The 56,585-nt window shown below is 72.5% G+C and carries 54 protein-coding genes (1 of these 54 running past the window's edge); 19 read left to right on the top strand and 35 right to left on the bottom strand.

Features of this window, described 5'->3' with window-relative positions; translation table 11 throughout:
- Together ABD671_RS22260 and ABD671_RS22255 are read right to left on the bottom strand one after the other, a co-directional pair.
- Positions 1-1,616, bottom strand: the beginning of a protein-coding gene (locus ABD671_RS22260) for an NAD-glutamate dehydrogenase (RefSeq protein WP_344735724.1). The gene continues 3,271 nt to the left of window position 1, outside the view; the window shows 1,616 of its 4,887 coding nt (coding positions 1-1,616); the start codon lies at positions 1,614-1,616; its stop codon lies beyond the left edge, outside the window.
- 156 nt (positions 1,617-1,772) lie between these two features.
- On the bottom strand, positions 1,773-2,609 hold the full coding sequence (locus ABD671_RS22255; protein WP_344735723.1) for a tryptophan 2,3-dioxygenase family protein: 837 nt from the start codon (positions 2,607-2,609) through the stop codon (positions 1,773-1,775).
- A gap of 39 nt (positions 2,610-2,648) precedes the next feature.
- On the opposite strand from ABD671_RS22255, the gene ABD671_RS22250 reads away from it, so the two are divergent.
- From ABD671_RS22250 to ABD671_RS22235, 4 genes are read left to right on the top strand one after another with little or no spacing between them, the layout of a single operon-like run.
- Complete coding sequence (locus tag ABD671_RS22250; RefSeq protein WP_344735722.1) at positions 2,649-3,134, top strand: DUF2505 domain-containing protein; 486 nt, start codon at positions 2,649-2,651, stop codon at positions 3,132-3,134.
- Positions 3,134-3,619 (top strand): DUF2505 domain-containing protein, encoded by a 486-nt coding sequence (locus ABD671_RS22245; protein WP_344735721.1) that lies wholly within the window; start codon positions 3,134-3,136, stop codon positions 3,617-3,619. The genes ABD671_RS22250 and ABD671_RS22245 overlap by 1 nt, the downstream gene beginning before the upstream one ends.
- Before the next feature lie 52 nt (positions 3,620-3,671).
- A complete protein-coding gene (locus ABD671_RS22240) occupies positions 3,672-3,896 on the top strand; it encodes a hypothetical protein (RefSeq protein ID WP_344735720.1) in 225 nt (74 codons plus the stop codon).
- Positions 3,897-3,941: 45 nt separating this feature from the next.
- Positions 3,942-4,166: a hypothetical protein gene (locus ABD671_RS22235; protein ID WP_344735719.1), complete on the top strand. Its 225-nt coding sequence runs from the start codon at positions 3,942-3,944 to the stop codon at positions 4,164-4,166.
- 148 nt (positions 4,167-4,314) lie between these two features.
- Here the strand turns inward: ABD671_RS22235 and pruA are convergent, their stop codons facing one another.
- Genes pruA through ABD671_RS22220 form a run of 3 tightly spaced genes read right to left on the bottom strand, consistent with a single transcriptional unit; the run spans position 4,315 to position 7,799 of the window.
- Positions 4,315-5,943: an L-glutamate gamma-semialdehyde dehydrogenase gene (pruA, locus tag ABD671_RS22230; protein ID WP_344735718.1), complete on the bottom strand. Its 1,629-nt coding sequence runs from the start codon at positions 5,941-5,943 to the stop codon at positions 4,315-4,317.
- 54 nt (positions 5,944-5,997) lie between these two features.
- Positions 5,998-6,330, bottom strand: coding sequence for a DUF6912 family protein (locus tag ABD671_RS22225; protein ID WP_344735717.1), 333 nt, complete (start codon positions 6,328-6,330; stop codon positions 5,998-6,000).
- Positions 6,330-7,799: a WS/DGAT/MGAT family O-acyltransferase gene (locus ABD671_RS22220; protein ID WP_344735716.1), complete on the bottom strand. Its 1,470-nt coding sequence runs from the start codon at positions 7,797-7,799 to the stop codon at positions 6,330-6,332. Before ABD671_RS22220 ends, ABD671_RS22225 begins: the two co-directional genes overlap by 1 nt.
- A gap of 136 nt (positions 7,800-7,935) precedes the next feature.
- Between ABD671_RS22220 and ABD671_RS22215 the strand changes: the two genes are divergently transcribed.
- Both ABD671_RS22215 and ABD671_RS22210 read left to right on the top strand, forming a co-directional pair.
- Positions 7,936-8,391, top strand: a complete 456-nt coding sequence (locus ABD671_RS22215; RefSeq protein WP_344735714.1) for a hypothetical protein — start codon at positions 7,936-7,938, stop codon at positions 8,389-8,391.
- A gap of 2 nt (positions 8,392-8,393) precedes the next feature.
- A complete protein-coding gene (locus ABD671_RS22210) occupies positions 8,394-9,749 on the top strand; it encodes a hypothetical protein (protein ID WP_344735713.1) in 1,356 nt (451 codons plus the stop codon).
- Here the strand turns inward: ABD671_RS22210 and ABD671_RS22205 are convergent.
- Positions 9,728-11,134: a CpaE/TadZ family protein gene (locus tag ABD671_RS22205; RefSeq protein WP_344735712.1), complete on the bottom strand. Its 1,407-nt coding sequence runs from the start codon at positions 11,132-11,134 to the stop codon at positions 9,728-9,730. The genes ABD671_RS22210 and ABD671_RS22205 overlap by 22 nt on opposite strands.
- A gap of 1 nt (position 11,135) precedes the next feature.
- A complete protein-coding gene (locus ABD671_RS22200) occupies positions 11,136-11,777 on the bottom strand; it encodes an SAF domain-containing protein (RefSeq protein ID WP_344735711.1) in 642 nt (213 codons plus the stop codon).
- A gap of 101 nt (positions 11,778-11,878) precedes the next feature.
- Here ABD671_RS22200 and ABD671_RS22195 point away from each other — a divergent pair, with 101 nt between their 5' ends.
- Entirely contained in the window at positions 11,879-12,163 is a 285-nt protein-coding gene (locus ABD671_RS22195; protein WP_344735710.1) for a helix-turn-helix domain-containing protein, read from the top strand.
- Positions 12,164-12,185: 22 nt separating this feature from the next.
- Here ABD671_RS22195 and ABD671_RS22190 read toward each other — a convergent pair whose 3' ends face one another.
- The 3 genes from ABD671_RS22190 to sigE form a co-directional block, all read right to left on the bottom strand.
- Entirely contained in the window at positions 12,186-13,601 is a 1,416-nt protein-coding gene (locus ABD671_RS22190) for a S1C family serine protease (protein WP_344735709.1), read from the bottom strand.
- Between the two features lie 80 nt (positions 13,602-13,681).
- A complete protein-coding gene (locus ABD671_RS22185) occupies positions 13,682-14,182 on the bottom strand; it encodes a zf-HC2 domain-containing protein (protein ID WP_344735708.1) in 501 nt (166 codons plus the stop codon).
- On the bottom strand, positions 14,182-14,817 hold the full coding sequence (gene sigE, locus ABD671_RS22180) for an RNA polymerase sigma factor SigE (RefSeq protein ID WP_344735707.1): 636 nt from the start codon (positions 14,815-14,817) through the stop codon (positions 14,182-14,184). The genes ABD671_RS22185 and sigE overlap by 1 nt, the downstream gene beginning before the upstream one ends.
- Before the next feature lie 137 nt (positions 14,818-14,954).
- On the opposite strand from sigE, the gene ABD671_RS22175 reads away from it, so the two are divergent.
- A complete protein-coding gene (locus tag ABD671_RS22175; protein WP_344735706.1) occupies positions 14,955-15,620 on the top strand; it encodes an O-methyltransferase in 666 nt (221 codons plus the stop codon).
- Between the two features lie 100 nt (positions 15,621-15,720).
- On the opposite strand, the gene ABD671_RS22170 is transcribed toward ABD671_RS22175, so the two are convergent.
- The 7 genes from ABD671_RS22170 to dapE all read right to left on the bottom strand — a co-directional run bounded on the left by ABD671_RS22170 (position 15,721) and on the right by dapE (position 20,532).
- Positions 15,721-16,080, bottom strand: coding sequence for a hypothetical protein (locus ABD671_RS22170; RefSeq protein ID WP_344735705.1), 360 nt, complete (start codon positions 16,078-16,080; stop codon positions 15,721-15,723).
- Positions 16,077-17,639: a leucyl aminopeptidase gene (locus ABD671_RS22165; RefSeq protein WP_344735704.1), complete on the bottom strand. Its 1,563-nt coding sequence runs from the start codon at positions 17,637-17,639 to the stop codon at positions 16,077-16,079. Before ABD671_RS22165 ends, ABD671_RS22170 begins: the two co-directional genes overlap by 4 nt.
- 16 nt (positions 17,640-17,655) lie before the next feature.
- Positions 17,656-17,823 carry a DUF3117 domain-containing protein gene (locus ABD671_RS22160; protein ID WP_340539870.1) on the bottom strand — a complete coding sequence of 56 codons (168 nt, stop codon included), beginning with the start codon at positions 17,821-17,823 and terminating at the stop codon, positions 17,656-17,658.
- A gap of 126 nt (positions 17,824-17,949) precedes the next feature.
- A complete protein-coding gene (locus ABD671_RS22155; protein WP_344735703.1) occupies positions 17,950-18,378 on the bottom strand; it encodes a hypothetical protein in 429 nt (142 codons plus the stop codon).
- Positions 18,375-18,713, bottom strand: coding sequence for a DivIVA domain-containing protein (locus ABD671_RS22150; protein WP_344735702.1), 339 nt, complete (start codon positions 18,711-18,713; stop codon positions 18,375-18,377). The genes ABD671_RS22155 and ABD671_RS22150 overlap by 4 nt, the downstream gene beginning before the upstream one ends.
- Positions 18,710-19,432 (bottom strand): LOG family protein, encoded by a 723-nt coding sequence (locus ABD671_RS22145; protein ID WP_344735701.1) that lies wholly within the window; start codon positions 19,430-19,432, stop codon positions 18,710-18,712. The genes ABD671_RS22150 and ABD671_RS22145 overlap by 4 nt, the downstream gene beginning before the upstream one ends.
- Positions 19,429-20,532, bottom strand: a complete 1,104-nt coding sequence (dapE, locus tag ABD671_RS22140; protein ID WP_344735700.1) for a succinyl-diaminopimelate desuccinylase — start codon at positions 20,530-20,532, stop codon at positions 19,429-19,431. Before dapE ends, ABD671_RS22145 begins: the two co-directional genes overlap by 4 nt.
- A gap of 63 nt (positions 20,533-20,595) precedes the next feature.
- On the opposite strand from dapE, the gene ABD671_RS22135 reads away from it, so the two are divergent.
- Complete coding sequence (locus tag ABD671_RS22135; protein ID WP_344735699.1) at positions 20,596-21,462, top strand: LLM class F420-dependent oxidoreductase; 867 nt, start codon at positions 20,596-20,598, stop codon at positions 21,460-21,462.
- A 139-nt stretch (positions 21,463-21,601) separates the two neighbouring features.
- On the opposite strand, the gene ileS is transcribed toward ABD671_RS22135, so the two are convergent.
- The gene (ileS, locus tag ABD671_RS22130) at positions 21,602-24,916 is read right to left on the bottom strand and encodes an isoleucine--tRNA ligase (protein WP_344735698.1); all 3,315 of its coding nucleotides are present in this window, start codon (positions 24,914-24,916) and stop codon (positions 21,602-21,604) included.
- A gap of 306 nt (positions 24,917-25,222) precedes the next feature.
- Here ileS and ABD671_RS22125 point away from each other — a divergent pair, with 306 nt between their 5' ends.
- Genes ABD671_RS22125 through ABD671_RS22110 form a run of 4 tightly spaced genes read left to right on the top strand, consistent with a single transcriptional unit; the run spans position 25,223 to position 29,334 of the window.
- Entirely contained in the window at positions 25,223-26,776 is a 1,554-nt protein-coding gene (locus ABD671_RS22125; RefSeq protein WP_344735697.1) for a hypothetical protein, read from the top strand.
- 42 nt (positions 26,777-26,818) lie between these two features.
- Positions 26,819-27,355 carry a mycothiol transferase gene (locus ABD671_RS22120; protein ID WP_344735696.1) on the top strand — a complete coding sequence of 179 codons (537 nt, stop codon included), beginning with the start codon at positions 26,819-26,821 and terminating at the stop codon, positions 27,353-27,355.
- Between the two features lie 25 nt (positions 27,356-27,380).
- On the top strand, positions 27,381-28,316 hold the full coding sequence (dapD, locus tag ABD671_RS22115) for a 2,3,4,5-tetrahydropyridine-2,6-dicarboxylate N-succinyltransferase (protein ID WP_344735694.1): 936 nt from the start codon (positions 27,381-27,383) through the stop codon (positions 28,314-28,316).
- Positions 28,317-28,374: 58 nt separating this feature from the next.
- Positions 28,375-29,334: a VldE C-terminal domain-containing protein gene (locus tag ABD671_RS22110; RefSeq protein WP_344735693.1), complete on the top strand. Its 960-nt coding sequence runs from the start codon at positions 28,375-28,377 to the stop codon at positions 29,332-29,334.
- Here ABD671_RS22110 and ABD671_RS22105 read toward each other — a convergent pair.
- Genes ABD671_RS22105 through fdxA form a run of 4 tightly spaced genes read right to left on the bottom strand, consistent with a single transcriptional unit; the run spans position 29,256 to position 32,568 of the window.
- Positions 29,256-30,635 (bottom strand): hypothetical protein, encoded by a 1,380-nt coding sequence (locus tag ABD671_RS22105; protein ID WP_344735692.1) that lies wholly within the window; start codon positions 30,633-30,635, stop codon positions 29,256-29,258. The two genes, ABD671_RS22110 and ABD671_RS22105, sit on opposite strands and share 79 nt — an antisense overlap.
- Complete coding sequence (locus tag ABD671_RS22100) at positions 30,632-31,105, bottom strand: hypothetical protein (protein ID WP_344735691.1); 474 nt, start codon at positions 31,103-31,105, stop codon at positions 30,632-30,634. Before ABD671_RS22100 ends, ABD671_RS22105 begins: the two co-directional genes overlap by 4 nt.
- Before the next feature lie 5 nt (positions 31,106-31,110).
- Complete coding sequence (gene dapC, locus ABD671_RS22095; RefSeq protein WP_425574950.1) at positions 31,111-32,226, bottom strand: succinyldiaminopimelate transaminase; 1,116 nt, start codon at positions 32,224-32,226, stop codon at positions 31,111-31,113.
- Positions 32,227-32,241: 15 nt separating this feature from the next.
- On the bottom strand, positions 32,242-32,568 hold the full coding sequence (gene fdxA, locus ABD671_RS22090; RefSeq protein ID WP_344735689.1) for a ferredoxin: 327 nt from the start codon (positions 32,566-32,568) through the stop codon (positions 32,242-32,244).
- A gap of 68 nt (positions 32,569-32,636) precedes the next feature.
- On the opposite strand from fdxA, the gene ABD671_RS22085 reads away from it, so the two are divergent.
- Both ABD671_RS22085 and ABD671_RS22080 read left to right on the top strand, forming a co-directional pair.
- Complete coding sequence (locus ABD671_RS22085; RefSeq protein ID WP_344735688.1) at positions 32,637-33,599, top strand: GNAT family N-acetyltransferase; 963 nt, start codon at positions 32,637-32,639, stop codon at positions 33,597-33,599.
- A 35-nt stretch (positions 33,600-33,634) separates the two neighbouring features.
- Positions 33,635-33,961: a molybdopterin-binding protein gene (locus ABD671_RS22080; protein ID WP_344735686.1), complete on the top strand. Its 327-nt coding sequence runs from the start codon at positions 33,635-33,637 to the stop codon at positions 33,959-33,961.
- Positions 33,962-34,136: 175 nt separating this feature from the next.
- On the opposite strand, the gene ABD671_RS22075 is transcribed toward ABD671_RS22080, so the two are convergent.
- From ABD671_RS22075 to ABD671_RS22045, 7 genes are all read right to left on the bottom strand, one after another.
- The gene (locus ABD671_RS22075; protein ID WP_344735685.1) at positions 34,137-35,888 is read right to left on the bottom strand and encodes a VanW family protein; all 1,752 of its coding nucleotides are present in this window, start codon (positions 35,886-35,888) and stop codon (positions 34,137-34,139) included.
- A complete protein-coding gene (locus ABD671_RS22070; protein ID WP_344735684.1) occupies positions 35,885-36,268 on the bottom strand; it encodes a DUF6113 family protein in 384 nt (127 codons plus the stop codon). Before ABD671_RS22070 ends, ABD671_RS22075 begins: the two co-directional genes overlap by 4 nt.
- A gap of 2 nt (positions 36,269-36,270) precedes the next feature.
- Positions 36,271-37,197: an N-acetyl-1-D-myo-inositol-2-amino-2-deoxy-alpha-D-glucopyranoside deacetylase gene (gene mshB, locus ABD671_RS22065; protein WP_344735683.1), complete on the bottom strand. Its 927-nt coding sequence runs from the start codon at positions 37,195-37,197 to the stop codon at positions 36,271-36,273.
- A gap of 9 nt (positions 37,198-37,206) precedes the next feature.
- Positions 37,207-37,935 carry a (deoxy)nucleoside triphosphate pyrophosphohydrolase gene (locus ABD671_RS22060; RefSeq protein ID WP_344735682.1) on the bottom strand — a complete coding sequence of 243 codons (729 nt, stop codon included), beginning with the start codon at positions 37,933-37,935 and terminating at the stop codon, positions 37,207-37,209.
- A gap of 313 nt (positions 37,936-38,248) precedes the next feature.
- Positions 38,249-39,064, bottom strand: coding sequence for a thioesterase family protein (locus tag ABD671_RS22055; protein WP_344735681.1), 816 nt, complete (start codon positions 39,062-39,064; stop codon positions 38,249-38,251).
- On the bottom strand, positions 39,057-39,548 hold the full coding sequence (locus tag ABD671_RS22050; RefSeq protein ID WP_344735680.1) for a hypothetical protein: 492 nt from the start codon (positions 39,546-39,548) through the stop codon (positions 39,057-39,059). The genes ABD671_RS22055 and ABD671_RS22050 overlap by 8 nt, the downstream gene beginning before the upstream one ends.
- 281 nt (positions 39,549-39,829) lie before the next feature.
- Positions 39,830-42,970 (bottom strand): beta strand repeat-containing protein, encoded by a 3,141-nt coding sequence (locus ABD671_RS22045; RefSeq protein WP_344735679.1) that lies wholly within the window; start codon positions 42,968-42,970, stop codon positions 39,830-39,832.
- Positions 42,971-43,463: 493 nt separating this feature from the next.
- On the opposite strand from ABD671_RS22045, the gene ABD671_RS22040 reads away from it, so the two are divergent.
- Entirely contained in the window at positions 43,464-44,903 is a 1,440-nt protein-coding gene (locus ABD671_RS22040) for a hypothetical protein (protein WP_344735678.1), read from the top strand.
- 31 nt (positions 44,904-44,934) lie between these two features.
- Entirely contained in the window at positions 44,935-45,294 is a 360-nt protein-coding gene (locus tag ABD671_RS22035) for a YidH family protein (RefSeq protein WP_344735677.1), read from the top strand.
- A 19-nt stretch (positions 45,295-45,313) separates the two neighbouring features.
- Here the strand turns inward: ABD671_RS22035 and ABD671_RS22030 are convergent, their stop codons facing one another.
- The 4 genes from ABD671_RS22030 to ABD671_RS22015 form a co-directional block, all read right to left on the bottom strand.
- On the bottom strand, positions 45,314-46,633 hold the full coding sequence (locus tag ABD671_RS22030) for an endonuclease/exonuclease/phosphatase family protein (RefSeq protein ID WP_344735676.1): 1,320 nt from the start codon (positions 46,631-46,633) through the stop codon (positions 45,314-45,316).
- Between the two features lie 36 nt (positions 46,634-46,669).
- Positions 46,670-47,563 (bottom strand): endonuclease/exonuclease/phosphatase family protein, encoded by an 894-nt coding sequence (locus ABD671_RS22025; protein ID WP_344735675.1) that lies wholly within the window; start codon positions 47,561-47,563, stop codon positions 46,670-46,672.
- Positions 47,564-47,681: 118 nt separating this feature from the next.
- A complete protein-coding gene (locus tag ABD671_RS22020) occupies positions 47,682-49,868 on the bottom strand; it encodes a DEAD/DEAH box helicase (protein WP_344735674.1) in 2,187 nt (728 codons plus the stop codon).
- A gap of 378 nt (positions 49,869-50,246) precedes the next feature.
- On the bottom strand, positions 50,247-51,038 hold the full coding sequence (locus ABD671_RS22015; RefSeq protein ID WP_344735673.1) for an SDR family oxidoreductase: 792 nt from the start codon (positions 51,036-51,038) through the stop codon (positions 50,247-50,249).
- A gap of 224 nt (positions 51,039-51,262) precedes the next feature.
- Here ABD671_RS22015 and ABD671_RS22010 point away from each other — a divergent pair, with 224 nt between their 5' ends.
- A complete protein-coding gene (locus ABD671_RS22010; protein WP_344735672.1) occupies positions 51,263-52,216 on the top strand; it encodes a helix-turn-helix transcriptional regulator in 954 nt (317 codons plus the stop codon).
- A gap of 37 nt (positions 52,217-52,253) precedes the next feature.
- Here the strand turns inward: ABD671_RS22010 and ABD671_RS22005 are convergent, their stop codons facing one another.
- The gene (locus ABD671_RS22005; RefSeq protein WP_344735671.1) at positions 52,254-53,297 is read right to left on the bottom strand and encodes an NAD(P)-dependent alcohol dehydrogenase; all 1,044 of its coding nucleotides are present in this window, start codon (positions 53,295-53,297) and stop codon (positions 52,254-52,256) included.
- Between the two features lie 170 nt (positions 53,298-53,467).
- On the opposite strand from ABD671_RS22005, the gene ABD671_RS22000 reads away from it, so the two are divergent.
- Entirely contained in the window at positions 53,468-54,625 is a 1,158-nt protein-coding gene (locus ABD671_RS22000) for an XdhC family protein (RefSeq protein ID WP_344735670.1), read from the top strand.
- Here ABD671_RS22000 and ABD671_RS21995 read toward each other — a convergent pair.
- Positions 54,603-56,585: Ig-like domain repeat protein (locus tag ABD671_RS21995; protein WP_344735669.1), on the bottom strand; the 1,983-nt coding region annotated here is incomplete at its 5' end. The two genes, ABD671_RS22000 and ABD671_RS21995, sit on opposite strands and share 23 nt — an antisense overlap.

Here is a 56,585-nt window from a genome sequence, read left to right as displayed (position 1 = left end):
TAGGCCTCGGGGAACGCGTCGGCGTACCGGCGGCCGAGCGCCGTGCCGGACTCCTCGCCGAACTCGGCGATGACGGCACCGAGGAGGTCGTCGCGCCAGTTGCGCGACGCCTCGGCCAGACGGCGTTCGAGGTCGCCGGCGTCGATGGCCGGGATCTGCTCGCCGCGCGGCAGGCGGACGACGAAGTGCACGCGGGCGGTGGTCGACTCGTTGATGCGCACGGTGAACTCCACCGACTCCCCACCGAGCCGGTCGAGGAGGATCTGGCTGAACCGCTCGCGCACCGCGGTGTTGTAGCGGTCGCGCGGCAGGTAGACGAGCACCGAGACGTAGCGACCGTAGGTGTCGCGGCGCACGATCGCGCGGACGGCGCGGCGCTCGCGGGCCTGCATGGCCGCGACGGCCATCGGCGTGAGCTCCTCGACCGGGGTGTGGAAGAGCTCGTCGCGCGGATAGGTCTCGAGGGTGTCCATGAGCGCCCGGCCCGCGTAGGAGCGCGGGTCGAAGCCGCACTCCTTGAGCACCTCCGCGGCGCGCTCGCGCAGCAGCGGGATGCGGGTCAACGACTCGGCGTAGGCGGTCGAGGAGAGCAGGCCGAGGAAGCGGCGTTCGCCGACGACCTCGCCGTCGGGACCGAAGGTCTTGACCCCGACGTAGTCGAGGTAGGCCGGGCGGTGCACGGTGGCGCGGCTGTTGGCCTTGGCCAGCACCAGCAGGGTGCGCTCACGGGCCTTGGCCCGCACGGGCTCGGGCAGCCGGGCGAAGGACTCCGAGAGGTCCTGGTCGGCGCGCAGGATGCCCAGGCCGCTGCCCGGCACGGCCCGCAGGACGTCGTCGGTGCCGGCGCCGTCCTCGGCGGGCACGGACTCCAAGGTGTACTCGCGGTAGCCGAGGAAGGTGAAGTGCTCGTCGGCCAGCCAGCTCAGCATGTCGGCGCTCTGCCGCACCTCCTCGGCCGGCAGCGGCGGCGGGTCGGCGCGCAGCTCGTCGGCGATGTCGAGCATCCGCTGGCGGGTGCGCGGCCAGTCCTCGACGGCCTCGCGGACGTCGCGCAGCACCCGCTGCACCCGGTCGACGACGACCGCGGGGTCGTCGCCCTCGGGCAGCCGGTCGATCTCGACGTGCATCCACGACTCGCGCACGGTGCCCTCGTGCGGGTCGACGGCGCCGTCCTCGACGGGGTGGACGCGCAGCAGCGTGCCGGTGATGTCGCGCTCGACGTCGACGTGGGGGTGGATGACCAGGTGGACGTCGCGCCGCTGGCCGCCGAGCTCCATCGTCACGGAGTCGACGAGGAAGGGCATGTCGTCGGTGACGATCTCGACGACGCTGTGCCCCTCGGCCGACCAGCCGTGCTCGGCGACGGTCGGGGTGAACACCCGCACCCGTGCGGTGCCCTGCGGGCGCTCGGACGCAAGCCGGTAGTGGCTGGCCAGCGCGCCGTAGACGTCGGCGTCGGTGCGGCTGCTGAGGTCGTCGACCGGCACGTGCCGGTAGTAGTTCGACAGCAGGGCGCCCACGTCGTCGTGGGGCGGCCCGCCGGAACCGGTGCCGGTGCGCGCCAGAGCGGCTGCGCGGTCGAGGAGTTCTTCGAGTTCGGGTTCGTGCGTCGCCATTGACACATCTCCCACGCTAGGACGTCGGGACCGGGTCACCAAGCGACGCCCCGACATCCGCCGTCTCGGGACCCAGATAGGTGATCGGCAGAGCCGAGGGAGACCTGAAGGCCCGCCTCGCACGGCGCCGACCCGGCGCCGGTCGGCCCGGGTCGGTCACAGCTCCGAGCGCAGCTCCCACAGCAGCGGGTAGTACTGCAGCGGCAGCCGCGAGCGCAGGTACGCAGCGCCGCTCGACCCGCCGGTGCCGGACTTGCCGCCGATCATCCGCATCACCATCACCACGTGCCGCGCGCGCCAGCTCGCGGCCAGCTCGTCGTGCTGGAGCAGCGCCTCGGCGAGCGCCCAGATCGCGGCATGGCGGTCGCGGTCGTGGGCCACGACCCGCAGGGACGCCGCCACCGCGGCGTCGTCCTCGACCGGCAGGCCGGCCGCGGCCATGACCCCGACGAAGGCGTCCCACAGCGTCGGCTCGCCGAGCCGCACGCGCAGCCGCTCCTCCTCGGCCTCGGTGAGCCCGCGGAACCGCTCGAGGTAGGCGGGGTCCTTCGCGCCGGAGACGAACTCCAGCTCGCGGAACTGCACCGACTGGAACCCCGAGGCCGGGGAGATGCGCTGGCGGAACTCCAGGAAGTCCTGCGGCGTCATCGTCTCCAGGACGTCGACCTGCTGCACCAGCACCCGCTCGATCACGTGCACGCGCTGGAGCAGGTGCTGGGCCCACCACAGCCGGCCGTCCTGCATCGCGGTGCGCACCTCCCCCACCTCGTGCAGCAACTGCTGGAACCACAGCTCGTAGACCTGGTGGATGGTGATGAACAGCAGCTCGTCGTGGGCCGGCGGCGCGGTCTGCGGATGCTGGGCGCTGAGCAGCTGCGGCAGAGAAAGGTAGGAACCGTAGGTCAACTGGGCGCCCTGCTCGCCGAAGGACACCATGTGCCCCCCGGAGTCATCCCCCGTGATCGCGGCTGCGCGCGCGTCGTCGTGCGACATGCGGCGACGATAGGGCACGCCTCGGGCAGGATGACGGCCGTGAGATTCCACCACGCCCTGACCTACGACGCCGCCCCGGCCGAGGTCCACCAGATGCTGGCCACCCCGGCCTTCCGAGAGGCCGCCTGCGCGGCGCAGGACGTCGTGTCCGCCGAGGTCTCGATCGAGTCCGGCGCCGACGGCGCGATGACGGTGGTCGTCGACCAGGTGCAGCGCACCGACGACCTCCCCTCCTTCGCCCGGAAGTTCGCCGGATCCACCACCCGGGCGGTGCAGAAGGAGCAGTGGAGCGGCCCCGAGGGCGGCACGCTGGCCATCGAGGCGCCCGGCAGCCCGGCCACGATCCGCGGCTCGATCACCCTGGCGCCGTCCGGCTCCGGCACGGTCGAGACCGTGGAGCTCGATATCAAGGTCTCCGTGCCGCTGATCGGCGGCAAGTTGGAGAAGCTGCTCGCCGACAGGATCATCGCCGGCATGGACGCCGAGCACCGCGTGGGCACGGCCTGGCTGAAGGGTGACCGCTGATGTCGAAGAAGATCCGTCTCGAGCTGACCTACGACGCTCCGCTGGCCGCCGTCCAGGCGATGCTGGCCGACCCGGCCTTCCGGGAGCGGGTCTGCGAGTTCCAGGGCGTCATCCGCCACGACGTGCGCATCGAGGGCGCGGGCGCCGGCATGAGCGTCGTCGTCGACCAGGTGCAGACCGCCCGGGGGATCCCCTCGTTCGCCACGAAGTTCGTCGGCGACGAGATCAACATCGTCCAGAAGGAGACCTGGACCTCCGCCGAGCAGGCGCGGGTCGAGGTGACCATCCCGGGCAAGCCCGGCGAGATGACCGGATCGGTCTCCCTCAGCGAGGCGGGCGGCACGACCACCGAGATCGTGCAGTTCGAGATCACCGTCCGGATCCCGCTCGTGGGATCGAAGATCGAGGGCCTCATCGGCGACCTGCTCAGCAAGGCGCTCCGGGCCGAGAACAAGGTGGGACGTGAGTACCTGGCCCAGGCGTGATCACGCCGTGACGCCGGCCCTCCCGTCGCACCGACGCCGGGAGGGCTGAGCGTTGCTGGGTCGCGCACTGCTGCCGTGGTTGCTGCTGTCGCTGCTGGGGAGCGGGTTCTACCTCGCCCAGCAGGAGTTCGCCGGCCGCACCTACTGCGTCGATCACTCGTTCACGCTGACGCGGGGCGCGACCTACAACGCCGCCTGCCTGACCGTGCCGGGCCGGCCGCCCTTGACCCAGCGCCACTCGCGTATGGAAGAGTTGCTCTCGGTCCTCGACGGCTGACGTCGTCCGGGACGCCGTCCCCTCCCCGGACCGTACGGAGCCGCCGTGCTGCAGCGCGCACTGATCTACGTGCTGGTCGCGCCCCTGGTGCTGGGCGGCATCGCGATCGCGCGCCACGCCGTCATCGGCCACACGTTCTGCCTCTCCCAGGCCCTGGCGATCGTCTCGGTCGAGGCCCGGGAGGCCTCCTGCGTGACGGTGCCCCGGGAGTCGGCTCCCGGGGCACCGCAGCCCGATCTCTCGCAGCTGTTCGACGTGCTCGACCGCTGAGGGCTGGCATCCGCCCGAGGGTCGGCGGGCACGGATCCCGACGTCGTCCGATATCCGGATGGACTTCTCAGGGGAAACTGTCACTGATCGGCCGAAATTTCCCCTGAGAAGTGCAGGAATCACCGGTGCACCGGTGATTCCGACAACCTCACCCCATGTACGGGTACCGATAATCGGTCGCCGGCACGAACGTCTCCTTGACCGAGCGCGGCGAGGTCCAGCGCAGCAGGTTGCTGGCCGCGCCGGCCTTGTCGTTGGTGCCGGAGGCACGACCGCCGCCGAAGGGCTGCTGGCCGACGACGGCGCCGGTGGGCTTGTCGTTGATGTAGAAGTTGCCGGCCGCGAAGCGCAGGGTCGAGAGCGCCCAGGAGACGGCCGAACGGTCGCGAGCGATGATCGAACCGGTGAGCGCGTAGGGGGCGATCGACTCCATCTCGGTGACGACGCGCTCGAAGTCGGTGTCCTCGTAGACGTGCACGACGAGGATCGGGCCGAAGTACTCGGTCGTGAACATCTCGTCGGTCGGGTCGGTGGAGACCACGATGGTGGGGCGCACGAACCAGCCGGTGCTGTCGTCGGTGGTGCCGCCGGCGATCACCTGCAGGTGGTCGGTGCCGTGGGCGCGCGCGATCGCCGCCTCGTGCTTGCGGAAGGCCCGCTCGTCGATGACCGCACCCATGAAGTGCGTGAGGTCGGTGGGGTCGCCCACGCTGATCGCCTCGGTCTGGGCGATCAACTCGTCCTCGAGACGCTCCCACACCGACCGGGCGATGTAGGCCCGCGAGGCGGCCGAGCACTTCTGGCCCTGGAACTCGAAGGCGCCGCGGATCAGCGCGGTGCGGACGACGTCGGGGTCGGCCGAGGGATGGGCGACGACGAAGTCCTTGCCGCCGGTCTCGCCGACCAGCCGCGGGTAGGTGCGGTAGCCGGCGATGTTCTCGCCGACGGTGCGCCACAGGTGCTGGAAGGTCGGCGTGGAGCCGGTGAAGTGGATGCCGGCGAGGTCGCGGTGGGTGAGCGCGGCCTCGGAGACCGCGATGCCGTCACCGGGCAGCATGTTGATGACGCCCGGCGGCATGCCGGCCTCGATCAGCAGCTCCATCGTGAGCGACGCGGCGAGCTGCTGGGTCGGCGAGGGCTTCCAGATCACGGTGTTGCCCATGAGCGCGGGCGCGGTGGGCAGGTTGCCGGCGATGGCGGTGAAGTTGAAGGGCGTGATGGCGTAGACGAAGCCCTCGAGCGGGCGGTGGTCGGTGCGGTTCCACACGCCGGGGCTGTTGGCGATCGGCTGCTCGGCGAGGATCTGCCGGGCGTAGTGCACGTTGAAGCGCCAGAAGTCGATGAGCTCGCAGGCGGAGTCGATCTCGGCCTGGAAGGCGGTCTTCGACTGGCCGAGCACGGTGGCGGCGTTCAGCCGCTGGCGCCAGGGCCCGGCCAGCAGGTCGGCGGCGCGCAGCAGGACGGCGGCCCGCTCGTCGAAGGGCAGCGCACGCCAGGCGGGGGCCGCCTCCTGGGCGGCGGCGATGGCCGCCTCGGCGTCCGCGCGGGTGCTGCCGTGGGTGGTGCCGAGCACGTGGGCGTGGTCGTGCGGCTGCACGACGGCGATCTCCTCGCCCGCGCCGCGGCGCCACTCGCCCCCGATGTAGGCCGGGAGGTCGTGGGTCGTGCTCTCGAGACGATCGATCTCGGCGAGCAGCGCGTCGCGTTCGGGAGTGCCGGGACCGTAGGTGAGGTTCGGCTCGTTGACGGGGATCGGTGGGTGGGTGAGTCCGTCCATGCGGGCGATCGTGTCACACCGCCCGGGCGGCCTCCGAGCCCGCGGAGCGGGGCCTCACTCCCCCAGCAGGATCGCGATCTCCTGCCGGGCGTACCAGGCGAGGTCGTCGTCGGGGTCGGCCCCGGGCGCGGGGTCGACGTGCACGCTGGCGACGTCGGCCAGCGGGGCGTTGACGCCCGGCGTGGTGACGTCGACGGCGATGACGACCCGACGCGGGTCGTCGGTGGCCGCGGCCCGCTCGGCCGAGAGGACGGCGGCCTCCATGAGTGCGTCGTACTCGGCCTCCTCCGAGGTGTCCTCGGCGAGCACCGCGTCGGTGGTCGGGACGACGCCGTCGGCGTGGAAGCGGGCGAGCTCGGCGAAGCTGGCCGGCACGTAGACCCGCATCACGAGCGGGCCTCCGTGGCGGCGCCCGAGCGGACGGCCTTGGGACGCCGGCGTCCGCGCGGCGCCCGCGGCCGGGCCTCGGAGATCGTGTCGAGCAGCTCGTCGAGCGCCTCGGTGAGGCACTGGCCGAGCACGTCGGCGTCGGGCACCCGGGCGCCGTCGGCGGTGATGCCGTAGGCGACCGTGCCGTTGTAGGAGGTGACGCCGACGGCGAGCGCGTGGCCGGGCAGCAGCGGCGGCACCGGGTAGGTGGCCACCATCTCCGCGCCCGCGGCGTAGAGCGGCGACTGCGGGCCGGGCACGTTGGTGACCATCAGCTGGAAGGCGCGGCGACCCTGCTCGGCCGCCACCCGGGCACCGATCGCGTGGAAGGTCGTCGGAGCGAAGCCCGCGATGCCGGCGAGCCGGTTGGCGGCGACGCCGCGGCCGGTCTCCTTGTGGGCCTGGAAGGAGTAGGAGACCTGGTGCAGCCGCACCACCGGGCTCGGCTCGCCGACCGGCAGCTCCACGAAGTGGGGCGCGATCTGGCTGCCGAGCGAGGTGGCCTGCAGCTCCCGGTCGATCACCGAGACCGGGACGACGGCCCGCACCTGCTGGAAGCCGCGCAGCGACTCGTCGTGGGTGAGCAGCCAGCCGCGCAGGCCGCCGGTGATCGTGGCCAGGATGACGTCGTTGACGGTGCCGCCGTGGACGTCGCGGATGCGCTTGTAGGCGTCGAGCTCGGTGAGCACCGACACGACCCGACGCTGCTGGGAGTGCCGGGCGGCGATCTGACCGCGCGGCTCGGTACGGCGTCCGGTGAGGCCGGCGACCGTGCGACGCGCCGAGCGACGCGCGTCGGCGGCGTTGCGCAGCACGGTGCCACTGACCGTGCGGACGGTGTCGGCCAGCACGTCGGGGTCCTTCAGGGAGTCGCCGATCGCCTCGAGGACGACGCCGCCCGGGGAGGCGGGGCGCTTCGGGCGCCAGTCGTCGGCACCCAGCGACTTCGGGCTCGGACTGTTGTCGAGCAGCACCTGGCCGAGGTCGACGGTCTCAACGCCGTCGACGAGCACCTGGTGGGCCTTGGAGAGCAGCGCGACCCGGCCGCCGGACAGGCCCTCGACGACGTACATCTCCCACAGCGGCTTGGAGCGGTCGAGCGGGCGGGACACGATGCGGGAGACCAGCTCGCGCAGCTGCTCGAGGCTGCCCGGACGCGGCAGCGCGGAGCGGCGCACGTGGTAGCGCAGGTCGAAGGCCGGGTCGTCGACCCAGGAGGGGTTGGCCAGCCCGCCGGGCACCGTCTGGAGGCGCTGGCGGTAGCGGGGCACGAAGGCGATGCGGTCGGCGATGAGCTCGAGCAGCCGCTCGTAGTCGAAGCCGGACTCGCCGGGCTCGAAGATCTCGACCGTGGCGTTGTGCTTCGGGGTGGCCGGCGACTCCTCGGCGAGCAGCGCGACCTCAGCGGGGCGCAGGCGCTGACCCATGGGACCCCCCTTCCTCGAGGCACGTTGGCGACGCGTGCGATTCTGTCAGAGGTCCGGCGGCAGCCGGGGACGGTCTCGCCGGCCCCGTCGTCGCAGCCGGCCCCGCCCGCCGTCCCGTCGCAGAACAGGTCCCACCATGCGCCGACTCGCCGCCGCCGTCCTCGTGCCGCTGCTCTTCACCGCCGCCGCCTGCGGCGACGACTCCGAGAGCACCGCCTCGGGCTCCTCAGGGTCCACCAGCTCGTCGAGCACTCCCAGCTCGTCGAGCTCGTCGAGCTCGCCGACCGCCTCCGGCTCGGATACCGGCTCGGACACCGGCAGCTCCGACGCGGTCACCATCGCGATCACCGTCGACGGCTCGAACGTGACCCCCAACGGCGACCGCATCCCGGTCAAGGTCGGGCAGGACGTCGTCCTCGACGTCACCGCCGACGCCCCGGGCGAGATCCACGTGCACTCGACCCCCGAGCAGGAGTTCGAGTACGAGGCCGGCTCCACCCAGCTGACGATCTCGGGACTCGACCAGCCCGGCATCGTGACCATCGAGTCGCACACGCTGGACAAGGTCATCGTCCAGCTCGAAGTCTCCTGACCGTGGGGCTCACCGCCGCGACCGACGTCCCGGTCGCGCACGGCATCGGCGGCGCGAAGGACCTGCCGATCTCGCCCGAGCTGGCGATCCTCGGCGCCGTCGCCGCCCTGACGGTCTCCTTCGTCGTGCTCGCGGTCGCGTGGCGCACCCCGCGCTTCGACGAGGCCACCAGCGGCACCCCGGCGCCGTCCCTGCTGACCACCGTGGTCGACTCCCTCGCCTTCCGGGTGCTCGCGCGCACCTTCGGCATGGCGGTGTTCTGCTGGGCGACCTTCGCGGCGGTGTTCGGCAAGGACCTGCTCACCAACCCGTTCTTCGGGATGTTCTACGTGTGGTGGTGGGTCGGGCTGGTGCCGCTCAGCGTGCTGCTGGGCCCGGTGTGGAAGGCGATCAGCCCGGTCCGCACCATCAACCTGCTCTTCGCGAAGGTCTCCGGCGGCAGCCCCGACAGCGGCGTCTTCACCTACCCCGAGCGTCTGGGCTACTGGCCGGCGGCGTTCGGGCTCTACGCCTTCGTGTGGATGGAGCTGGTCTACCCCTACTCCACCGAGCTCGGCCCGGTGCGCCTGTGGTTCGCGATCTACGTGGCCGCGATGCTGCTCGGCGGCGCCCTGTTCGGCACCACCTTCTACGAGCGCGCCGACCCCTTCGAGGTCTACTCCTCGCTGGTCGCGAAGCTCTCGATGTGGGGACGCCGCGACGGCGCGATCATCGTGCGCAGCCCGCTGGCCAACCTCGACACCGTCGTCCCGCGGCCGGGCCTGGTGGCGGTCGTGGCGGTGCTCTTCGGCAGCACCGCCTTCGACTCCTTCAAGGACTCCAGCCACTGGATCTCCTTCATCCAGACCACGCCGGTCGTCAAGGACCACAACTGGGCCAACCAGCTGGCCAACAACGCCGGCCTGCTGGTCTTCTGCCTGGGCGTCGGTCTGGTGTTCTGGATCGGGACGGCGAGCACGGGCGTCGGCCCCGATCAGCGGCGACGCGATCTGCCGCGGCTCTTCGCCCACTCGGTGATCCCGATCATCGTGGGCTACATCGTCGCCCACTACCTCTCCTACCTCGTCGAGGTCGGCCAGGACACCCTGATCCGGGCCAGCGATCCGCTCAGCGACGGCTCGAACTACCTGGGCACCGGCAATCTCAGCGTCGACTACTGGCTCAGCTACCACCCGACGTTCCTGGCCAACACCAAAGTGATCTCGGTGGTCGTCGGCCACGTGCTCGGCGTCATCGCCGCCCACGACCGGGCCATCAAGCTGCTGCCCAAGCAGCATCAGGTGACCGGTCAGCTGCCGCTGCTGGTCGCGATGGTGGCCTTCACCGCCGGTGGGCTCTACCTGCTGTTCGCGGCCTGACCGAGGGCCACGGCCTCCCGGCGCGCCAGCTCCTGCGCGACCGCACGGAACGCCCGCGCCGCGGCGCCGTCGTGGTCGGTGACCGCACGGCCCGCCGCCAGGGCGCGGTCGACGGCGCCGCGGTCGTCGGGCACCGTGTGCACCTCCGTCACGCCGGGGAAGCCGCGCACCAGGGCCAGGATGTCGCGCTCGGACCAGCCGAGGGAGGAGCGCATCCGGTTGACGACGACCCGCACCGGTCGGCCGCCGGTGACCTCGGCGAGCGTCGCCAGGCCGCGGGCGCCGCGGCTGAGTCCGACGGGGTCGGGGCCGAGCACCACGACGATCTCGTCGGCGACCGCCAGCGCCTCCAGGGTGGTCTGGTCGCGCGCGGCCCGGCCGGCCAGTTCGGCGTAGGGGTCCTCCTCGAGCCCGGGACCCGCATCGACCACGACGTCGCCGACCACCCGCAACGCCTCGAGGAGATCGGTGACGGTGCCGGGCCGCACCTCGCTCCAGCGGTCGGGGCGCGGAAGCCCGGTGACGACGCTCCACCCCGGCCCGAGACCGCGCACGACGCCGTGCACCCCGACACCGAGGGTGCCGCCGGCGGCCAGTCGGCTCGCGGCCAGCAGGCCCGAGACCTCCTCGAGCACCCCGAGATGCTGGGCGACCGCGCCGCCGTAGGGATCGACGTCGACCAGCACGCTGGGACGGCCCGCGGCGGCCGCCGCCGCGGAGAGGGCCACGGCCGTGGTGGTGCGACCCGGCGCGCCGGCCGGACCCCACACGACCAGCACCCGGCCCGAGGCCTCGGCCGGATCGCCGAACGGGTCGCCGGTCGAGTCGCCGGTGAGGTCGCCGGTCGGGCCAGCGGCCAGGTCGGAGCCCGGCAGCGAAGGCTCGGCCACCCGGCGTCCGGTGGTCGCGGGCCGGGCCGGATCGTCGGCCGGGCGGTCGGCGTCGGGCTCGCCCCGATGGCGGTTGGCGGCATCGCCCGTCGTGGGATGCGGTGCGCGGGTCGGTCGCGCGGCCCGCTGCCCCGGCGCGGCCACGATCGCGCCGATCAACCCCTCGACGTCGTCGCCGAGGCCGACGGACTCCAGCCCGATGCGGGCGGCGTGCTCGCGGGCCTGCTCCAGCGCACCGCCCTCCGGCAGCACGCCCACGACCGCGACGCCGTCGCGATGGAGCCGGTCGACCGCGGCAAGATCGAGACCGACGGCGTCGAGGGCCACCACCGCGACGTCGGCCTGGCCGGACGCCGTGGCGGCGAGGAGGTCCTCGACGTCGACGCAGCGGCGCAGCACCACCACGTCGGGACGCCGTTGGGCGGCGGCCAGCACCGGGGACTCCCACCCCGCGCCCGCACCCGCGAGCAGGACGACGACGGGACGCCCGGCCATCTCAGCCCCGCCGCACCACGGTCACGCGCGGGTCGGACTCGGCGCCCAACGCCCGCAGGAACCCGGCGGCGTCGGCCTGCGGGACGGCGAGCACCAGCCGACGCGCCCCGCTGACGGCGAGCTCCTCGTCGGGGAGGGAGGCGTCGAGCACGGTGACGGCCTCCAGGGCCGGACCCTCCGCGCGGGCGTCGAGCAGGTAGACGTCGACGACCGACCCGGCCACGACGGATCCGGGGATCTGCTCGGGCGCCACCGCCACGGGGACCTCGACGGTGTCGGTGCTCGCACCGACGGCGGCCCGTGGGAGCAGCTCCCCCGCGCCGACCGTGCGCTGCAGACTCCAGCCCTCGGGTACCGGGGTGTCGGCTGACAGGTAGCCGTCGGCGGTGGCGGCGTCGAGCCGCACCTGCTCGACCTCGAGGTCGTCGGCGGTGATGCGGGACCCCGCCGGGAGATCGGTGCGCGCGGCCCAGACACCGGTGGTGTCGTCGGCGCCGGCGAGCAGTCGCGCGCCCAGCAGGATCGACCCGGCGACCAGCGCGATGCCGACCCACAGGCGTGGATCGCGCCAGCCGGGGCGGCGCAGCCGCAGCGCGGGCGCCGGGGCGCGCGTCACGGCGGAGGGTGAGATCCCGAGATCCATGCCTCTCAGTCTGGAGCGGGACGCCGTCCGCCAAACCTGCTCCTCCACAGGGGCCGGGGCCGCCGGGTCGCGCCGACGGCGGTCGATGCGACGATGGGGCCATGGCCGGCCAGCCCCGCTTCCTCACCCTCGCCGACGTCGCCGAGGTGCTCAACACCTCCAGCGCGCAGGTCTACGCGCTCGTGCGTCGCGGCGAGCTGCCCGCGATCAAGATCGGCGGGCGCGGTCAGTGGCGGGTCGAGGCGAGCCAGCTCGAGGAGTTCATCGCGCGCATGTACGCCGAGACGCGGGCCTTCGTCGACGAGCACCCGTTCGTCGACGACCGTGCTGACGACCGGGCTGACGACCGGGCCGACGACCGGGTCGACGCGCTGGGCGAGGACTGAGCTCCCCCGGCAGCCGACCGGGTCAGCCGGTCTCGGCACGCAGCGTGATGTCGATCGTGCGGGTCTCGCCGTCGCGCACCACGGTGAACGGCACGCTCTCGCCGGGCTGATGGGTGCGGATGGCGACGATGAGGCCGATGCCGTCGGTGACCCGCACGCCGTCGACCTCGGTGATGCGGTCGTCCTCGCGCAGTCCGGCCGCGGCCGCGGCCCCGCCGGCGATGATCTCGCTGATGACGGCGCCCTCGCCGTCGTCCTGACCGCCGGTGGCGACCTTCGCGCCGATCACGGGGTACTGCGCCTCGCCGGTGCGCAGGATCTGGTCGGCGGTGATGCGCACCTGCTCGATCGGGATGGCGAACCCGACGCCGATGCTGCCGGCCTCGCCGGTGCCGCCGGTGGTCGCGATCGCGGAGTTCACCCCGACGACCCGGCCGAGCAGGTCGACCAGCGGGCCACCGGAGTTGCCCGGGTTGATCGCCGCATCGGTCTGCACGGCGTTGATGTAGGAGGACTCGTCGGCCGACTCGCCGGTGGTGACCGGGCGCTGGAGCGCGGAGACGATGCCGGCGGTGACGGTGGAGGAGAGGCCCAGGGGCGAGCCGAACGCCACGACCGTCTCGCCGACGCGCAGGCCGCGGGAGGCGCCGAGGGACGCCGGCTGGAGGCCCACCGCCTTCGGGGCGCTCAGCACGGCGATGTCGTAGACGGCGCTGCGGCCGACGATCTCGGCGTCGTAGCGGACGCCGTCCTGGTCGACGATGTGGATCGCCCCGTCGCTCTCGGCGGCGTCGGCGACCACGTGGTTGTTGGTGATGATGTGGCCCTGCCGGTCGAGCACGAAGCCCGAGCCGGTGGCGCCGTCGTCCTGGCCCTGGTAGGCGGCGAGGATCTGCACGGTGCTGGGCAGCACGGCCTGCGCGACGTTGGCGACGGTGCCGTCGGGGGCCTGGAGGGGCGCCTCGGTGGCCAGGTCGACGCCGTCGAGGCCGGTGGAGACGGGTCCGATCGTGGTGGTGTCGTCGTCGACGGCACGGAACGCGGCCGAGCCGATGAAGCCGCCGAGGAGACCGACGACCAGCGCCACCGCGCCGACGGCGGGCCAGACCCAGCCGGCCGGGGCGGCGCCGCGGGGTCGGGTGACCAGGTGGGCGCCGGGGGCTGTCGGTGCCGCGGGCGCTGCCGGCGCCGGGTCGAACTCGCCGGGCACGGAGCCGGGCGCGACGAGGCGGTCGACGGGGGGCGGAGCCCAGGGCGACTGCTCCGACGGTGCTGACGGCGCTGACGGCGCTGACGGCGCTGACGGCGTGGGCGGCGTGGGCGGCGTGGGCGGTGCCGGCGGCACGGGTGCTGCGGACGACGCCCAGCGGTCGGTGTCCTCCGGTGGGGGCGTGCCGTCCGGTCGCTCGTCCGGTCGCTCGTCGTGCGGGTCGCTCACGCGCCCATCATGCCGGGTCGCCCCAGCACGGACGGCTCAGCACGGACGGCGACTCAGCGCCCGGCGCCCCGCTGCAGGGCTCAGGGCGTCAGGCGACGGATGGTGGTGACCGGCTCGCCCACCCCGCCCACGGGGGTGCGGATCGAGACGGTGGGCTGCTGCACGGTGGGCGCGTCGGCCGGGGCGGCGCCCAGGGTCAGCACCCCCATCACGGCGGCACCGACGGCGCCGCCGCCGATCGCGGCGAGCGCGAGGGAGGTGCGACGGCTGCGCTCGCCCGCGGCGAGCGCCAGGTAGAAGTCGCCGGCCGAGCCGTCGAAGGCCGGCTCGAAAGCGGAGGCGTCGCCGTCGTCGGCGCCGAGGTCGGCCAGTCGGCCCTTGAGCATGCCCTTGAGGTCGGCCGGGGCTCCGGTGGCGGAGGTCTGGGAGAGGCCGGAGAGCCGGGTCTTGATCCAGCCCTCCCGCTCGACGAGGTCACGGCAGGCGTGGCAGCCGTGCACGTGCGCCCAGGCGCGATCGGCCTCCTCGGGGCTCAACTGCCCGTCGAGGAGGGCGCTGACCCGCGCTCCCAGGTGCGCCATCAGGGCGTCCTCGGCAGGAGCGCGACCGGCTCCAGGGTGGGGCCGGAGAAGCGGGTACGGCCACGGCCGGGCGCGCGGTGGGACAGCGCGGCGCGCAGCATGGAGCGGCCGCGGTGGATGCGCGAGCGGACGGTGCCCAGCTTGGCGCCGAGGATCTCGGCGATCTCCTCGTAGGAGAGGCCCTCGACATCGCACAGGACGACCGCGGCGCGGAAGTCGGGCGGGAGGGTGGCCAGGGCGCGCTCGATGTCGTCGTCGAAGCGCTGGTCATGGAAGGCGGCGTCCGGGCCGGGCGCGGTGCTGCGCAGCCGGTCGGCACGCTCGTCGGAGAGGGCGTCGAAGCGGATCTTCTGCTTGCGGCGCGCCTGGTCGAGGAAGAGGTTCGTGGTGATGCGGTGCAGCCAGCCCTCGAAGGTGCCCGGCGTGTAGGAGTCGAGGGAGCGGAAGACGCGGACGAAGACCTCCTGGGTGAGGTCCTCGGCGTCGGGGCGGTTGCCGGTGAGCCGGTAGGCGAGGCGGTAGACGCGGTCGGAGTGCTGCTCGACGATCTCGTCCCACGTGGGGACCCCGGGCGTCGCGCCCGAGCCGGTGGTGGTCTCGCTGATGCCGCCGGTGTCGCCGGACGGTCGGTTCATCACGCTCTCCTTCGAGGGACTCCCGTCGTGGTGCCGACCCTAGCCGGGCCGCCTGAGAGGAGTCTGTGATCGCTCCAACGGATGACCCGCAGCCGGTGTTCCCGGGCGGAGGGTCGCGTGCGCGATAGGTTGCGGCCATGTCGACCTCGTCGCTGCCGCCCGTCGCCCCCGCGAGCTGGACCTTCGCGGAGTCCTTCGTGGTCGAGGACGAGATCCTCGCCGCCGCCCGGGCGCGGGCCCAGGAGGTCGGCGTCTCGCCGATCGGCTCTGGGGGCGGCGCGATGCTGCGGTTCCTGGCCTCGGTGCTCGACGCGCGCGCCGTGGTGGAGATCGGCACCGGCACCGGCGTCTCGGGGCTGTGGATGCTGCGCGGCATGCGGTCGGACGGCGTCCTGACCACCGTCGACATCGAGGCCGAGCACCAGCGCCTGGCCCGGCAGACCTTCACCGACGCCGGGATCGCGCCCCAGCGGGCGCGCACCATCTCCGGCGCCGCCCTCGACGTCCTGCCGCGGCTGACCGACGGCCACTACGACCTGGTGTTCTGCGACGGCGACAAGGCCGAGTACTCCGCCTACCTGGCCGAGGCGCTGCGCCTGCTGCGCCCCGGTGGCGTGGTGGCCTTCGACAACGCCCTGTGGCACGACCGGGTGGCCGATCCGGCCCAGCGCGACGAGGAGACCACCGCGATCCGCGAGCTCGGCCGCACCATCGCCGCCCGCGACGACCTCGTCTCGGTGCTGCTCCCGATCGGCGACGGCCTGCTGTGCGCGAAGAAGGTATGGGTGCCGGAGGCCGACTGAGCTCCGCGCGACGACGACCGGTACCGGACGGCGGTCGACTCACCGGGTCTCGAGGCTCCTCGCTGGCGCTCGTCGCACCTCGACCACCGGCGGCGAGCGGTCAGTAGCGGGGCTTGGCCTCGAAGCCGTCCCAGCCCTCGGCGACCGCGATGATCTCGCAGGGCTCGATGAGGATCGGCGGGGCGCCGACGATGACGCTGACCGGCGAGGTGGCGGCGGCAGCGGTGAAGCTGGCCTGGAAGTCGGCCCGCGCCTCCTCCGAGGCGAAGACGTAGGCCCCCTCGAACCAGGCGCCGCGGACGGCGCGCCAGGTCTTGAACCGCAGTCCCGACATGCCGGTGAACCGCGCGTGGGACGTGCCTTCGACGTAGGTGGCCAACTCGTCGACGATGTCGTCGGCGGTGCCGACCAGCGACCAGCGCACCGTGAGCCCCGGCTGGGGGGCGGGCGTGCGGCTCATCGGCCCGCTCCGACGCCGGCGAGCGGCTCGGCCGAGCCGAGCCAGCCCAGCAGGGCGCGGGCGCCGAAGCCGGTGGGACCCGGCGTCCATTCGAAGGTGTCGGCGGGCGAGTCGCCCACCGAGGCGATGTCGAGGTGGGCCCACGGCAGGCCGCCGACGAAGTGCTGGAGGAACAGGGCGGCCGTGATGGCGCCCGGCCCGCCGGCGGCGTTGTCGGCGTCGGCGATCGGGGAGGAGAGCTTGTCCTCGTACCCGGCGAACAGCGGCAGCCGCCACAGCGGCTCGCCGGCGCTCTCGCCGGCCTCGGCCAGGGCCGTGGCCAGGGCGTCGTCGTTGGCGAAGTAGCCGCCGGTGCGCTGACCGAGCGCGACCTTCATCGCGCCGGTGAGCGTGGCGACGTCGACGAGGGCCGCCGGCTCGATCTTCTCCACGGCGTAGGCGAGGGCGTCGGCCATGACCAGGCGCCCCTCGGCGTCGGTGTTGGTGACCTCGCTGGTGCGGCCGCCGTAGTGGCGGATGACGTCGCCGGGGCGCATCGCGGTGCCGGAGACGGCGTTCTCGGCGCACGCGAGCAGGCCGACGACCTTGATCGGGCATCCGACCGCGGCGAGCGCGGCCATCGTCGAGAGGACGACGGCGGCGCCGGTCATGTCGCGCTTCATGCTCACCATCGCCTCGCCGGGCTTGATGGAGAGGCCGCCGGAGTCGAAGGTGATGCCCTTGCCGACCAGCACGACGGTCGGGGTGCGCCGCCCAGCGCGGCGCGGGGTGTAGTCGAGACGGATCAGCCGCGGCGGGGTGGCCGAGGCGGCGCCGACGGCGAGGATGCCCCCGAACCCCTCGGCGGCGAGCTGCTTCTCGTCCCAGACACGGACCTCGAGCGCGGCCTCCCGCGCGACCTCGGCGGCCTGCTCGGCCAGCCAGGCCGGGTTCTTCAGGTTCGAGGGCACGGTGGCCAGCGCGCGGGCGCGCCAGGCGGCGCCGCCGATCGCGATCGCCCGCTCCAGCACCGGCTGGAGACCCGGGTCGGCGGCGGCGAGGACGACGCGGCCGACCGGACGCCAGGCCGGGTCGCCGGAACGCCAGTGGAACTGGAAGGAGCCGAGCATCATGCCGACGACGACGGCCTCGAGCCCCGTGTCGTCGCCGACGGCGGCGAGCGAGGTGGCCACGGCGTCGCGGTCGCGCACGGCGCGGGCCAGGGCCGCACCGGCACGACGCAGGTCGACGGGGCGCTGCGCACCGACGCCGACGAGCAGCACCTGGCGCAGGTCGGCGTTGTCGGGGGCCCCGAGCGGGACGGGCACGGTGGTGATCTCGCCGGTCTTCCCGGTGGCCCGGGCGGCCTCGAGGACGGCGAGCAGATCGATGCCGAGCTGGTCGGCGAGCTCCTCGGCCCCGGGGCCGAGGAGCGGGGAGGCGTCGTCGCCCTCACCGGAGAGGACCGGGAGGGCGACGACGTCGACTCCGAGGACGGCGTGCGGCCCGGGGCGGCTGAGCGCGAACCCGGGCGGGGCGACCTGCGGCGGGAGCCCGGTCACCGGGGCGGACGACGTCACGATGATGCGAACCTCGTCAGCCGACGACGTTCTTCAAGGCGTCGCCCAACGCGCCCGCCTCGTCGGCGTTGAGCTCGACGACGAGCCGGCCACCGCCCTCGAGCGGCACGCGCATCACGATGCCTCGGCCTTCCTTGGTGACCTCCAGCGGACCGTCCCCCGTCCGCGGCTTCATCGCCGCCATCCGGCACCTCTTCCCAGCTCGTGTGTGGCAGTGGAACAGCCATTATCCCCTATCGGGGCAGCGCTTCGCGCCTCGGGCCGCCGACGGGCGGCACGGGGGCGGGCTCACCCCGGGCTCACCCCGGGTTCAGACGGTGCGGGTGAGGTAGCCCCAGGTCAGCACGGAGACGTCGACGAGCAGGCCGACGTGGGCGAGCACCGAGAGCCACGGACCGCGCGACCAGCCGTCGACGGCGCCGTCGCGGGAGTGCCGACCGCGGCTGGGCAGCCAGCGGGCGAGGACGAGCAGACCGACCAGCGCGACGATCCACCAGAACGCGAGGCCGATGATCCCGACGAGCGCTCCGCCGGCCACGGTGTCGTCGGGCGCGATCAGGAAGGTGGTCCACACGACCAGGGCCGCCACCCCGGCGACGGTGTGGAGACCGACGAGCGTGCCGCCGACGTCGACGCGTCCGGCGCCGCCGCGCGCGAGCCGCACGCGGGTCAGCACGACCACCACAGCGGCCAGCACGGTGAAGACGACGACCACCGCCGTGCCGGCGGCCTCGCTCACGGGGTGGTCTCTCCGGCGTCCGGTGCGGGCTCGTCGTCCGGACCGTCGTGGGACGCCGTCGGCCCGGTCGGCCCGGTCGCCTCGATCGGCTCGGTCGCCTCACGTTCGGCGATGAGCCGCTCGAGGAGGGCGTCGACCTCGCCCATGCGGTAGCCGCGCAGGGCGAGCGGGAAGCGCACGCGACGCAGGTCGTCGGCGGTGATCGGACCCTCCGCGGGCAGCGAGACGTCGTGCCGGTCGGGCGGGGCGTCGACCATCGGCCGGCCGTATCCGGCGGCGAGCGCGGCCACCCCGCCCATCGCGAGCACGATGAGGACGGCGAAGAACCAGGTCATGCGTCCTCCCGGGTGCGCAGCATGAGGTCGACGACCTCGTCGAGGTCGTCGGTGACCACGAGCATGTCGAGGTCGGCCTGCCCGATGGTGCCGGCGGCCAGCGCGGTGTCGCGCAGCCAGCCGATCAGCCCCGACCAGTAGGCGGTGCCGACGAGCACGATCGGGAAGTGCCGGATCTTCTGCGTCTGGCGCAGCGTGAGCGCCTCGAAGAGCTCGTCGAGGGTGCCGACGCCGCCGGGCAGCACGACGAAGCCCTGGGCGTACTTCACGAACATGGTCTTGCGCGCGAAGAAGTAGCGGAAGTTGATGCCGAGGTCGACGTGGTCGTTGAGGCCGTTCTCGAAGGGCAGTTCGATGCCGAGGCCCACGCTGAGGCCGCCGGCCTCGCTGGCGCCCTTGTTGGCCGCCTCCATGATGCCGGGGCCGCCGCCGGTGATGACCGCGAAGCCGGCCTCGGCCAGCCGCCGGGCGATCTCCTCGGCCTGGGCGTAGCCGGGGTGGTCCTCGCGCAACCGGGCCGAGCCGAAGATCGCGATCGCCTCACCGAGCTCGGCCAGCGCACCGAAGCCCTCGACGAACTCCGACTGGATGCGCAGCACCCGCCAGGTGTCGTTGTGGGTGTCGAGGTGGCCGCGGTGCAGCAGCCGCTCGTCGGTGGTCGTGGCGTCGGCCTCCTCGACACGGCGCTGGAAGACCGGCCCGCGGAAGCGTCCCTTCACGACGACGTCCCCTCGCCGGCAAGCCACGCCGCGAGCACGCGCTCGCAGCGCTCGATCTCCTCCACCGCCACGTGCTCGGCCTGGGTGTGGGCGAGCAGCGGGTCGCCGGGGCCGTAGTTGACGGCCGGGACGCCGAGGGTGGTGAAGCGGGCGACGTCGGTCCAGCCGTACTTCGGCGCGGGCTCGGCGCCGACGGCAGCCACGAATGCCTGCGCGGCCGGGCGGTCGAGCCCCGGCCGGGCGCCGGGCGCGGAGTCGGTGAGGGTGATCTCGAAGCCGGCGAAGAACTCCTCGACGAAGGCGAGCGCCTCGGCCTCGCTGCGGTCGGGGGCGAAGCGGTGGTTGACGGTGACCACGCACTCGTCGGGGACGACGTTGCCCGCGACGCCGCCGCGGATGCCGACCGCGTTGAGGCCCTCGTGGTAGCGCAGGCCGTCGACGACGGGCTGGCGGGCCTCGTAGGCCGCGAGCCGGTTGAGGATCTCGGCGGCGCCGTGGATGGCGTTGACGCCCTTCCAGCTGCGCGCCGAGTGCGCCCGCTGGCCGGTGGTGCGGACCTCGACGCGCAGCGTGCCCTGGCAGCCGGCCTCGACGCCGGCGTTGCTGGGCTCCATGAGGATCGCGAAGTCGGCGGCGAGGAGCTCGGGGTGCTCGACGGAGAGGCGGAAGAGGCCGTTGGAGGCGGCGTCGACCTCCTCGGCCTCGTAGAGCACGAAGGTCAGGTCGCGCTCGGGCACCAGCGCACCGGAGCCGACGAGGGCCGCGAGGCGCAGGATGACGGCGTCCCCGCCCTTCATGTCGCAACTGCCCAGGCCGTGCAGGACGCCGTCCTCGAGACGGGAGGGGAGGTTGGCGTTCTCCGGCACCGTGTCGAGGTGGCCGGCGATCACGACGCGCTCGGCGCGGCCGAGGTGGGTGCGGGCGACGATCGTGTGGCCGTGGCGGACGACGTCGAGGTGCGGCCGGGCGCGCAGCTCGCGCTCGACGGCGTCGGCGATGACCTGCTCGTGGTGGCTCTCGGACGGGATGTCGACGAGCTGCCGGGCGAGGGTGACGACGTCGGCCTCGAGGTCGAGCACGGTCGCGGACGTGGGCACCATGCCGCTCATCCAACCAGACCGGAATACTAGAACCGGTTCTAGATCTGGGCGTAGTCTCCCGCCATGCGCCATGGGATCGTCCTGTTCACCTCCGACCGCGGGGTCACCCCCGCCGAGGCCGCGAAGGCCGCCGAGGAGCGGGGGTTCGACACGTTCTACGTGCCCGAGCACACCCATATCCCGATCAAGCGCACCGCCGCGCACCCGGGCACCGGCGACGAGACGCTGCCCGACGACCGCTACCTGCGCACCCTCGACCCGTGGGTCTCGCTGGCGACCGTCGCGGCCGTGACCTCGCGGATCGGGCTCTCGACAGCGGTGGCGCTGCCGGTGGAGTCCGACCCGATCACGCTGGCCAAGGCGATCGCGACCCTCGACCACCTCTCGGGCGGTCGGGTCTCGATCGGCGCCGGGTTCGGCTGGAACACCGACGAGCTCGCCGACCACCACGTGCCGGCCGGACGTCGTCGCACCGTGCTGCGCGAGTACGTCGAGGCGATGCGCGCCCTGTGGACCCAGGAGGAGGCCTCCTACGACGGCGAGTACGTCTCCTTCGGTCCCTCGTGGGCCTACCCCAAGCCGGTGCAGGCCCACATCCCGCTCATCATCGGCGCCGGTGGCGGACCCAAGACCTTCGCCTGGATCGCCGCGAACGCCGACGGGTGGATGACCACCCCGACCCAGCAGGACATCTCGGGCAACATCGAGGCGCTGCACGCCGCCTGGCGCGAGGCCGGCCGCGACGGCATCCCCGACGTCCGCGTGCTCATCGCCTTCAAGCCCGACCCCGCCGACCTGGCCCGCTGGGCCGAGCTCGGCGTCACCGAGCTGATCTGGGGCATCCCCGACGCCGGCCTGGACGTCGTCGAGGCGCACCTGGACAAGCTCGCCGCGCGGCTCGGGGTCGAGCCGGGGGTGTTGTTGGGCTGAGGGGGCTGCAAGTTTCTTCGGTCAACCGAAGAAACTTGCACTGGGACGGCGAAGTTTCGCCGTCCCAGCGATGGTTTCTCGCGATCGCCCAGCAAGTTTCGTCGGTCAACCGAAGAAACTTGCACGGCGTTTCGGTCCCTCAGGCCCGCACGACCCCCACGGCGACCGACTGCCCGTCCCCGACGGCGACGGGTGCAGCGCCGTCCGCGCCAGCCGCGCCGTCCAGCGCGTCGACCAGCTCGACCGAGGTCGCCAGGGTCTCCCCCGCGATCAGGTCGCGGTGGGTCTCCAGCGCCGAGCGGACGACGTCGTCGCCGCCGTGGCCCAGGGTGAGCGCGATGCGGTCGGAGACCTCGAGGCCGGCGTCCTTGCGGGCCTGCTGCACCGCCCGGACGACGTCGCGGGCCAGGCCCTCGGCGGCGAGCTCGGGGGTGACGACGCAGTCGAGCACCACGAAGCCGCCGGCGAGCATGCCGGTGGCCACCGTGTCGTCGGCCGAGCCGGCGACGGTCTCGAGCGTGTACTCGCCCTCCTCCAGCACCAGCCCGCCGGCGGTGACGACGCCGTCGGCGTCGACCGACCAGTCGCCCGACTTCGAGCCCTTGATCGCGACCTGCACGTCCTTGCCCAGCCGCGGGCCGGCCGCGCGGGCGTTGACGGTGAGGCGCTGGGAGACGCCGTAGGAGGCGGCCTCGGGGGCGTCGGCGGCCAGCAGCCGCACCGAGCGCACGTTGACCTCGTCGGCCACGATCGCCTCCAGCCCGGCCAGCGCGGCCGGGTCGGGGACGACGACCGTCAGCGAGGTCAGCGGCAGCCGCGTGCGCAGCGACCGCGCCTTGCGCAGGGCCGAGGTGGCCGAGCAGATGTCGCGCACCTGGTCCATGGCCGCCACCAGCGCGGCGTCCTCGGGCAGGGCGTCGGCGGCGGGCCAGTCGGTGAGGTGCACCGAGCGTCCGCCGGTCAGGCCGCGCCAGATCTCCTCGGTCGTCAGCGGCAGCAGCGGCGCGGTCACCCGGCACACCGTCTCCAGGACGGCGGCGAGGGTGTCGAACGCCGGACCCGAGACCGCCAGGTCGTCGCTCCAGAAGCGCTCACGGCTGCGGCGGATGTACCAGTTGGTGAGCACGTCGAGGAACGAGCGCGTGGCGTCGCACGCCTCGGCGACGGCGTAGTCGTCGAGCGCGGCGGTGACCTCCTCGACGTACGCGCGGGTCTTGGCCAGCAGGTAGCGGTCGAGCAGATCGGTGGACGCCGTGGAGCCGGCGGTGTCGTAGCCCGAGGCGTTGGCGTAGAGCTGGAAGAAGTACCAGCTGTTCCACAGCGGGATCATCACCTGGCGCACCGAGTCGCGGATGCCCTGCTCGGTGACGATGAGGTTGCCGCCGCGCAGGATCGGGCTCGACATGAGGAACCAGCGCATCGCGTCGGCGCCGTCGCGGTCGAAGACCTCGCGCACGTCGGGGTAGTTGCGCAGCGACTTGCTCATCTTGTTGCCGTCGGAGCCCAGCACGATGCCGTGGCTGATGCAGTTGCTGAACGCCGGCTTGTCGAACAGCGCGGTCGCCAGGATGTGCAGCGTGTAGAACCAGCCGCGGGTCTGGCCGATGTACTCGACGATGAAGTCGCCGGGGAAGTGACCCTTCGCGGACGCCGTCCCGTTGAACCAGTCGGCGTTCTCGAAGGGGTAGTGCACCTGGGCGTAGGACATCGAGCCGGAGTCGAACCACACGTCGAGGACGTCGGTGACGCGCCGCATCGTCGACCGCTCACCCTCGGGACGGGGGTCGTCGGGGTTGGGACGCGTCAGCTCGTCGACCCACGGGCGGTGCAGGTCGCGCTCGCCGTCGGCGTTGAGGGGCAGCCGGCCGAAGTCGCGCTCGATCTCCTCGAAGGAGCCGTAGACGTCGATGCGGGGGTAGGCGGGGTCGTCGCTCTTCCACACCGGCACCGGGGAGCCCCAGAAGCGGTTGCGGGTGATCGACCAGTCGCGGGCGTTCTCCAGCCACTTGCCGAACTGGCCGTCCTGGATGTGGTCGGGCACCCAGCGGATCTGCTGGTTGAGCTCGAGCATCCGCTGCTTGATGGCGGTGACCTCGACGAACCACGACGAGACGCCCTTGTAGATCAGGGGCTCGCGGCAGCGCCAGCAGTGCGGGTAGGAGTGGTCGTAGGTCTCGCGGCGCAGCAGGATCGTGCCCGCCGAGACCGCGCCGGCGGCCTCACCGCGGGTGACCGCCTTGAGGTGGTCGATGATGTGCGGGTTGGCGTCGAAGACCTGCATGCCCTCGTACTCGGCCACGGGGTGGGTGAACCGGCCGTCCTTGCCGACCGGCATGACCGCCTCGATGTTCTCCCGGTCGGTGACCTCCTTGTCGACCTCACCGAACGCGCCGGCGGTGTGGACCACGCCCGTACCGTCGGTGGTCGTCACGGCGTCGTCGGCGGCCACCACGCGGAACGCGTTGGCGTGCCCGGCGTAGTAGGAGAACGGCGGGGTGTAGGTGCGACCGACCAGGTCGGCGCCCCGGTAGCGGCCGAGCACGGTGGGCTCCTCGGCGTCCGGGAAGAGCTCCCGCTTGTAGGCGCCCAGGCGGGCCTCGGCGAGCAGGTAGCGGGCGGTGGCGCCCTCGACGCCGGGCACCGGGCCCTCGACGACGACGTAGTCGATGTCGGAGCCGACCATGACGGCGAGGTTGCTGGGCAGGGTCCACGGCGTGGTGGTCCAGATGAGGATGTGCGCGCCGTCGAGGACGGCGTCGTCCCCGCGCTCTTCGAGGCGGTAGCCGACGGTGACGGCGGGGTCCTGCCGGTTCTGGTAGACGTCGTCGTCCATGCGCAGCTCGTGGTTCGACAGCGGCGTCTCGTCGTTCCAGCAGTAGGGCAGCACGCGGAAGCCCTCGTAGACCAGACCCTTGTCGTAGAGCGACTTGAAGGCCCAGATGACCGACTCCATGTACTCGGGGTTCATGGTGCGGTAGTCGTTGTCGAAGTCGACCCAGCGGGCCTGGCGGGTCACGTAGTCGCGCCACTCGCCGGTGTACTTCATGACCGACTCGCGGCAGGCGTCGTTGAACTTGTCGATGCCCATCTCGACGATCTCGTCGGTGGTCTTGATGCCGTTGAGGCGCATCGCCTCGAGCTCGGCGGGCAGGCCGTGGGTGTCCCAGCCGAAGCGCCGCTCCACGCGCTTGCCGCGCATCGTCTGGTAGCGCGGGATGAGGTCCTTGACGTAGCCGGTGAGCAGGTGGCCGTAGTGCGGGAGGCCGTTGGCGAACGGGGGGCCGTCGTAGAAGACGAACTCGCCCTCGCCGTCGGCGCCGGGGTCGCGCTGGTCGATGCTGGCCTGGAAGGTGCCGTCGGCCGCCCAGTAGGCGAGCACGCGCTCCTCGATCGCGGGGAAGCGCGGGTTGGAGGGGACGCCGGCCTCGCCGGTGGTGACCTTCGGGTACGTCATCGCTGGTCCTCTGGTTCGCATCTGCATCGGAACCAGGGACGACCCTCGCGGACCGCGGTACCACCCTGCTTGCCCGGCCGGGGCCGGACCGCTTCGTTGACGGCTGTGACGGGCCACCCGTCCGGTTCTACTGGGCGGGCCGGGGCCTGCTGTTCTTCCGGAGGCTCGCCGCTGATGACGGCTCGAACGCCTGTGCTCCCAGGGTACGGGGACGCCGCGGGCGGGGTCGAATCGGTTCCGCGACCTCGGGGCCGACACTCATCTTCCGTTCATCGCGCTCTCAACCACGGACCCCACACTCGCACCGTGCGCCTGCGCTCCCTCCCGCCCGCGCTGGACTCCACGCTGGACTCAGCGCTGGACTCCGTCCTCGTGGCCGTGGTCGCGGCGGTGGTCTACGCCGTCCACGGTTTCGAGGGGACGTTGGTGCGCGACCTGGGGGTCTTCACCTACGGCGGGCAGCGGGTCGCGGACGGCGTCCTGCCCTACGTCGGCATCTTCAACACCGTGGGGCCGTTGGCCGACGCCGTGCCGGGTGCGGCGATCCGGGTCGGTGAGCTGATCGGCGTCGGACCGGTCAGCGCCGAGCGGCACCTGTTCTGGGTGCTCTCGGTCGGCTGCTGCGTGCTGGTCGCGGCCCTGGGACGGCGGGTCGGCGGGTCGCGGGTGGTGGGCCTGCTCGCCGCTGCCCTGTTCCTCACCTTCGAGGACTTCACCCATCTCGCGACGAACGGGCCGCGGGAGAAGACGGTGATGGTGCTCTTCCTCCTCGCGGCGATGCTGCTGCTCGAGCGTCGCCGGTGGACGGCGGCGGGGGCCTGCACCGCGCTGGCGACGCTGACCTGGCAGCCGGCGCTGCTCGTCGCCGTCACCGCAGCCGTCACGACCCTGCTCCGCACCCCGCGCGGCGAGGTCGGCCGGCTGCGTGCGGTCGCCGGTTACGTGCTCGGGGGTGCGGTGCCGACGGCGCTGGTCGTCGCCGTCTACGCCGTCCAGGGCGAGCTGCATCGGGGGCTGCTCGGCTTCCTGCTCGTCAACGCGCGCTACACCCGCCAGACCTCCGTCTACTCGGCGCCGCACTTCGTGGCCGACGTGCTGTGGGAGGGCTACGGGTGGTCGCTGGTGCTCGTGCTCGCCGGCCTGGTGGCGGCGGTCGGCGCGGCGGTGGTGGCCCTGATCCGGGGACCGCGCGATGCGCGGGTCACCCTGGGCGCGGCCGCGCTCGTCGGCGTCGTGTGGACGACGACGGCGGTCAACGGGGCCCCCGACCTCTTCGTCGTGCTGCCCTTCGCGGCGGTCGGCGCCGCGCTCGCCCTGCACGCCCTCCTCGCAGCGCTCGCCGCCCTCGCGCGCCGCCCCGGGTGGGCCGCTCCGGTGCTGGCGGGGCTCACCGCGGGGGTCGTCGTCCTCGCCGGGGTGCAGTCGGCGGCCACGCGCCAGGTGGGGCTGCGGGCGCAGGAACGCGACGTGGACGCCGTCCTCGCCGCCGTGCCGGACGCCGATCTGATGGCGATCGATGCCCCCCAGGTGCTCGCCCTCGCCGGTCGGGTCTCCCCCACCCCGTTCCAGATCTTCGACGTCGGCATCGACGGCTACCTCGAGGCCACCTGGCCGGGTGGCCTCCAGGGCTTCGCCGCCTGGATCGCCGCACGCCGTCCGACGCTCATCGTGCGCGCCCTCGACGACCACCAGACCTGGCCCGACGCGATGCTCGCGCGCCACTACGTGCTGGCGGGATGCGGCCCGCAGTGGCGCTGGTACGTCTCCCGCGCGGCGGGGCCCGCCGTCCTGGACGCCGTACGGGAGGCCAACCGGCAGGCGCGCTGGGGGACGCGGCGGGCCGGGGCACCGGTGGGGTGATCCGGGTCGCGCCGCCGGCGTCGTCCGTGATGGGCTGGCGCCATGCCCGCCGAGTTCTTCCTCGACCCCGCCGTTGACCCGCGCCTCCAGCCCAGCGATCCGTGGCGCGGTGAGCGCGAGGTCGACCTCGGCTACCTGAACCACTTCCGGCAGACCTTCGCCCTCAAGCTCGAGGGCTTGGACGCCGAGCAACTCGCCCGCCGCTCCGTGCCGCCGTCCACGCTGTCGCTGCTGGGGCTGCTGCGGCACCTCGGCAAGGTCGAGCACACGTGGAACCGGATCTTCCTCCAGCGGCTGCCCGAGCCGCGCCTGTACGGGTGCGAGGAGGTGCGCGACGCCGACTTCGACGGCGCCGTCGCGGACGACGCCGTGGTGGCCGAGGCCTGGGAGGTCTGGCGACGCGAGGTCGCCGCCGCCGAGGAGCACCTGGCCACCCGCGACTTCGACGAGGTCGTCGACGTCCGGGGCGAGCCGACCGAGGTGCGCGACATCGTCGTCCACCTCATCGAGGAGTACGCACGCCACTGCGGCCACGCCGACCTGCTGCGCGAGTGCGTGGACGGGCGGGTCGGGCAGTAGCCCCGGCTCCCTAGACTGGCGTCCTGTGACGACCTCCGCCTGGGGCTACGGCCTCGCCACCGTGACCACCGCCGGCACCGTGCTCGACGTCTGGTTCCCGCACCCGCAGCTGGGGCAGCGTCCCGCCGGCGACGAGGCTCCGCGCGACCTCGTCGACCTCACCGGCAGCGACCACGCTCGCCGGGTGCGCCGTGAGATCCGGCTGGTCGAGATCGCCGACCTCGATGCGGCGCCGTCCGACACCGCCGATGTGTGGCTGCGCCTGCACCTGCTCTCGCACCGCCTCGTGAAGCCGCACGGCCTCAACCTCGAGGGCGTCTTCGGCCTGCTCACCAACGTGGTGTGGACCTCCCACGGCCCGTGCGCGGTGGAGGACTTCGAGTCGACCCGCGCCCGCATGCGCATGCACGGCCAGCACGTCACGGTCTTCGGCGTCGACAAGTTCCCGCGTCTGGTCGACTACGTCATCCCCTCCGGCGTGCGCATCGCGGACGCCGACCGCGTGCGGCTCGGCGCCCACCTCGCCGAGGGCACGACCGTCATGCACGAGGGCTTCGTGAACTTCAACGCCGGCACCCTGGGCGCCTCGATGGTCGAGGGCCGCATCTCGGCCGGCGTGGTGGTCGGCGACGGCTCCGACGTCGGCGGCGGCGCCTCGATCATGGGCACCCTGTCGGGCGGCGGCAAGCAGGTGATCTCGATCGGCGAGCGCTGCCTGCTGGGCGCGAACTCCGGTCTGGGCATCCCGCTCGGGAACGACTGCGTGGTGGAGGCCGGCTGCTACGTCACCGCCGGCACCAAGGTCACCCTGCCCACCGAGAACGGCCGGGTCGTCAAGGCCCTGGAGCTGGCCGGCGCGAACAACGTGCTCTTCCGCCGCAACTCGGTCACCGGCGCCATCGAGGCCGTCCCGTGGAAGGGCACCGGCATCGAGCTGAACGCGGCGCTGCACGCGAACTGACGGCGTCCGACCACCCTCTCGTTACCCTCGCCGACATGGGGGACGCCGAGGGACGCCGATGAGGCGGTTGCTCCTGGCCACGACCGGGATCGCCGCGCTGGCGGTCGTCGTGGCCACCGTCATCACCGCGGTCCGCCAGGGCGTGGTGCCGTTCCTGGCCTCCGAGCAGTGCGAGGCCAGCGTGGACGGGCACACCGTCGTGCTGAGCATCGAGCAGGCCGAGAACGCGGCGCTCATCGCCGGCATCGCGGTCGAGCGCGGCCTGCCCGCGCGGGCGGCGTCCATCGCGCTGGCCACCGCGTTCCAGGAGTCGAAGCTGCGCAACCTCGACCACGGCGACCGCGACTCGCTCGGCATCTTCCAGCAGCGTCCGTCGCAGGGGTGGGGCACCGCGCGGCAGGTCCGCGACCCCGTCTACGCCACCAACCGCTTCTACGACGCCCTGGTGAAGGTGGAGGGCTACACCACGCTCCCCATCACGGTCGCCGCCCAGGAGGTGCAGCGCTCGGCGTTCCCCGAGGCCTACGCCGACCACGAGCGCGACGCGCGCGTGCTGGCCTCCGCGCTGACCGGCAACTCGCGGGCCGCGTTCAGCTGCACCGTGAAGGACGATCCGGACGCCGCCTCCCCCGATCTCGACGCAGCCGGGCTGACCGCGCGGGCGGCCGCCGTCCGCCGCGACCTCACGCGGGTCTTCGGCGAGCAGTCGCTCGGCGGCTTCGCGCCGGGCGGGGTGACGAGCGGCCACATGCCGGGCTCGGCCCACTACGACGGGCGCGCGGTCGACGTGTTCTTCCGCCCCATCACGCCGGCCAACCGCACCCGCGGCTGGGCGATGGCCCAGTACCTCGTCGCCCAGGCCGAGCGCCTCGACATCGCCACGGTCATCTTCGACGACCGCATCTGGACGGCGCGCCGCTCGGCCGCCGGCTGGCGCGACTACTCCGCGCCGTCCGGCTCGGGCGATCGGGCGGTGCTCGAGCACCGCGACCACGTCCACGTCGACGTCTTCGCCTGAAGCACGAACATCACCAGCCCGAGCGAGACCAGCGGCGCCGCGGTCGGCCAGTAGCGCGAGCCTGCCTGGTGCACGAACGGCTGCACCAACAGGCAGGCCAACGCCACCTTGAGGACGACGGGCAGCACCTGCTCGCCGATCGGCCTGCGACGCACCACGACCAGGACGGCGATCCCGACCAGCAGCATCGGGTAGTAGAGCAGCGCGGTGCCGGCGACGACCGCCCACCGCAGCGGGTCGAGTCGGGTGCCCGGGTCGCGCATGAACTCCGAGAACGCCGAGGGCCCGATGGCGTAGTGCCGGAAGTTCCGGGCGACGTCGGGCAGGTAGGAGCCCAGGGTCACGTCGCGGCGCGCGTAGCTGGACATCTGACGCTGCACCTCGACCTCCGACAGCCCGGTCGCGCGGGCGACCTCGCGGGAGTAGCGCAGCGGCGTGAACCAGATCGTGGAGCCCGGGTCGCACGGACCGAAGCAGATCTGCGAGCGGTCGCCGAAGGTGTTCGCGAGCACCGTCGGCACCGAGGTCGTCGTCATCACCCGGGCGCCGAGGGTCTGCGAGGCGGCGATCGACCAGGGTGCGAGCACGGCCAGGAAGCACACGCCGCCGACGACCACCGCGGCGACGCTGCGTCCGCGTGCGGCACCGCGCAGCGCGACGAGGACGCCGAGGCCCAGCAGCACGAACAGGGCACCCGCGAGGATCGAGGTGCTCGAGCGCAGGTAGAGCATCGCCACGGCCACCAGCCCGATCCGGACGCCGTCGCGCAGCGCCAACGCCTCGCCGTCGATGACCCGGCGCAGCGCCGCGGCCACCTCCGCCACGAGGACGGCGAGCACCAGCCCCGCGGCGAGGTCGCCCCAGGCGCCGGTGGAGAAGACGGCCCACATCGGCACGAGCCCGGGGAAGACCAGCAGGGCGAGGGCGTAGGGATCGCCGAGCAGGGTGCGCACCCGCAGGGCGGCGACGACGAGGAGCACGGTCGTGACGACGGCGAGGTAGAGCCGCACGCTCGCCACCGACGCGTCGGGGTCGACGACGAACAGCGGCGTCAGCACCACGCCCATCCCGGGCATGAACCAGCCCGACGACACCACGCTCAGCTGGAGTTCGCGGGTGTCGAAGGGCCCCAGGCGGGCCGCGTCGCGCACGGCGTTCGACAGCGCCCGACCGGCGTCGACGTAGGAGGTCTCGTCGCCGATCAGCACGCCGCCGTCCAGGTGGGTGCCGAGCAGGAGCGGCAGGACCGCCAGCACGAGCAGCACATGGGCGGCCACGAGCCACCAGAACGCGCGCCTCACGGGGCGGTCTCCAGACCCGGGGGGAAGTCCTTGGTCGTGTACGGCGAGGCGCAGGCGGGAGTCTCCGCCGGCCGCGAGGGCGGGAGGTCGAGCAGCACGGTGCCGCGGACGACGTACCGCTCGGCCTGGTCGGGCGGCAGCGGCAGCGGCCGGACGACGAAGCGCACCGGCGCCCGCGCCGCGCGGACGGCGTCCGCGAGCCGGCGGTGGGCCGTCACCGGGTCGATCTGGTCGAACTGCACGAGCAGCTCGCGTCGCTCGGCGCCCGGCGGACCGACGAGCCGGTCGCGCCGCACCTGGTAGGCGAACGGGAGCCGCAGTCCGTCGGGCAGCGGCCAGCAGCTGACGAGGGAGTCGGGCGGGAGGTCGGGGCGGTAGTTGTGCACGGTGACCGCCCGGCCGAACCGCGGCGAGAGCAGGAACACCGCCAGGGCGACCGCGATCGTCCCGAGTGTGATCGCGCGGCGCATGAGGGTCAGTGTGCGCCGAGGCGCCGCACCGCAGCCTCCACCCTTTCGTCGGTGGCGGTGAACGCGACCCGCACGTGCTGGGCACCGGCCGCTCCGTAGAACGCGCCCGGCGCCACGAGGATGCCCTGCTCGGCGAGGTCGGCGACGGTGCGCCAGCAGTCCTCGCCGCGCGTGGCCCACAGGTAGAGGGAGGCCTCGGAGTGGTCGACCCGGAAGCCGGCACCCTCCAGGGCGGTACGCAGGAGGGCGCGTCGGGCGGCGTAGCGGGCGTGCTGCTCCAAGGCGTGCGCGTCGTCGTCGAGCGCCGCCTTCATCGCGACCTGCTGGGGGCCGGGCATCTGGAGGCCGAGGTTCTTGCGCACCGCCAGCAGTTCGGCGATGACGGCCTGGTCGCCGACCGCGAAGGCGCAGCGGTAGCCGGCGAGGTTCGAGCGCTTGGAGAGCGAGTGCACCGCGAGCAGGCCCTCGAAGGAGCCGCCGCACACGTCGGGGTGCAGCACCGAGACGGGCTCGGCCTCCCAGGCGCATTCGAGGTAGCACTCGTCGGAGACCAGCAGGACGCCGCGCTCGCGGCACCACTCGACGACCGTGCGCAGGTGCTCGACGGGGAGCACACGGCCGCTGGGGTTGGCCGGGGAGTTGATCCACAGCAGGGACGGCGTGCGCCCCTCGAAGGCGGCGAGGTCGTCGGTGGCGATCGCCTCGGCACCGACCAGTGCGGCGCCGACCTCGTAGGTCGGGTAGGCGAGCGCCGGGAAGCCGATGAGGTCGCCCGAGCCGAGGCCGAGGTGCAGCGGCAGCGAGGCGATGAACTCCTTGGAGCCCACCACCGGCAGCACGTGCTCCAGCCCGACACCGCTCACGCCGTGGCGGCGGCCGAGCCAGTCGACGACAGCCTGCCGGGTCTCCGGCAGGCCGATCGTCGTCGGGTACCCCGGATTGTCGGCGGCCGCGCGCAACGCGGCCTGCGCGACCTCCGGGGTGGGGTCGACGGGGGTGCCGACCGAGAGGTCGACGATGCCGTCAGTGTGGGAACGGGCCGTGGCCGCGTAGGAGGTGAGCCGGTCCCACGGGAAGTCCGGAAGGCGTCCCGAGACGGGCCCCGTGAGGGGCGACGCCACCGAGGTCATCCGGACTCAGTGGTCCTGGTTCTGCGGCGGGAGGCCGGCTACGAAGGCGTGGTCGTGGTCGATCTCGCCCATCTTCGCGGCGCCGCCCGGCGAGCCGAGGTCGTCGAAGAAGTGGACGTTGGCGTCGTAGTACTCCTTGGACTCCGCCGGCAGGTCGTCCTCGTAGAAGATCGCCTCGACCGGGCAGACCGGCTCGCAGGCGCCGCAGTCGACGCACTCGTCGGGGTGGATGTAGAGCATCCGCTTGCCCTCGTAGATGCAGTCGACGGGGCACTCGTCGACGCAGGCACGGTCCTTCACATCGACGCAAGGCTGGGAGATGACGTAGGTCACCGGTGTCCTCCTGAGGGGTGCGCGGGGAGCGCGCGATCGGATGCTCGGGTGCAGCCTAGTATCCGCGTGTGGACGACGCGCAGGAACCCCACGGAGTGGGCAAGCACCTGCTTGGTCCTCACGTCGTCGGGCAGCGCGTGGTCGTGCGGCGCCTCCTGCGCGGGCAGACCGGGCCGACCGGCGGACCCGCCTTCACCGACCTGCTCGGCACCTGCCTGGCCTGGGGCGAGGGACGCTGTGTGGTGCAGCCCGAGACCGGCCCGCCGGTGACCATCGCCCTGGCCGACCTGGTCTCCGGCAAGCCCGTGCCTCCGCGGGCGGCGGTGCACCTGCGGGTGACGCCGGTCGACGCCCAGCGTGCGGCGTTCGCCCTCTTCCCGGGCCTGGAGACCGAGCCGCTCGGCTCCTGGACCCTGCGCCACCACCCGCACGAGACCGCGCGGCGCGCCAACTCGGTGCTCGCCTTCGGCCCGGCCGGGGATCCGCTCAGCGCGGAGGAGGCGATCGGCTCCGTCGTCGCCTGGTACGCCGCGCGCGGACGGCGTCCGATCGCGGCGGTCCTGACCGGCTCCCCCGAGGCCGCCCTGCTGGGCGAGAGCGGCTGGGTGCCGGAGAGCACCGATGCCGACACGCTCTTCCGGCTGGCCCCGGTCGCCCGGGCGCGGCGGGCCCTCCCCCGCACCCTCGCCGCCGAGGCCGAGGTCGGAATCGAGGGCGCAAATGACGGCGAGGACGGCGGTCTCGTGCGCGCCTGGATCCCCGGTCCGGAGGGTCACCTGGCCTCGGGGCTCCTCGCCGTCGACGGCGACTGGGCCGGCGTCCGCGGCATGGAGGTCGCAGCAGCCCATCGCGGACGCGGTCTCGCGCTCGCCGTCCTCGCCACCCTGCTCGAGGTCGCCGCCGAACGCGGCGCGCGCACGGCGTACCTGCAGGTGCTCGCCGACAACGAGCGCGCCCTGCGCCTCTACGACGGCCTCGGCTTCGTCGACCACCACCGCTACACCTACCTCGCGCCACCGGTCGGGACCTGATTCGACTAAGACGATCGAATCGCTATGGTTAGGCCATGATCGATGAGATCCGCCCCGCCGTCGCCGCGCCCAGCACCCTGGAGAGTGCGCCCGGCGAGCACTGTGCGGGCCGGCTCTCGGTGCTGCGGGGTCGCGTGAGGGCGACGACCGGCACGGTGCGCTACGTGGAGATCAGCCTCGACGGCGGCCTGCACTGGGACGAGGCCTCGATCACGGGCGAGAACGTGCCCGGCGACCTCGTCGAGTGGGAGCACCCCTGGACCCCGCTCGAGGCCGACACCTACCGCCTGCTCCTGCGCATCACCTCCAGCGACGGCACGGCCGAGCACACCGGCCCGATCGAGATCGTCGTCGGGACCTGAGGCCTCCGGGGGTTGAGGTGCCCGAGCCCCTGGGCGAGGGCCGCAGAACACCCGGCCGGTGGTTGAGGTGCCCGAGCCCCTGGGCGAGGGCCGCAGAACACCCGGTGAGGTGCGCGCCGTCCGGTACCGGAGGGCCTGCGGGTGCGGGCGTTTCGAGGCTCGCTCCGCTCGCACCTCAACGACCGGGCGGCTTGCAGATGACGGTGTCGGAGGGGATGTAGACGGTGTGGAACTTCTCCGTGCGCTCCAGCGTGCGTGAGCCGGTCTTGCGGAAGTAGCGGTAGACGTCGACGGAGAAGCCGTCGTAGCCGGTGTTCGGGTAGCAGTCCGCGGTGCTGAGCGTGCGGGTCTTCGGCTTGGTGATGTCGTAGCGGGCGCTGGTGCTGGTGGTGATGTCCCAGATCTTCGTGGAGTACATCGTCACCGTCACCGCGCCCTGGCTCGACGGCGTGCTGGGGCTGAAGGCGGTGTCGATGAGGATGCCGTACGGGGTGTCGTTGCGGAAGCGCAGGTCGACCGAACCCCAGGCGACGGTGGCCTCGCGGCCCACCGGGTACCGGTCGATGTAGAGCGAGTGGGGCTTGTGCTCGACGTCCTCCAGACCGGCGAAGAACATCGCGTTGAACAGCGTGGTGGCCATCTGGGAGACGCCTCCGCCGAGGTCCTCCTTGAAGATGCCGTTGCTGATGATGAAGCCGTCGGTGAAGCCGTTCTCCCGCGTGCGCTCGCCGACGGTGTCGTTGAGTGAGAAGGTCTCGCCGGGCTTCAGCACGGTGCCGTCGATGATCTGAGCGGCGCGCCCGATGTTGGTGTTGCGGTACTCGGCGTAGGGGAAGTAGGTCGTGAAGGTGGAGACCTTCTCCTTGATCCGCCAACTGCGGGCCTCGGCCGTGGTGACCTCGGGCTCGGACGCCGTGGCGCTCACCTGCGCCTCCCGCTCGCCCTCGGGCTTGGTCAGCAGCCCGGTGAAGGTGGCCGCGACGTCGTCGGGGTCGTAGTCGACGCCGGGCTTGGCGGGGACGACGCTGGGCCGTCCGCCGACCAGGGCGACGGTGGCGTCGACCGGCGCGCCGTCGCCACCGGTGGCGTCGGCGACGAGGCGGGCGATGCGGGCGGCGTCGACGTCGGGGACGAGGCGTCCGCCCTCGGCCTTCATCGCCAGGGCCGGCGCGAACTGCGAGGGCTGGAGGCGCACGGGCGTGCGACCGAAGCGGAGCACCACCGAGGACGACATGGCCGGGTTGGCGAACTCCGTCAGCGCCGCCTGCACGTCGGCGTCGTCGATGTCGGGCGAGACCGTGCCGACCTCGAGCTCGACGGGTCCGGGGTCGTTGGTGAGCAGCACCTCCTGGAGCAGCGGGAGGGCGGCGTCGGGGTCGACGGCGCGGCCCTGCTGTGCGGGCGTGGTCTCGACGCCGCGGCGGGTGAAGGTGAGAGTGGCGTCGACCGGTTGCTGCGAGCGATCGGCGGTGAGGTCGGCGATGGCGGCGCGGTAGGTGGCGTCGTCGACGGTGAACACGGGGTCGGGATGCACGGGCGCGGTGTAGTGGTCCCAGAGGTCCTGCGGCCGCCAGCTGCGGGCACGCACGGCGGCCTCCACGCTCGCCTCGAGGTCGACACCGAGGCCGAGGTCGGCGGCGGTGAGCTCGGTGGTGCGTCCGTCGGCGCGCACCGCGATCGGGCGGGCGAGCCGGTCGGCGAGCCCGGTGCGCAGCGCGTCGACGGCGGCGTCGCGCTCGAGCCCGCCGAGGTCGACATCGGCGATGCGGGTGTCGCGGGGCAGCCCGTCGCCGGCGTAGGCGTAGGCGGCCGCGTAGGCACCGCCGCCGAGCAGCGCGAGCACGAGGACGATCACGACGACGGCGGCACCGCCCGCGCGTTCGCGGCGCGGCTTCTCGACGGTCTCCTCCGAGGTGGAGCGCTTCACGACGTGGCCTCCGGGGTGGCGGTGGGCGGGATGATGACAGGGGGACGGCGCGCCGGCAGCGAGGTGAGGAACCCGCCCACGAACACCGCGACCGCCAGGGTGAGCAGCAGATAGCCGTTCAGCGTCGTCGCCACCAGGTAGTCGCCCTCGGGGCGGGCGGTCGTGCCGAGGACGACGATCGCGGCGAAGCCCACTCCGAAGGGCACGCGGGTCGTCGGCCCGCCGGGCAGCGCATACGCGGTCAGCGCGGTCGCGGCGACGGTGAGCACGAGGCCCCACAGATAGAGGTGCAGGACGACGCCGGCCAGGCCCGTGGCGGCGCCGAGGAGCAGCACCGCCAGCGCGATCGCCAGGCGCGCGAGGAGTGGGCGGGCACGCATCGTCAGGCGGGATCGGCGGGCACGCCCGCGAAGAGGTCGGTCTCGAGGCCGTCGGGGCCGAGCTCGCCCTGCGTGCCGGACACGATGCGGTAGTACTCCACACCGAGCGCCTCGCTGCCGACGTTGTTCGACAGGGCGAAGAACGGGCCGTCGGTGGTGATCTGGGTCGGGTAGGAGGCCAGCGCCTTCATCTTGGCCTCGATGTAGGCGGTGGCGTCGACGGCGGCGGCGAGGTTCTCGTCGGCCGTGACGAAGGGCGGCAGCCAGCCGTCGGGGTCCATGCCCTCGAAGGAGGTGGTGTCGCCGGCGTCCCGCAGCGCCCGCAGGCCGGCGCGCATGCGGCTCTCCGACATGGCGCCCCAGTAGATCTTGGCGATCACCCACGGCTCACCCAAGTCGCGTCGGTGCGAGGGGACGCCGGCCAGCTGGGCGGCGTACATCGCGACCCGGTGGGCCTGGATGTGGTCGGGGTGTCCGTAGCCGCCGAACGGGTCGTAGGTGACCAGCACCTGGGGCCGCACCTCCCGGATGACCTCGACGAGGTGGTCGGCGGCCTCGGTGAGGTCGGCGCGCCAGAAGGCGTTGTCGTGGATGTCGTCGGCGGGGATGGCGTGGCCGCTCTCGTGCCACTTCATGCCGGAGTCGCGGTAGCGGCCGAAACCGCCGAGCCACCGGTGGTCGGTGACCCCGAGGGCGGCCATCGCGTCGGCGATCTCGCCGCGGCGGTGCTCGCCGAGCCGGTCTTCCTGGTCGGCCGCGAGGTGGGCCAGCTCGGGGACCAGGATCTCGCCCTGCTCGCCGGCGGTGCAGGTGACGAGGGTGACGTGGCGCCCTTCGGCGACGTACTTCGCCATGGTGGCGCCCTGACCGATCGACTCGTCGTCGGGGTGGGCGTGGACCAGCAGCAGGCGGTAGGGAGCGGCGGGCATGGCGCCAGCCTAGTCGGCGCCGCCGACAGGCCCCGGCGGTCGGCCCGCGTCGGGGCGCTTGATGCGCTTCGGTGCCGCGGGCAGGGGCAGCGGGGCGGCTGGGGCCGGGGGCCGCGTCTGCGGGGAGTCCTCGTCGAGCCAGCCGTCGTAGGCGTCGACCAGCAGCTCGACGGCCACCGCGGGGGCGTCGGTGATCACCGCCCAGGGATGGTCCTCCTCGTCGTCCTCCCCTGCGAGCCGTTCCCGTTCGAGGACGGCGTCATAGCCGTCGTTCCGCAGGCGCGCGAGCACGGCGCGGGCGTCGTCCTCGTCGAAGAGGACGGCGCGACGCAGGGTCGCGCCGAGCGTGGCCAGGAGGTGGGCGATCTCGGGCAGGAACACCCGGTCGGCGTCGATCCAGTCGACGTCGTCGAGGTCGTCGCCCCCGAGCCAGGTCACGGCATCGTGCTCGGTGGGAACCGGCTCGCCGTCCACCAGCCGCACCGTGGCGACGCGGAGCACCAGGTCGTCGGCGATCGTCGCCGTGGACGCCAGCCAGCCGGTGACCTCGGCCTCGACGCCGAGCTCCTCGGCGAGCTCCCGCTCCAGGGCCGCGGCCGGGGTCTCCCCCGGCTCGACCTTGCCACCGGGGAACTCCCACCGACCCGCATGCCGGGACGGCGACGTGCGCCGCGCGGCGAGCACACGACCCGCGCGCACGATCGCGGCGCCGACGACGAGGCGGGGTGCGGCGTCCATGGGGCGAGGGTAGCGAGGGGTAGTCGGTGGTCGAGGTGCGAGCGCCAGCGAGGAGCCGCGAGATCCGGCGAGGTGGACGCCGTGCGGTACCGGTAGGCGGGCGGGTGCGGGGGTCTCGCGGCTCACTTCGTTCGCACCTCGACCACCGGATTAGGGGTAGTGGGTGGTCGAGGTGCGACGAGCGCGAGCGAGGAGCCGCGAGATCCGGCGAGGTGGACGCCGTGCGGTACCGGTGCGCTTGCGGGTGCGGTCGTTTCGAGGCTCACTTCGTTCGCACCTCAACGACCGGGGGCGACCGAGGCGACCCGAACGGCTAGCGGGGCAGGAGGGCGAGCTGGCGGCCCTGGGCGACGAGGCGGTCGCGCTCGTCCCAGACCTCGCAGTCCTCCTCGAACATGCCGCCGGCGATGTTGCGGGTGCGGTGCACCAGGCGCAGCCAGCCGGACGCGGGACGGGCCCGCACGTGGGCGGTCAGCTGCACCGTGGGCGCCCAGCCGGGGATGCCGAGGTCGAAGGTGACCGGGGGCAGAGCGTCGACGGCGAGGAGCAGGGAGATCGGGTCGGGCTCGCGGCCCTCCTTGAGCCGGAACCACGCCGCGAGCGCGCCCTGCCGCGAGGGCGCCCCGACGAAGCAGCCGGCGAACTCGGCGGGGTAGAGCATCTCGAAGCGGTCGATGAGCGGCACGCTCGCCCGGAACTCCGCAGGCGCGAACTCGCTGCCGATGCACTCCTCGCGGGGCGGCAGCACCAGCGGCTCGGCGGTGGTGCGCACGTCGTCGGCGTCGCGGGCGAGGTCGCCGTAGGTGGCGAGCGCGGTGAGCCGGGTGACGCCGTCCTGCACGAGGTCGCAGGTGACGACGGCGGTGCGGCCGCCGTCGCGGACCACGCGGACGACGAGCTCGCCCGGGCCGTCGACGGCGGCCGCGAGATAGCTCGCACTGACCGCCAACGGATCGGGCTTGCCGGACGCCGCGAGCTCGGCGCTCATCGCTGCGCCCGCGAGGGCCAGCTGATAGCCGCCGTTCAGGCCGCCCCCGACGTGCCAGCCGCCGTCGAGCACGGCGAGGTAGCGGCCCTCGCCGAGAGCCTCGAGCGCGGTATGGCGGTCGAACTCGGGGAGCTCAACCACCGCAGGAGAACGCGAGGTCGAAGGTGACCTTGCCGGCCGGGCCGGAGACGGTGGTGCCGCTGAGGCTGGCGGCGGTGCCGTCGACGTTGGCGCTCAGACCGTTCGGGTCGTCGGCGCTCACCGACTGCTTGCCGTCGGCCTGCCACAGCAGCGAACTGGGCTTGGCCTCGCCGTCGCCGACGTAGATGTTGAGGAGCCCGGCGTCGACCGAGAGCGTGTAGATCGCCTTGATGCCGCTGTCGCCGGCCTGGATGACGACCACGCCGCTGTCCTTCACCTTGGCCTTGGCGTCGCCGCTGATCGTGCCCTTCACCTCACACGGGTAGGTGGTGTTGCCGTCGGCGTCGGTGGCGACCGCCTTGCCCGGCCCAGGTGCGGGGGCGACGGACTGCTGCGGCTCATCGTCACCGGAGCAGCCGGCGAGCAGGAGGGTCGGCGCCAGCAGGGCGGCCGCGAACAGGGTGGGGATCGATCGCGTCGTCACGCCCGCAGTCAAGCACGACCGGCGGAGCGGGCGCGAAATGAGTGCTGGGGCCTCCTCGACGAGTCGAGAAGGCCCCAGCAGCACGGCCGGTGACGCAGGCCCTAGGGTGGACGCAAGCGGTCCGGACCATTCTCAAGCAGCGGCAACAGAGAATGGCCCGGACCGCGCCTGTGTCTCCGGCACACGTCGGTGCGGAGGTGGGTCACGCCTCAGCGGCGCTCCCCGGGAGGTTCCCCGGAGCATCACGCGGACGCTCCGGGGAGACCCCGTGGATCAGAACGTCACTTGACGGTCTTCTTGTTGGAGGTGCCGGCCTTGGTGTCGCTGGTCGCGGAGACCACGGCGACGTACTTGGTCGACTTCTTGCCGTTGGTGTCCGGCACGGTCACCTTGGTGGTGCCCGAGTTGTTCACCGTGGCGGTGGCGACGACGCCGCCCCGCTTGCCGTTCTTCTTCACCTTGTAGATGGTGATGTCGGCGCCAGCGGCCTTGGCGGTGGTGGTGACGGTGAGCTTGTCGTCACGTCCGCCGTTGTCGTCGCCGGTCAGGGTGACCTTGATCGCGGTCGGAGCCGAGGCGCCGGTGATCACGATCGAGTCGGTCAGCGTCTTGCGACCCGTGTTGTCGGCGAAGACCGCGCTGACGTTGGCCGTACCCGCCGAGGTGCCGATGAAGCTGTAGTACGCCTCACCCTTGGCGTTGGTGCTCACGGACAGGTTCGGGTCACCGTCGGTGACGTTGCCCGGACCCTGGCGGAGGAACGAGACCCCAACGCCCTGGATCGGCTGGCCCTTGGAGTCGACGACCTTGGCAGTGACCGTGACGGCCTGGCCCTTCGGGGCGGTACCGCTGGCGCTGTCGACGAGCGACAGGGTCGCGGTGTTGATGTCGTAGGCGTAGAAGCTGACTGCCTGCGAGTCGGTGAGGGTCTCACCGGCCGGCGGGTTCGAGATCACGATGGCGCCGGTGGCGTCGTACTTCGTGGTCTTGGTGTTCCACGAGACCGCGAGGGTGCCAGAACCCAGCTGGTTGGAGTTCACGACAACATCATCGTCGACCGTCACGTTCGTGTTGACCGGAGTGCTGAAGCCAGCGAGCGACCCGGAACCGGTGACCGTGACGGACGCGCCGGGGACCTTGTTGCCGTACTGGTCGGTGACGAAGACGTCGAAGGCGACGTTCTGACCCGTACGAGCGTCGGGCAGGACGGTCGACTGCTGGAAGGCCGCCGGGGCCAGGTCGATCGCCGCGGTGCCGCCGTTGAGCGGGCTGGCGGAGGTCCAGGTGTCGGTGTCGCTGGCCGAGACCGAGCCGGCGGTGGCCGTGATCTTGGCGTCCACGAGGCCGTCGTCGTCGAAGCCGGCGTCCTTGGCGATCGTCGTGGTGACGGTGGCCTGACCGCTGCCGTCGGTCTTGACGGTGATCGAGCTGCCGAGGTTCTTCAGGTTGTACGCGTCGTCGCCGGCGGCCGGGGTGGCGGCCGGGGTCAGCGTGTTCGGGGTGAAGAAGCCGTGGTCGAGCGTCAGGGTGACGTCGGTGTTGGCCAGAGGCGCATTCTGCACGCCGGCGGTGGTGAGGTCGCTGTCGTAGGACAGGGTCACGCCGTAGGTCTTGGTGAGACCCGCGGTGGTGGTCGACGCCGGGTTGGAGATCGTGATCGCCGCGGGCGTGAGACCCGGGGTGAAGTCGACGGTCTCGACCGCGTCGGGCGAACCGGCGATGACCGTCGAGTCGGCGGCGAGCGTGCCGGACTCGGCGGTGGTCGGCGTGGCGCCGTCCTTGATCTCGACCTTGAAGGAGCCGTCGGTGCCGGTGGTGTACGACCGCGAGTTCCCGGTGGTGCCGTCGGCCTGGACGATGTTCGAGTTGCCGCCACCGTTGTTGTAGCCGGTGGTGACGGTGCGACCCGGCAGAGCGGTGCCGTCGGTGAGGGCGAGGGTGCCGGTGACGGAGACGGTGCTGCCGACCGCGCCCTGGACCCGGTCCGCCGGAGCGAACTTCAGCGCCGCCTGGCCGGCCTTGACCGTCAGGACCTTCGACGAGGCGACCGCGCCGTTACCGAGGCCGTCGGCGCTCAGCGAGGCGTAGAGCTCGTAGGTGCCGTTGACATCGGTCTGGCCCGACGGGAAGTCGATGACGGCCTTGCCGGTGCCGTCGGTGAGCACGGTGGTGACCGCGGTACCGGCGGGGAACCGCTGGGTGGCGGGCGAGCCGTCGAACGGGGTCTCGACCCAGTAGTAGGAGACGGTGCGACCGGCCGCGGCGAGGTTGTTGCCGTTCTGGTCCTTGACCTGGACGGAGATGTCACCAGCGGTGTACTCGTCGAGGTCGAAGGCCGCACCGTCGGTCGAGGTGCCCGGGATGGACGACGAGCTCGGCGAGTAGGTGGCGATCGCGATCGTGTCGGACTGCTTGTCGCCCAGGGCCGCCTGGTAGCCGGCCACGTCGGTGGCGTCGGCGAAGTAGGAGGCCGAGGAGCCGGCGGGCAGGGTGAAGGTGGCCTGGCCCTTGGCGTTCGTCAGGGCGGTGCCGCCGTTGAGCGAGTTGCCCACGCGGGCGCCGGCGATCGGGTTGCCGTTCTGGTCCTTGACCGTGACGGTGATGTTGGCGCTCTGACCCGAGGGCAGGTTGGTCTTGTCAGCCGCGGCGGTGACCGTGGTGATGACCTGCTTGTAGAGCGTGTAGCCCTCGGTGTCGGCGCCCGTGTTCGCACCCAGGTCGGCCTGCAGCAAGAGCTGGTCGGTCGTGCCGTAGCTGTAGCCGTTGATGTTGACGACGCCGGCGAAGGTGCCGGTGGTGGCCGGCGCGGTCACGGCCGCGGTGGCGGTGTCGGTGCCCACGAAGGTGGTGCCGTTGTACCACTTGAGGTTGACGGTGCCGGCAGCCGAGGTGGTGCCCGCGACGATGACGTTCTGCGGGTCGTTGGCCGTGCCGTCGGCCGCGTAGTCGGGCGACTGGAACACACCGGCGGCGGAGCCGGCGGTGAGGTTCGCGGTGTTCGCGGTGTTGTTGACCACGACGCCGGTGACGGCGGTCGAGTTGACCGAGCCGGCCACGGCGCGGAGCTGGACGGTGCCGCCGGCGACGGCGGCGGGGTTCCACTCGTACGCGAAGGCGCCGTCGTCGGCGGTCGCGGTGCCGATGGTGGTCCAGTTGGTGCCGTCGAGGCTGTACTGGAACGACACGGCGGTGACGTCGCTCGCGGCGACGGCCGTGAGGCGGACCGTGGAGTCGGTGCCGTCGGCCTTGGCCGAGATGGTGGAACCGTTGGCGATCGGGCCGACGAGCTTGACCTGGCCGGCGGCGATGCCGTTGCTCAGGGCGACCGCGTTGGCCGAGGAGGCGAGGAGCGGAAGACCCGCCACCGCCAGGGCAGCGATGGCCGACGACGCCAGCCCTCGCTTGATGCCGCTGCTGTTCATGAAGAAATTCCCTTCCGGAGTGAATTCGCCGCGGAATCGCGGCGACAACCCGGTCCCCCCAAGGGGAGCCGTTGCCCGAGACGCTCATGACGGCACCTCTGAGGCAAGCAGGACCCTAGGGAAGTAAAGGAGCCACAGGAAAGAATTATGTGAGAGCAGTCTTAAGTTGCACATAACCTGGGACCCGGAGCGTCGTTGCGCAGGACCGGCCCGGAGGCGGAACGATCGGCGCAGCGACGATCGCCCGACCGGAGAGGAGAGTGCGGATCCCGTGGCGAGAGCTGGGTCACAGTCGAGGGATGGGACTCCTGCGACTCCTGGGACGACGGGACCGGTCGTCGCAGCGCGTCGCCGCGGTCGCCCCCAGCAGCTCCCCCACGACCGGACGCCGTTCACCGCACCGCACTACGACCCCTCCGCCCGGGTCTCCTGGCTGCTCGCCACCACCCGTCTGCACCACCCCGACCAGGCGGCCGCAGGTCGTACGACCTTCGTGGCCGGCCTGAACGAACGGGGCATCGCGGCCGATCTGAGCCGCGTCAGCCGCTGGGAGTCGGGCACCCAGCCGGTGCCCGGACGCGTCGTCCTGGCCTACGAGTCGATCCTCGGCCTGCCCTCCGGCTCGCTGCTGGCCACCGCCCGCGCCGTCCAGCGGGCCGGCGGGGGCCGCTCGGCCCGCCCCGACGCAGGCGTCTACACCGACGACGCCGCCCGCGGCGCCGCCGAACTGGAGAACCTCCTCGAACTCGCCACCTCCGCCCGGCCGCGCATGAACGGCGGCGACTGGCTGCGGCTGGCGGTCGAGCTCTCCCGCTTCGAGTACGTCTTCCTCCCCCGCACCGGGTGGCGCGTGCTGTGCTCGCGCCTCATCGGGGAGCTCGCCCGCACGTCGGGCGCCGATCAGCTGCGCCGCTACGAGGCGTGCGTCGTGCTGGTGCAGCACCCCCAGGGCCAGGGCCACATGGTGCGCGCGCTCGGCGAATGGCTGCTGCACCCCGACGTGCAGGTCGCCGCCCCCATGCTGAGCCTCCTGCAGGAGATCGACGCCGAGGCCGCCAGCCAGCTGGTCCTACGACTCCTCGGCGTCGAGGTGCGTCCGGTGCGCGACGGCGCGCTGTCGGTGGCGGCCGCGAAGCTCGCCCGCTCGCACTTCGACCCCACCACCGTCGTCCAGCTGGAGGCCCACGGACGCCGGCGCATCCTCGGCGCCCCGAACCCCGCCCTCCTCGTCAACGCCCTCGACCTCGTGGCCCAGCTGCCGCCGCACGCCTACGACGCGCTCGTCGCCGAGGTGCGCGACCCGCTGCTGCGCAGCAGGGTCGAGCAGGCCCGTCAGTACGCCGAGCTGATGCCCACCGAGGTCGGGCGGTCGCTGGCCCGCTCGATCGCGACCCAGACCCAGGACGCCACCAGCCGGGTCGGCAGCGACTCCGACCGGATGCTCGAGCACCTCATCCACGAACTGCTCTCCCACGTGCACGAACCGCGCCGGGCCGCCGCCGGCCGGCTCATCGCGGCCAGCCCCTACCACGCGGTCGTCGCCGATCGCCTGCTCGAGCTCACCGCTGACGACAACGACCTCGTGGCCACCCGCGCCTGGGACGCCCTGCTCACCCTCGGCTCCCCCGGCCGGCGCGACGTCGCGGCCCGGGCCATCGCCGAGACCCGACCGCATGTGCGCGTGGGGGCGCTCGCCGCCCTGCGCGGCTGCCCCGCGGCGCTGGACGACGCCCACGGCGCCGCCGTCGCCGACATCGCCCGCACGACCTCGGCCCCCGACATCCGCTCCCACGCCCTCACCACCCTCGGCCTGCGCAGCCCGACGACGCTCGAGGCGCTGATCGACGCGACCCCCGAGATCACCCGCGCCGTGTACTGGTGGCAGGGTGTCGGCAGCGCCCACATCGACGACGACACCGCGCCGGCGTCCTAGCGGCGCGGGCCGACGGAGGAAGGAACCGGCCGTGACCGAACGGCGTCCGCACTGGGTCTACGACCACGGCGACGAACCCGACCCGCGGTTCAGCCTCGCGAACGAGCGCACGTTCCTGGCCTGGATCCGCACCTCCCTGGCGATCATCGCCGGCGCCGTGGCACTGCACTCCCTCGGCCTGCCCGGCTCGAGCGCGGTGCGCGACGTGCTGATCGTGGTGCTGGTCGGGCTCGGTGCGACGACGACCGCGGTGGCCTACCTGCGGTGGGCGCGGGTCGAGCGCGCGATGCGACTGCGCGAACCGCTGCCGGCTTTCGGGCTCGGCCTGCTGATGACCGGCTCGATCGTGGTCGTGGCCGTCGTGCTCGCCGTCGTGCTGCTGGTCGACTGAGCCCGTTGCCGCGCTGCCGTCACTTCGGCGGGGCGGTGCACTTCGGGTAGCCGCTGCCCTCGGCGTCGTCGTCGAGGATCGTCGCGCGGACGACGTCGCGCCCGGTGATGAGGTCGGCGTTGACCGGGTCGATCAGCTGGACGTCGAAGGTGCGGTCGCCCTGGGCGATCTTGTCGGGGTTGATCTCGACGGTGAGGGTGTTGGTGCTCGGGTCGTCGTCCCAGAGAGCGGAGAAGTCGTACTTCCGCACCACGGACGCCGGCGCGCTGCCCGGCACCATGCGGGCGTCGCGCACGTACCCGATCTCCGGGTCGCCGAGGTCGACCTTGAACCGGAAGGTCGGGTGCTGCCAGGTCTTGTTGCACTCCTGCACGGCCACCGCGGTGTCCTTGAAGCCGATGGTGCCGACGGCCGCCTGCGTGTAGCCGTCGGCCTGCGCCAGGTCGTAGGTGGCGGCGGCCGGCACGTGGTCGGACTCGGTGATGTCGCGCTCGATGTGCACCGAGGCCGGTGCCGCGGTGGTCCAGATCTGGTCGATGAGCGCGTCGGCGTGGGTGCCCTTCTTGGCCTCGAGGTAGGGGCTGCCCTTCCAGATCGAGGTCATGCCGAGCGCGGTGAACCGCCGGTAGGGCAGGCGCTTGTCGCGCACCTTGTCGTCGGCCTTGTAGCCGATGTTGAAGTCGCCGCCGATGTAGACCGTCGGGCTGACCGCCCGCTCGGCCTTCACCACCTCCGCCGCCGCCTTCACCTGGTCGACGTAGAGCGCGAACGTGCGCGGACGACCCGGCGTCGGCTTGCCGGCCTGCACCGCACCGTGCACGAAGTGCACGTTGATGTAGGAGAAGACCTGGCCGCTGGCCCGCTCACGGAGCCGGACGACGGTGGCCCAGTTGTCGGTCTCGTCGGCGGCGCCGAGCTCTCCGCCCAGGTCACGGGCTTGGGTGAGCAGGTAGCCGCGGGAGGAGACGACGTCGAAGAGGTCGCGGCGCCAGATCACGGGGTTCTGCTGCGTGGCCGGCGGCCGGTAGTAGCCCCAGTCGTGGTCGGCCTTCAGATAGGCGTTCTTCTCGTTGCGGCCCAGCTCCTGGAACCCGATCAGGTCGGCCCGCGGCTTCATGGCGTCGACGGCCTTCTTGAAGTCGGCCACCGACACCCCGGAGCGGATGTTGTAGGTGCCCAACCGCAGGCTGCTCGGACCCACCGTCGTCGCCCGGGACGACGACGGCGCGGCCGGGACGGCGTCCGCGCTCAGAGCGCCGACGGGCGCCAGCAGCGGGACGACGAGCGCCGCTCCGGTGAGGAGCAGGCGGAGGGCGGGGCGCGGGCCGGGACGCGTCATCGCACCAGGGTAGGCGCGATGACGCGTCCGCGGAGTTCATCCGATCGGTCGGATCGCATACGTCGCGATGGCCGGGTAGTGGTCGGAGATCGTGATGTCGTCGGCGATCTGGACCCGCTCCGGCGCGGTCGGCGACCACACCTGGTCGATGAGCGCGTCGGCGTCCTTCATGGTGCCGCGACGCTGCTTGGCCGCGGCGCTGTCCTCCCACATCGAGCGCAGGCCGAGCGGGGTGAGCCGCTGCAGCGGGAGCGCACCGAGGCCGGTGCGGAGGTCCTGGTTGTAGCCGGCGTTGAAGTCGCCCATGACGTAGACCTGGCCGAACGGGTTGAGCAGTTTCTCGGCCAGGTAGATCAGCACCAGGTTGGCGGTCTGCCGCTTGTAGAGGCTGAACAGGTCGAGCCGATCGGGGTTCGGCTCGCCGCCGCGCACCGCGGCGGACTGCAGGTGCACGTTGATGAAGGTGACCAGCCGCCCCGTGGGCCGGTGGCGCAGCCGGACGACGGTGGCCCAGCAGTCGGTGCGCTGCCAGGGGTTCTTCACGATGCCGTTGCGACGCGCGAGCAGGGCGCCGCGGGCGCTGACGAAGCTGAAGACGTCCGGGTTCCAGATCACCGGCTCCTGCTGGTAGTACTCCGGGTTGTAGGAGTCCCAGCCGGAGTCCTCGTCGAGCCACCAGTGCTTGGCGGTCATGCCGATCTCCTGCAGGCCGATGACGTCGGCCCGCGGCTGGAGCGCGGTGACGCCCGCGGCGAACTGCTCGACGGTGCGATCGGAGCGGATGTTGTAGGTCGCGACCCGCAGCTCGGAGTCGCCACGGGACGCCCCACGTGCCGCCTGGGCGGGCGCAGGCGCCATGAGGATCAGGGGGATCATCGCGAGCAGGGGGGCGATGAGGGAGCACAGTCCTGTGCGGAAGTTCAGGGTCATCCGTGACCACCTCCGCTGATCCGTATCGGCAGCGGAGGGGGCGGGTTGAGGCAGTTCTGAGCAGTTGTGTGGGTCGGTTGTTACCGATCTGTGGATCGGTAGGCGTCACCGACGCGGCTTAGCCGTGGATCAGGTGGGTGACGCGGCGCGGACCGGCCGCGGCCTCCTCCTCGAGAGCAGTGGTGAGCAGGGTGACCAGGGCCTCGAGCTGGATGTCCGCGGAGACCGCGATCTCCTCATCCGAACCGTCGAGCGCCCGGGCGGCCAGACCGGCCTTGGAGTCGATCAGCTCGGCGATGCGGGTGTCGATCGTCTGCGCGGCGATGACGCGCCAGGCCGTGACCGGCTCCTCCTGGCCGATGCGGTGGATGCGGTCGATCGCCTGGGTCTGCTCGGCGTCGGTCCAGGGCAGCTCGGCGAGCACCAGGTTGGAGGCCACCTGCAGGTTGAGGCCGACGCCGGCCGCCATGAGCGAGCAGACGATGACCTGCACCTCGGGGTCGGTGGTGAAGTCGTCGATGGCCTTCTGCCGCGCCTTCGGCGTCTGGTCGCCGCGGATCGAGGCGTAACGCAGGCCGCGTCGCTCGAAGGTCTCCTCGGCGACGTCCATGACGTCGATGTGCTTGGCGAAGAAGACGACCTTGCCGACGTTGCGAGCCAGCTGGGCTGCGTAGTCGGCCGCAAGGCCCGCCTTGGCCTGGCCGATGCGCCGCACCATCGTGAAGACGTTCTCGCCGTCCTTGCGGTCGGCTGCGTCGGCGAGCTCCCAGCCGGCGACCCGGCGCACGAGCTCGTGGTCGATGCCCTCGGTGACGACGCCGGAGGTGCGGGTCTCCAGGGCGGTGTAGTAGCGGTTGACCAGGCGACGGGCGAGCTCGCGCTCGGCCTCGCGGATCGAGCGGCCGATGCCCTCGTCGAGCTCGACCGGCAGGTCGGCGATGCGGCGGGCGGGGAGGTCGGCGGCGACGTCGAGTTTGCGGCGGCGCACGATGCCCATCTCGATGACGCAGTTGCGGGCCGCGCCGTAGAACGCCGGCTCGGCCGGGGTGAGGTTGGTGGCCTCCAGCTTGTCCATCAGCTGGCCCAGCGGCCGGATCTCGTCGATCCAGCCGAGGAACTGCCAGATGGCGCGGAAGTCCTCGATGTCGTTGATGAGCGGGGTGCCGGTCAGCGCCATCAGCAGCGGCCGCGGCGTGCGGGCCCGGATGCGCTCGGAGAGCTGGAGCACGTGCTGGCTGCGCTGGGAGGTCTTGTTCTTGATGAAGTGGGCCTCGTCGACGACCATGCCGCGGAAGCCGAACTCGCCCAGCCAGCCCACGTGGCGGTCGAGCACCTCGTAGTTGACGACGACGATGTCGGCGAAGCCGTCGACCGACTGGCCGTCGCCGTGGATGACGGTGACCGGCTTCTGCGGCGTCCACCGCTGCGCCTCGCGCGCCCAGTTGGTCTTCACGACGTTCGGGACGACGACCAGCAGCGGGTAGGCGTCGGCGGCCTGGGCGGCCAGCAGGGCCTGCGCGGTCTTGCCGAGACCCGGCTCGTCGGCGAGCAGGAAGGTGCGGTGGCCGGACGCCGCCGCCCCGATCATCTGCGCCTGGTGCGGCATGAGCTCGAGGCCCGCCGGGAGCCGCCCGGTGAGGTGGAGCGACTCGGCGGCCGGCAGCGGCATGCACGCCGGAGCGCCGCCGCCGACGTACTCGAAGGAGCGGAACAGCGGGCCCAGCAGCTCCCAGCCGGCCAGGCGCTTGGCCTGGCCCGACCCCGGGACGATGCCGGAGAAGTCGGGCACGAGGAACGGGTTGGCCAGGCGTCGGGCGATGACCGACGGCGGGACGACGCGGCGCTCGACGGCGACCTCGCCGCCCTCGGCGTCCGTCTCGGCCTCGGGGACCTCGAGGATCGGCTCGAGACCGGCGGCCTTGAGCATCTCCGAGCGCAGCGCCTTCGCGCCCTCGGAGAGCTGGGTCTCCTCGGCGAGGAGGGCGAGCAGGGTGGCCTCGCGGGCGGCGGTCTTGGCCAGGATCGTGGCGATGCCGTCGAGGCGCTTCATCTGCTCGGCGCGCTGGGCCTCGGTGAGCTCGGTGTCGGTCTTGGTGCGACCGCGCTCCTCACGCACCAGCAGCGCGATGACCTGGAAGGTCATCCGCGCTCGGGAGTCGACCCGGCCCCGCTGGACGGCGATCTCGACCTCGCGGACGGCGCGGGCGAGGACCGGGATCAGGCCCTCGTTGTCGAGCTCGCGCCCGCGACGCTTGCGCGCGCCGTTGCGCTGACCACCCGCTTGGCGCTGACCGCCTCGAGCCACTGCTCCTCCTGACCACCGACGCACCCGCGCCGGGCTCGGCACCGCGTCGGGTCCGGCGCGGTACGACGACGCACGCCGGGAATCCGGGTGCGACGACGGCGTCACTGCGGTGACGCCGGGCGGCCGCAACGTCGGGCGACGCAGGCGGCCGAGCGGCCGCGGACCGCGACGGCTGGGGGATCGTGCGTCGGCGGGCGTGCAGCCGCGACCACTGTAGCGCGGCGGGGGCGGTGGGGCGGGAATCCTGGGGACGGGGGCGTGCAGGTTTCCCCGGTCAGCCGGCGAAACCTGATGTTGTCGGGCGAAGTTTCGCCCCACAACATCAGGTTTCGCCCCCCAGGTCCGGCCCGGGTGGGCGCGGACCCGGAGCGGCCGGGGTCAGGCGGTCTGCTCGGTCGGCATGATGACGACCCGCTCGAGGTTGACGTGGCGCGGCAGGGAGACGACGAAGCCGATGGTGGCGGCGACGTCCTCGGGCTGGAGCAGCTCCATCGACTGGGCGGCGCCCTCGAGCCACTCCTGGGCGCCGGGGTCGGTGACGTGGCTCTGCAGCTCGGTCGAGACCACGCCCGGGGCGATCGCGCTGACCCGCACGCGCTTCGGGCCGAGCTCCATGCGCAGGTGCTTCGACAGGTGCGTCACGAACGCCTTGGTGCCGCTGTAGACCGCGAAGTTGCCGAAGAGGTTCTCCCCGGCGATCGAGGAGATGTTGACGAGGTCGGCCGGGCCGCCCGCCGTCCCGGCGGCGACGAGGTCGTCGAGGAACACGTCGATGGTCGTCATCAGGGCCGAGATGTTGAGGTCGATCTGGCGCTGCCACTGGTCGGTGAGGTGCTGCTCGATCGGCGCCGGGAGCATGACCCCGGCGTTGTTCACCACGATCGCAGGGCGACCGAGCTCGGCGACGATCGTCTCGCGCGCGGCCCGCATGGCGGCGGCGTCGGTGACGTCGGCGGGGACGGCGAGCGCGCGGCCGCCGTCCTTCTCGATGCGGGCGGCGAGCTCCTCGAGGCGCTCGGCGCGGCGGGCCAGGAGCGCGACGGCGGCACCGCGGGCCGCGAGCTCGCGGGCGGTCTCGGCGCCGATGCCGCTCGAGGCACCAGTGACGACGGCGACGCGGCCCTCGAGGTCGCGGGCGGGGGTCGCGGACGCGGTGGGCTGGGTGGTCATGGATCTACCTCCGAGGTGCGTGGCCGGGCGCGCGGCGCGGTTCATGGCCGGGCCCGGGGGCGGGACGGCGACCGGTCGATCGCCGTCCTCTCCACCCTGCGCCGTCCGACGGCCGCCGAGTGGCCCGCAGCGGGCCCACCTGGTCCGGGGTACGGCGTGCCTGGGAACGCCGTACCCCCTCTCGGGGTGCGGCGCGGGGCGGGCGACGGGGCACCATGGGAGGCATGGGCACTCCGGCGACCGCGCACACCGAACTCGGCGAGTTCCTGCGCGCCTGCCGCGCCGCGGTCTCCCCGGCCGAGGTCGGCCTCCCCACCACGCCGGGACGCCGTGTGGCCGGCCTGCGTCGCGAGGAGGTCGCGCTGCTGGCCGGCGTGAGCGCCGACTACTACACGCGCCTGGAGCAGGGCCGCCACCACACGCCGTCCGACTCGGTGGTCGAGGCGCTGGCGAACGCGCTGCGGCTCGACCCGGCGGCGCGGGCGCACCTCGCCGATCTGGCCAGGCCCCGTCCCACCGGACGCCGCGGCACCCCCGAGGTGCAGCGGGTCCGCGCGTCGGTGCACCGGATGCTCGACTCCTTCGTCGACCACCCGGCTTTCGTGCTGGGACGCCGCACCGACGTGCTGGCGGCCAACCGGCTCGCGAAGGCGCTCATCGCCGACTTCGACGCGATGCCGGTGCGCGAGCGCAACAAGACCCGGTGGATGATCCTCGACCCACGGGCGCGCGAGATCTACCCCGATTGGGAGCAGGTGGCGGCCGAGGTCGTCGGCACCCTGCGCCTGGATGCCGGGCGGCACCCCGACGACCCGCGGTTGGGGGAGCTCGTGGGCGAGCTGGCGGTCAAGAGCGAGGAGTTCCGGCGCTGGTGGGCCGACCACCGCGTCGTCGAACGCACCCACGGCACCAAGCGGATGGAGTCGGTGGTCGGGCCGATCACGATCGCCTACGAGGCGATGACGCTGCCCGGCGACCCCGATCAGACGCTCTTCGTCTACACCACCGAGCCGGGCAGCACCTCGGAGCAGAATCTGCGGCTGCTCGCCTCGTGGACGGCGTCCGCGGTGGGTGCGGGGCGGGCCGGGGAGGCGTCAGGTTTCCCCGGTCAGCCGGGGAAACCTGATGTTGTGGGGGGAAACTTCGCCCCACAACATCAGGTTTCGCCCGACATGTGACACGCGTCAGGCCGACGCGGTCAGGCCGACGACCAGATCAGAGCGTCGCGGTGTCGATGACGAACCGGTAGCGGACGTCGGAGGCGAGCACCCGCTCGTAGGCCTCGTTGATCTGGTCGGCGCTGATCACCTCGACGTCGGAGGCGATGCCGTGCTCGGCGCAGAAGTCGAGCATCTCCTGGGTCTCGCGGATGCCGCCGATGCCGGAGCCGGCGAGACGACGGCGGTTGCCGAAGAGGTTGAAGACGCCGACGGAGATCGGCTCCGGCGGGGCGCCGACGTTGACCATGGTGCCGTTGAGGCGCAGCGTGCGCAGCAGGGCGTTGAAGTCGAGGTCGGCGCTGCTGACGGTGTTGACGATCAGGTCGAAGGTGTTGACCAGCGCCGGGAACGTGTCGGGGTCGGAGGTCGCGTAGTAGTGGTCGGCACCCAGGCGCAGACCGTCCTCCTGCTTCTTCAGCGACTGGGAGAGCACGGTGACCTCGGCGCCCAGCGCGTGAGCGATCTTGACGGCCATGTGGCCCAGGCCGCCGAGGCCGACGACCGCGACCTTCGAGCCGGGGCCGACCTCCCAGTGGCGCAGCGGGGAGTAGGTGGTGATGCCGGCGCACAGCAGCGGGGCGGCGGCCTCGTAGGGGATCGACTCGGGCACGCGCAGCACGAAGTCCTGGTCGACGACGATCGCCTCGGAGTAGCCGCCCTGGGTGATGGTGCCGTCGACGTCCTTCGCGGCGTAGGTGCCGATGTTGCCCTCGAGGCAGTACTGCTCCTCGCCGGCGAGACAGTTCTCGCACTCGCGGCAGGAGTTGACCATGCAGCCGACGCCGACGCGCTGGCCGACCTCGAACTTCGTGACGTCGGCGCCGACGGCGGTGACCTCGCCGACGATCTCGTGGCCGACGGTCAGCGGGTAGGGCACCTTGCCCCACTCGCCGCGCACGGTGTGGATGTCGGAGTGGCAGATGCCGGCGTAGCGGATGGCGATCGCGACATCGGTGGGCCCGACCTCACGGCGCTCGATCGTGGTGGGGATCAGCGGCTCGGTGGCGGACGGCGCGGCGTAAGCCTTGACGGTGACCATGTCTCTCCTCATGGATCGGATGGGCGGTGCCGGACGGGTGTGATGTCCGGTCGGATGTCCGAAGGGTCGTAACCGCCCGCGGGCGGCGGGCTGTTCCCTCCGCGGCCGCACCGTTGGGGTGGGATGGACGCCTGGTGAGGCTCAGGTCACATCCTGGCTATCGTGGCGGCGTGCGTGAACCCTGGTCCGATCTCCTCGAGTGCTGGCGTTCCGGGCGGACGGCGGCGCTGGCCACCGTCACCTCGATCCGCGGCTCGGCGCCGCGCGAGGTCGGCTCGGCGATGCTGGTGCGCGACGACGGCACCGTGGTGGGCTCGGTCTCGGGTGGCTGCGTCGAGGGCGCGGTCTACGAGACGGCACTCGAGGTCATCTCCTCGGGCCGGCCGGCCCGCGAGCAGTACGGCATCGCCGACGAGGCCGGCATCGCGGTGGGTCTGACCTGCGGCGGCGAGATCGAGATCTTCGTCGAGGCGGTCTCGCCGTCCACCTTCCCCGATCTCGACCGCCTCGCCGAGCTCGTCGCGCTCGAGCGGCCGGTCGCGATCGCCACGGTGGTCGAGCACCCGGACGATGAGGTCGTCGGACGGCGCCTGCTCATCGAACCGGACGCCGCGCCGTCCGGGAGCCTCGGATCGCCACGTCGCGACGCCGCGGTGCACGACGACGCCGAGGGCGTGCTGGCCACCGGCCGGTCCGCGACGCTGACCTACGGCGTCGACGGCGAGCGCCGCGGCCTGGGCATGCGGGTGCTGGTGCAGGTGTTCGCGCCGCCCCCGCGCCTGCTGATCTTCGGTGCGGTCGACCACGCCGCTGCGCTGGCCCAGGTCGGTGCGTTCCTCGGCTACGACGTCACCGTGTGCGACGCCCGGCAGGTGTTCGCCACGCCCGAACGCTTCCCGGCCGCGGCCCGGGTGGTCGTCGACTGGCCGCACCGCTACCTCGCGGCCGAGCACGAGGCCGGCCGCATCGATGCGCGGACGGCGCTCGCGGTGCTCACCCACGACCCGAAGTTCGACGTCCCGCTGCTCACCGTCGCGCTGCGGCTGCCCGCGATCGGGTTCATCGGGGCCATGGGCTCGCGGCGCACCCACGACGACCGGCTGGAGCGGCTGCGGGAGGCGGGTGTCACCGACGAGGAGCTGACCCGGCTCTCCAGTCCGGTCGGACTCGACCTCGGCGGGCGCACCCCCCAGGAGACCGCGGTGAGCATCGCCGCCGAACTGGTCGCCGCCCAGTGGGGCGGCTCGGGCCGGCCCCTGCGGGTGCTGGACACCCCGGTGCACGGCCCGAACCTCCCCCTGGATCTCAGCGTCGGACGGTCTTCCTGACCTTGGTGGTGTTGCCGGCCACGTCCTTCGCGATCGCGATGTAGACGACCCGGTCACGATGGGTGCGGACCTTCAGGCGGCACGAGGCCACACCCGACGTCTTGTCCCTGGCCACACACCGCGGCTTCCCGGCAGCACCAGCAGCCAGGCCCTTGATCCGGACCTTCGGCTTGACCAGGTCGACCTTCACCACCTCGGTCGTGACCGTGGCCCGGCCACCGTCATCGGCCAACACCGTGCCCGTGACCGTGCGGCCCTTGGTCGACCGGCCGATCACCACCGGGGCGGGACACGCCCCCACCAGCGCACCCGAACCAGCGGTACACACGAAGCTGACCGTCACCGGCGAGCGATACCAACCACTGGCCGAGATCGCCCGCGCACTCGTCACGGTCGCGGTGATCACCGGATCGGTGCGCACAACCTCACCCGAGGACGTCGCATAGTCACCGACACCGGCCGCGAAATCACCATCACCCAGATACCGCGCCACCACCAGATGCTCACCAGCCGGGACCACCGCATCCAGCACCGCGACCCCATCAGAGTTCAGTGCGGCCGTGCCGAGCAGGACGCCGTCCACCAGGAACTGCACCTGACCACTCGGCGTCCCCACCACAGAACCCAACGACGCATCGGTCGACCGCACCAACGCCCGGATCTGGGTACCGGTCACCGACACCGACGTGACCGTCGGCGCCCGCTCCACGTTCACCGTGGCGAGGGTGCGCGCCTCCTCGAAGTCAGCAGTCCCGCCCTGGAACGCCGCGACCACACACGACCCCGCGTGCACGAACCGCACCACCGCTCCATCGATCACACACGCCGCGTTCGTGGTCGACGGATCCACGCTGAACACCACCGACTGACCCGAACCGCCACCCGTCGCCGTCAGGTCAGCCGAACCACCCAACGACGCCGTCGCCGGCAACGAGAACACCAGACTCTGCGGATTCCGAGCCACCGCAACCGCCTGCACCACCTGCGAGGCCGCCTCATAGTCAGCCGTACCGGCCTGATCAGCAGCCACCACACACGTCCCCGCATGCACGAACGAGACCGTCGCACCGCTGATCGTGCACGCAGCATTCGTGGTCCCCGACGCCACCGAGAACACCACCGGAGCACCACCCGCACCACCGACCGCCGCCAACGCCACCTGCGCCCCGATCGGCGCCGACCCCGGCAGACTGAACCCCGAGATCGTCTGCGAGGCCTTGCCCACCACGATCGTCCGCTTCACCTGCGAAGCAGCGGTGTAGTCGGTGTTCCCGGCCTGATCGGCCGTCACCACACACGACCCCGCATGCACGAACGAGACCGTCGAACCAGACGGCCCACTACCGAGCGTGCACGCACCGTTCGTCGTCTCCCCCGACACCGCGAACGTCACCGGGTTCCCCGAGGCACCACCGGTCGCCGACAGATCCACCGACGCACCACCCACGACCGCCGCACCTGCCGGAGCGAACCCGGTGATCACCTGCGCCGCCTTGCCGACCGTGATCGACCCCGTACCTGTCACGCCCGCGATGAAGTCAGCTGTCTCCGGCTGGCTCAACGATACGATGCAGATTCCCGCGTGATCGAAGGTCACCTTCAAACCGTCGACCGAACACACACCCGGACGGTCACTGGTCGCCGACACCGGCGCCGGCGAATCCGACCGCGGCACCAACACCAACGACTCCCCCACCGTCGCAGCCCCCGGAGCCGTCACAGCCAGACCAGCAGCAGCCTTGGCGACCGTCACCACCTGGGTCGCGGTCGCCGCCGGCTCGTAGTCGTCCGTGCCGGCCTGGTCAGCGGTCACCACACACGTCCCCGCATGCCGGAACTCCACCCGACCCGCCACGATCACACACGCGTCGTTCGTCGTCCCAGCAGCGACAGCGAACGTCACCGGCTGACCCGACGCGCCACCCGTAGCCCCCAGATTCCGCGAACCACCCACCGAGTT

The sequence above is a fragment of the Nocardioides fonticola genome (genome assembly GCF_039536805.1).
In the GTDB taxonomy this organism is placed as follows: Bacteria; Actinomycetota; Actinomycetes; order Propionibacteriales; family Nocardioidaceae; genus Nocardioides; species Nocardioides fonticola.
Note: the sequence above shows the minus strand (reverse complement) of the source record. Positions and strands in the feature narration are given on the sequence as shown.

Excerpts from the sequence above, each read along its gene's own strand:
- ABD671_RS22255 (WP_344735723.1), bottom strand. The coding sequence starts at position 2,609 with ATGTCGCACGACGACGCGCGCGCAGCCGCGATCACGGGGGATGACTCC.
- ABD671_RS22245 (WP_344735721.1), top strand. The coding sequence starts at position 3,134 with ATGTCGAAGAAGATCCGTCTCGAGCTGACCTACGACGCTCCGCTGGCC.
- pruA (WP_344735718.1), bottom strand. The coding sequence starts at position 5,943 with ATGGACGGACTCACCCACCCACCGATCCCCGTCAACGAGCCGAACCTC.
- ABD671_RS22225 (WP_344735717.1), bottom strand. The coding sequence starts at position 6,330 with ATGCGGGTCTACGTGCCGGCCAGCTTCGCCGAGCTCGCCCGCTTCCAC.
- ABD671_RS22220 (WP_344735716.1), bottom strand. The coding sequence starts at position 7,799 with ATGGGTCAGCGCCTGCGCCCCGCTGAGGTCGCGCTGCTCGCCGAGGAG.
- ABD671_RS22215 (WP_344735714.1), top strand. The coding sequence starts at position 7,936 with ATGCGCCGACTCGCCGCCGCCGTCCTCGTGCCGCTGCTCTTCACCGCC.
- ABD671_RS22205 (WP_344735712.1), bottom strand. The coding sequence starts at position 11,134 with ATGGCCGGGCGTCCCGTCGTCGTCCTGCTCGCGGGTGCGGGCGCGGGG.
- ABD671_RS22200 (WP_344735711.1), bottom strand. The coding sequence starts at position 11,777 with ATGGATCTCGGGATCTCACCCTCCGCCGTGACGCGCGCCCCGGCGCCC.
- ABD671_RS22195 (WP_344735710.1), top strand. The coding sequence starts at position 11,879 with ATGGCCGGCCAGCCCCGCTTCCTCACCCTCGCCGACGTCGCCGAGGTG.
- ABD671_RS22185 (WP_344735708.1), bottom strand. The coding sequence starts at position 14,182 with ATGGCGCACCTGGGAGCGCGGGTCAGCGCCCTCCTCGACGGGCAGTTG.
- sigE (WP_344735707.1), bottom strand. The coding sequence starts at position 14,817 with ATGAACCGACCGTCCGGCGACACCGGCGGCATCAGCGAGACCACCACC.
- ABD671_RS22175 (WP_344735706.1), top strand. The coding sequence starts at position 14,955 with ATGTCGACCTCGTCGCTGCCGCCCGTCGCCCCCGCGAGCTGGACCTTC.
- ABD671_RS22170 (WP_344735705.1), bottom strand. The coding sequence starts at position 16,080 with ATGAGCCGCACGCCCGCCCCCCAGCCGGGGCTCACGGTGCGCTGGTCG.
- ABD671_RS22160 (WP_340539870.1), bottom strand. The coding sequence starts at position 17,823 with ATGGCGGCGATGAAGCCGCGGACGGGGGACGGTCCGCTGGAGGTCACC.
- ABD671_RS22150 (WP_344735702.1), bottom strand. The coding sequence starts at position 18,713 with ATGACCTGGTTCTTCGCCGTCCTCATCGTGCTCGCGATGGGCGGGGTG.
- dapE (WP_344735700.1), bottom strand. The coding sequence starts at position 20,532 with ATGGTGCCCACGTCCGCGACCGTGCTCGACCTCGAGGCCGACGTCGTC.
- ABD671_RS22135 (WP_344735699.1), top strand. The coding sequence starts at position 20,596 with ATGCGCCATGGGATCGTCCTGTTCACCTCCGACCGCGGGGTCACCCCC.
- ileS (WP_344735698.1), bottom strand. The coding sequence starts at position 24,916 with ATGACGTACCCGAAGGTCACCACCGGCGAGGCCGGCGTCCCCTCCAAC.
- ABD671_RS22120 (WP_344735696.1), top strand. The coding sequence starts at position 26,819 with ATGCCCGCCGAGTTCTTCCTCGACCCCGCCGTTGACCCGCGCCTCCAG.
- ABD671_RS22110 (WP_344735693.1), top strand. The coding sequence starts at position 28,375 with ATGAGGCGGTTGCTCCTGGCCACGACCGGGATCGCCGCGCTGGCGGTC.
- ABD671_RS22100 (WP_344735691.1), bottom strand. The coding sequence starts at position 31,105 with ATGCGCCGCGCGATCACACTCGGGACGATCGCGGTCGCCCTGGCGGTG.
- ABD671_RS22080 (WP_344735686.1), top strand. The coding sequence starts at position 33,635 with ATGATCGATGAGATCCGCCCCGCCGTCGCCGCGCCCAGCACCCTGGAG.
- ABD671_RS22070 (WP_344735684.1), bottom strand. The coding sequence starts at position 36,268 with ATGCGTGCCCGCCCACTCCTCGCGCGCCTGGCGATCGCGCTGGCGGTG.
- mshB (WP_344735683.1), bottom strand. The coding sequence starts at position 37,197 with ATGCCCGCCGCTCCCTACCGCCTGCTGCTGGTCCACGCCCACCCCGAC.
- ABD671_RS22060 (WP_344735682.1), bottom strand. The coding sequence starts at position 37,935 with ATGGACGCCGCACCCCGCCTCGTCGTCGGCGCCGCGATCGTGCGCGCG.
- ABD671_RS22045 (WP_344735679.1), bottom strand. The coding sequence starts at position 42,970 with ATGAACAGCAGCGGCATCAAGCGAGGGCTGGCGTCGTCGGCCATCGCT.
- ABD671_RS22030 (WP_344735676.1), bottom strand. The coding sequence starts at position 46,633 with ATGACGCGTCCCGGCCCGCGCCCCGCCCTCCGCCTGCTCCTCACCGGA.
- ABD671_RS22025 (WP_344735675.1), bottom strand. The coding sequence starts at position 47,563 with ATGACCCTGAACTTCCGCACAGGACTGTGCTCCCTCATCGCCCCCCTG.
- ABD671_RS22015 (WP_344735673.1), bottom strand. The coding sequence starts at position 51,038 with ATGACCACCCAGCCCACCGCGTCCGCGACCCCCGCCCGCGACCTCGAG.
- ABD671_RS22010 (WP_344735672.1), top strand. The coding sequence starts at position 51,263 with ATGGGCACTCCGGCGACCGCGCACACCGAACTCGGCGAGTTCCTGCGC.
- ABD671_RS22005 (WP_344735671.1), bottom strand. The coding sequence starts at position 53,297 with ATGGTCACCGTCAAGGCTTACGCCGCGCCGTCCGCCACCGAGCCGCTG.